General features: G+C 71.4%; 52 protein-coding genes and 2 pseudogenes (1 of these 54 running past the window's edge). 26 read left to right on the top strand and 28 right to left on the bottom strand.

Annotation, left to right across the window (positions count from 1 at the left end):
* Positions 1-161: 161 nt before the first annotated feature.
* A complete protein-coding gene (locus ACZ63D_RS29490) occupies positions 162-2,942 on the bottom strand; it encodes a glycoside hydrolase family 2 protein (RefSeq protein WP_465357623.1) in 2,781 nt (926 codons plus the stop codon).
* Between the two features lie 304 nt (positions 2,943-3,246).
* Between ACZ63D_RS29490 and pqqA the strand changes: the two genes are divergently transcribed.
* The 6 genes from pqqA (at position 3,247) to ACZ63D_RS29520 (ending at position 8,040) form a co-directional block, all read left to right on the top strand.
* On the top strand, positions 3,247-3,342 hold the full coding sequence (gene pqqA / locus ACZ63D_RS29495; protein WP_037358081.1) for a pyrroloquinoline quinone precursor peptide PqqA: 96 nt from the start codon (positions 3,247-3,249) through the stop codon (positions 3,340-3,342).
* Positions 3,343-3,424: 82 nt separating this feature from the next.
* Entirely contained in the window at positions 3,425-4,123 is a 699-nt protein-coding gene (gene pqqC, locus ACZ63D_RS29500; RefSeq protein ID WP_465357624.1) for a pyrroloquinoline-quinone synthase PqqC, read from the top strand.
* A 4-nt stretch (positions 4,124-4,127) separates the two neighbouring features.
* The gene (pqqD, locus tag ACZ63D_RS29505) at positions 4,128-4,400 is read left to right on the top strand and encodes a pyrroloquinoline quinone biosynthesis peptide chaperone PqqD (RefSeq protein WP_465357625.1); all 273 of its coding nucleotides are present in this window, start codon (positions 4,128-4,130) and stop codon (positions 4,398-4,400) included.
* Positions 4,391-5,464: a pyrroloquinoline quinone biosynthesis protein PqqE gene (gene pqqE, locus ACZ63D_RS29510; protein WP_465357626.1), complete on the top strand. Its 1,074-nt coding sequence runs from the start codon at positions 4,391-4,393 to the stop codon at positions 5,462-5,464. The genes pqqD and pqqE overlap by 10 nt, the downstream gene beginning before the upstream one ends.
* Positions 5,461-6,330 (top strand): pyrroloquinoline quinone biosynthesis protein PqqB, encoded by an 870-nt coding sequence (pqqB, locus tag ACZ63D_RS29515; protein ID WP_465357627.1) that lies wholly within the window; start codon positions 5,461-5,463, stop codon positions 6,328-6,330. The genes pqqE and pqqB overlap by 4 nt, the downstream gene beginning before the upstream one ends.
* A gap of 528 nt (positions 6,331-6,858) precedes the next feature.
* The gene (locus ACZ63D_RS29520; RefSeq protein ID WP_465357628.1) at positions 6,859-8,040 is read left to right on the top strand and encodes an AI-2E family transporter; all 1,182 of its coding nucleotides are present in this window, start codon (positions 6,859-6,861) and stop codon (positions 8,038-8,040) included.
* 6 nt (positions 8,041-8,046) lie between these two features.
* Here ACZ63D_RS29520 and ACZ63D_RS29525 read toward each other — a convergent pair whose 3' ends face one another.
* Together ACZ63D_RS29525 and ACZ63D_RS29530 are read right to left on the bottom strand one after the other, a co-directional pair.
* Complete coding sequence (locus ACZ63D_RS29525) at positions 8,047-10,581, bottom strand: winged helix-turn-helix domain-containing protein (protein WP_465357629.1); 2,535 nt, start codon at positions 10,579-10,581, stop codon at positions 8,047-8,049.
* A 101-nt stretch (positions 10,582-10,682) separates the two neighbouring features.
* Positions 10,683-11,144 carry a DUF7144 family membrane protein gene (locus ACZ63D_RS29530; RefSeq protein ID WP_465357630.1) on the bottom strand — a complete coding sequence of 154 codons (462 nt, stop codon included), beginning with the start codon at positions 11,142-11,144 and terminating at the stop codon, positions 10,683-10,685.
* Positions 11,145-11,344: 200 nt separating this feature from the next.
* On the opposite strand from ACZ63D_RS29530, the gene ACZ63D_RS29535 reads away from it, so the two are divergent.
* Both ACZ63D_RS29535 and ACZ63D_RS29540 read left to right on the top strand, forming a co-directional pair.
* Positions 11,345-11,851, top strand: a complete 507-nt coding sequence (locus ACZ63D_RS29535; protein ID WP_465357631.1) for a DUF1269 domain-containing protein — start codon at positions 11,345-11,347, stop codon at positions 11,849-11,851.
* 298 nt (positions 11,852-12,149) lie between these two features.
* A complete protein-coding gene (locus ACZ63D_RS29540; protein WP_465357632.1) occupies positions 12,150-13,490 on the top strand; it encodes a DUF2252 domain-containing protein in 1,341 nt (446 codons plus the stop codon).
* Positions 13,491-13,501: 11 nt separating this feature from the next.
* Here ACZ63D_RS29540 and ACZ63D_RS29545 read toward each other — a convergent pair whose 3' ends face one another.
* On the bottom strand, positions 13,502-13,774 hold the full coding sequence (locus ACZ63D_RS29545) for a hypothetical protein (RefSeq protein WP_465357633.1): 273 nt from the start codon (positions 13,772-13,774) through the stop codon (positions 13,502-13,504).
* A complete protein-coding gene (locus ACZ63D_RS29550; RefSeq protein ID WP_465357634.1) occupies positions 13,771-14,097 on the bottom strand; it encodes a hypothetical protein in 327 nt (108 codons plus the stop codon). The genes ACZ63D_RS29545 and ACZ63D_RS29550 overlap by 4 nt, the downstream gene beginning before the upstream one ends.
* Before the next feature lie 199 nt (positions 14,098-14,296).
* Here ACZ63D_RS29550 and ACZ63D_RS29555 point away from each other — a divergent pair, with 199 nt between their 5' ends.
* The 3 genes and pseudogenes from ACZ63D_RS29555 to ACZ63D_RS29565 form a co-directional block, all read left to right on the top strand.
* Entirely contained in the window at positions 14,297-16,864 is a 2,568-nt protein-coding gene (locus ACZ63D_RS29555) for a LuxR C-terminal-related transcriptional regulator (RefSeq protein WP_465357635.1), read from the top strand.
* Positions 16,865-16,959: 95 nt separating this feature from the next.
* Positions 16,960-17,364, top strand: coding sequence for an SHOCT domain-containing protein (locus ACZ63D_RS29560; RefSeq protein ID WP_465357636.1), 405 nt, complete (start codon positions 16,960-16,962; stop codon positions 17,362-17,364).
* Between the two features lie 179 nt (positions 17,365-17,543).
* Positions 17,544-17,786 (top strand): annotated as a pseudogene (locus ACZ63D_RS29565) (potassium channel family protein); the annotation flags it as partial.
* Between the two features lie 87 nt (positions 17,787-17,873).
* Here ACZ63D_RS29565 and ACZ63D_RS29570 read toward each other — a convergent pair.
* A complete protein-coding gene (locus ACZ63D_RS29570) occupies positions 17,874-19,274 on the bottom strand; it encodes an MFS transporter (RefSeq protein ID WP_465357815.1) in 1,401 nt (466 codons plus the stop codon).
* A gap of 138 nt (positions 19,275-19,412) precedes the next feature.
* Here ACZ63D_RS29570 and ACZ63D_RS29575 point away from each other — a divergent pair, with 138 nt between their 5' ends.
* Positions 19,413-21,227, top strand: coding sequence for a glycoside hydrolase family 15 protein (locus tag ACZ63D_RS29575; protein ID WP_465357816.1), 1,815 nt, complete (start codon positions 19,413-19,415; stop codon positions 21,225-21,227).
* Between the two features lie 10 nt (positions 21,228-21,237).
* Here the strand turns inward: ACZ63D_RS29575 and ACZ63D_RS29580 are convergent, their stop codons facing one another.
* From ACZ63D_RS29580 to ACZ63D_RS29590, 3 genes are all read right to left on the bottom strand, one after another.
* Positions 21,238-23,265, bottom strand: coding sequence for a hypothetical protein (locus ACZ63D_RS29580; protein WP_465357637.1), 2,028 nt, complete (start codon positions 23,263-23,265; stop codon positions 21,238-21,240).
* 37 nt (positions 23,266-23,302) lie between these two features.
* Positions 23,303-24,544, bottom strand: a complete 1,242-nt coding sequence (locus ACZ63D_RS29585) for an ATP-grasp domain-containing protein (protein WP_465357638.1) — start codon at positions 24,542-24,544, stop codon at positions 23,303-23,305.
* Positions 24,545-24,705: 161 nt separating this feature from the next.
* A complete protein-coding gene (locus tag ACZ63D_RS29590) occupies positions 24,706-25,464 on the bottom strand; it encodes a nucleotidyltransferase domain-containing protein (protein WP_465357639.1) in 759 nt (252 codons plus the stop codon).
* A gap of 74 nt (positions 25,465-25,538) precedes the next feature.
* On the opposite strand from ACZ63D_RS29590, the gene ACZ63D_RS29595 reads away from it, so the two are divergent.
* Entirely contained in the window at positions 25,539-26,912 is a 1,374-nt protein-coding gene (locus tag ACZ63D_RS29595) for a PI-PLC domain-containing protein (RefSeq protein ID WP_465357640.1), read from the top strand.
* 111 nt (positions 26,913-27,023) lie between these two features.
* On the opposite strand, the gene ACZ63D_RS29600 is transcribed toward ACZ63D_RS29595, so the two are convergent.
* A complete protein-coding gene (locus tag ACZ63D_RS29600) occupies positions 27,024-27,212 on the bottom strand; it encodes a hypothetical protein (RefSeq protein WP_465357641.1) in 189 nt (62 codons plus the stop codon).
* 73 nt (positions 27,213-27,285) lie between these two features.
* Between ACZ63D_RS29600 and ACZ63D_RS29605 the strand changes: the two genes are divergently transcribed.
* The 3 genes from ACZ63D_RS29605 to ACZ63D_RS29615 all read left to right on the top strand — a co-directional run bounded on the left by ACZ63D_RS29605 (position 27,286) and on the right by ACZ63D_RS29615 (position 31,691).
* A complete protein-coding gene (locus ACZ63D_RS29605; RefSeq protein ID WP_465357642.1) occupies positions 27,286-28,188 on the top strand; it encodes an NAD-dependent protein deacetylase in 903 nt (300 codons plus the stop codon).
* 129 nt (positions 28,189-28,317) lie between these two features.
* A complete protein-coding gene (locus tag ACZ63D_RS29610) occupies positions 28,318-29,163 on the top strand; it encodes an LLM class flavin-dependent oxidoreductase (RefSeq protein WP_465357643.1) in 846 nt (281 codons plus the stop codon).
* 125 nt (positions 29,164-29,288) lie between these two features.
* On the top strand, positions 29,289-31,691 hold the full coding sequence (locus ACZ63D_RS29615) for a glycoside hydrolase family 2 protein (protein ID WP_465357644.1): 2,403 nt from the start codon (positions 29,289-29,291) through the stop codon (positions 31,689-31,691).
* Between the two features lie 2 nt (positions 31,692-31,693).
* Here ACZ63D_RS29615 and ACZ63D_RS29620 read toward each other — a convergent pair whose 3' ends face one another.
* Both ACZ63D_RS29620 and ACZ63D_RS29625 read right to left on the bottom strand, forming a co-directional pair.
* A complete protein-coding gene (locus tag ACZ63D_RS29620; RefSeq protein WP_465357645.1) occupies positions 31,694-32,884 on the bottom strand; it encodes a cytochrome P450 in 1,191 nt (396 codons plus the stop codon).
* 17 nt (positions 32,885-32,901) lie between these two features.
* A complete protein-coding gene (locus tag ACZ63D_RS29625; RefSeq protein WP_465357646.1) occupies positions 32,902-33,411 on the bottom strand; it encodes a PadR family transcriptional regulator in 510 nt (169 codons plus the stop codon).
* Between the two features lie 126 nt (positions 33,412-33,537).
* Between ACZ63D_RS29625 and ACZ63D_RS29630 the strand changes: the two genes are divergently transcribed.
* Positions 33,538-34,365, top strand: coding sequence for an LLM class flavin-dependent oxidoreductase (locus ACZ63D_RS29630; protein ID WP_465357647.1), 828 nt, complete (start codon positions 33,538-33,540; stop codon positions 34,363-34,365).
* Between the two features lie 991 nt (positions 34,366-35,356).
* A complete protein-coding gene (locus tag ACZ63D_RS29635) occupies positions 35,357-35,773 on the top strand; it encodes an STAS domain-containing protein (RefSeq protein ID WP_465357648.1) in 417 nt (138 codons plus the stop codon).
* A 286-nt stretch (positions 35,774-36,059) separates the two neighbouring features.
* On the opposite strand, the gene ACZ63D_RS29640 is transcribed toward ACZ63D_RS29635, so the two are convergent.
* Positions 36,060-36,614 (bottom strand): bifunctional nuclease family protein, encoded by a 555-nt coding sequence (locus ACZ63D_RS29640; protein ID WP_465357649.1) that lies wholly within the window; start codon positions 36,612-36,614, stop codon positions 36,060-36,062.
* Between the two features lie 206 nt (positions 36,615-36,820).
* Here ACZ63D_RS29640 and ACZ63D_RS29645 point away from each other — a divergent pair, with 206 nt between their 5' ends.
* From ACZ63D_RS29645 to ACZ63D_RS29655, 3 genes are all read left to right on the top strand, one after another.
* Positions 36,821-37,273 (top strand): ATP-binding protein, encoded by a 453-nt coding sequence (locus tag ACZ63D_RS29645; protein ID WP_465357650.1) that lies wholly within the window; start codon positions 36,821-36,823, stop codon positions 37,271-37,273.
* The gene (locus tag ACZ63D_RS29650) at positions 37,270-38,055 is read left to right on the top strand and encodes a SigB/SigF/SigG family RNA polymerase sigma factor (RefSeq protein ID WP_465357651.1); all 786 of its coding nucleotides are present in this window, start codon (positions 37,270-37,272) and stop codon (positions 38,053-38,055) included. Before ACZ63D_RS29645 ends, ACZ63D_RS29650 begins: the two co-directional genes overlap by 4 nt.
* Before the next feature lie 101 nt (positions 38,056-38,156).
* Positions 38,157-38,570 (top strand): VOC family protein, encoded by a 414-nt coding sequence (locus ACZ63D_RS29655; protein ID WP_465357652.1) that lies wholly within the window; start codon positions 38,157-38,159, stop codon positions 38,568-38,570.
* 5 nt (positions 38,571-38,575) lie between these two features.
* On the opposite strand, the gene ACZ63D_RS29660 is transcribed toward ACZ63D_RS29655, so the two are convergent.
* Complete coding sequence (locus tag ACZ63D_RS29660; RefSeq protein ID WP_465357653.1) at positions 38,576-39,076, bottom strand: L,D-transpeptidase; 501 nt, start codon at positions 39,074-39,076, stop codon at positions 38,576-38,578.
* Between the two features lie 698 nt (positions 39,077-39,774).
* A complete protein-coding gene (locus ACZ63D_RS29665) occupies positions 39,775-41,325 on the bottom strand; it encodes a S53 family peptidase (RefSeq protein WP_465357654.1) in 1,551 nt (516 codons plus the stop codon).
* A 138-nt stretch (positions 41,326-41,463) separates the two neighbouring features.
* Between ACZ63D_RS29665 and ACZ63D_RS29670 the strand changes: the two genes are divergently transcribed.
* A complete protein-coding gene (locus ACZ63D_RS29670) occupies positions 41,464-42,654 on the top strand; it encodes an SGNH/GDSL hydrolase family protein (RefSeq protein WP_465357655.1) in 1,191 nt (396 codons plus the stop codon).
* On the opposite strand, the gene ACZ63D_RS29675 is transcribed toward ACZ63D_RS29670, so the two are convergent.
* Entirely contained in the window at positions 42,641-43,939 is a 1,299-nt protein-coding gene (locus ACZ63D_RS29675) for an MFS transporter (protein WP_465357656.1), read from the bottom strand. The genes ACZ63D_RS29670 and ACZ63D_RS29675 overlap by 14 nt on opposite strands.
* Before the next feature lie 153 nt (positions 43,940-44,092).
* On the opposite strand from ACZ63D_RS29675, the gene ACZ63D_RS29680 reads away from it, so the two are divergent.
* Positions 44,093-44,395: a hypothetical protein gene (locus ACZ63D_RS29680; protein WP_465357657.1), complete on the top strand. Its 303-nt coding sequence runs from the start codon at positions 44,093-44,095 to the stop codon at positions 44,393-44,395.
* A gap of 83 nt (positions 44,396-44,478) precedes the next feature.
* Here ACZ63D_RS29680 and ACZ63D_RS29685 read toward each other — a convergent pair whose 3' ends face one another.
* Positions 44,479-45,348, bottom strand: a complete 870-nt coding sequence (locus tag ACZ63D_RS29685; RefSeq protein ID WP_465357658.1) for an LLM class flavin-dependent oxidoreductase — start codon at positions 45,346-45,348, stop codon at positions 44,479-44,481.
* 14 nt (positions 45,349-45,362) lie between these two features.
* Entirely contained in the window at positions 45,363-46,265 is a 903-nt protein-coding gene (locus ACZ63D_RS29690; RefSeq protein ID WP_465357659.1) for an alpha/beta hydrolase family protein, read from the bottom strand.
* Between the two features lie 146 nt (positions 46,266-46,411).
* Between ACZ63D_RS29690 and ACZ63D_RS29695 the strand changes: the two genes are divergently transcribed.
* The gene (locus ACZ63D_RS29695; protein ID WP_465357660.1) at positions 46,412-46,987 is read left to right on the top strand and encodes a TetR/AcrR family transcriptional regulator; all 576 of its coding nucleotides are present in this window, start codon (positions 46,412-46,414) and stop codon (positions 46,985-46,987) included.
* Positions 46,988-46,997: 10 nt separating this feature from the next.
* Here ACZ63D_RS29695 and ligD read toward each other — a convergent pair whose 3' ends face one another.
* Positions 46,998-47,990: a non-homologous end-joining DNA ligase gene (gene ligD, locus ACZ63D_RS29700; protein ID WP_465357661.1), complete on the bottom strand. Its 993-nt coding sequence runs from the start codon at positions 47,988-47,990 to the stop codon at positions 46,998-47,000.
* A gap of 89 nt (positions 47,991-48,079) precedes the next feature.
* Between ligD and ACZ63D_RS29705 the strand changes: the two genes are divergently transcribed.
* Entirely contained in the window at positions 48,080-48,421 is a 342-nt protein-coding gene (locus tag ACZ63D_RS29705; RefSeq protein ID WP_465357662.1) for an MmcQ/YjbR family DNA-binding protein, read from the top strand.
* A gap of 73 nt (positions 48,422-48,494) precedes the next feature.
* Entirely contained in the window at positions 48,495-48,737 is a 243-nt protein-coding gene (locus ACZ63D_RS29710; RefSeq protein WP_465357663.1) for a hypothetical protein, read from the top strand.
* Positions 48,738-48,938: 201 nt separating this feature from the next.
* Here the strand turns inward: ACZ63D_RS29710 and ACZ63D_RS29715 are convergent, their stop codons facing one another.
* From ACZ63D_RS29715 to ACZ63D_RS29755, 9 genes and pseudogenes are all read right to left on the bottom strand, one after another.
* On the bottom strand, positions 48,939-49,526 hold the full coding sequence (locus tag ACZ63D_RS29715) for a YbaB/EbfC family nucleoid-associated protein (protein ID WP_465357664.1): 588 nt from the start codon (positions 49,524-49,526) through the stop codon (positions 48,939-48,941).
* Positions 49,527-49,873: 347 nt separating this feature from the next.
* Positions 49,874-50,173 (bottom strand): annotated as a pseudogene (locus ACZ63D_RS29720) (type VII secretion target); the annotation flags it as partial.
* Between the two features lie 7 nt (positions 50,174-50,180).
* Entirely contained in the window at positions 50,181-52,274 is a 2,094-nt protein-coding gene (locus ACZ63D_RS29725; protein ID WP_465357665.1) for a WXG100 family type VII secretion target, read from the bottom strand.
* Between the two features lie 11 nt (positions 52,275-52,285).
* Positions 52,286-52,723: a hypothetical protein gene (locus tag ACZ63D_RS29730; protein WP_465357666.1), complete on the bottom strand. Its 438-nt coding sequence runs from the start codon at positions 52,721-52,723 to the stop codon at positions 52,286-52,288.
* Positions 52,724-52,769: 46 nt separating this feature from the next.
* A complete protein-coding gene (locus ACZ63D_RS29735; RefSeq protein ID WP_465357667.1) occupies positions 52,770-53,621 on the bottom strand; it encodes an ESX secretion-associated protein EspG in 852 nt (283 codons plus the stop codon).
* Between the two features lie 373 nt (positions 53,622-53,994).
* A complete protein-coding gene (locus ACZ63D_RS29740; protein ID WP_465357668.1) occupies positions 53,995-54,681 on the bottom strand; it encodes a flavin reductase family protein in 687 nt (228 codons plus the stop codon).
* Positions 54,682-54,803: 122 nt separating this feature from the next.
* Complete coding sequence (locus ACZ63D_RS29745) at positions 54,804-55,619, bottom strand: FAD binding domain-containing protein (RefSeq protein WP_465357669.1); 816 nt, start codon at positions 55,617-55,619, stop codon at positions 54,804-54,806.
* Complete coding sequence (locus ACZ63D_RS29750) at positions 55,616-56,092, bottom strand: (2Fe-2S)-binding protein (RefSeq protein WP_465357670.1); 477 nt, start codon at positions 56,090-56,092, stop codon at positions 55,616-55,618. The genes ACZ63D_RS29745 and ACZ63D_RS29750 overlap by 4 nt, the downstream gene beginning before the upstream one ends.
* Position 56,093: 1 nt before the next feature.
* On the bottom strand, positions 56,094-56,226 hold the 3' end of the coding sequence (locus ACZ63D_RS29755) for a xanthine dehydrogenase family protein molybdopterin-binding subunit (protein ID WP_465357671.1). 2,120 nt of this gene lie beyond the right edge of the window; only the last 133 of its 2,253 coding nucleotides appear in the window; its start codon lies beyond the right edge, outside the window — the gene reads right to left on this strand; it ends in the stop codon at positions 56,094-56,096.

Genomic DNA, 56,226 nt, shown 5'->3' on the forward strand with positions numbered 1-56,226 from the left:
CCCTTCAACCCAGACACGAATCCTCCTTTCGTGTTGGGGGTGTTTGTCAAGGCATCTTTCCCGCCTTGACAACCACCCCCGAACCGTCAGCACACTCGGGCTTCGGGGTGCCCCACGCACCACCCCCGGCGCAATGTCGCCCCCCAGGGCGACGAGCCGACTCACCCCCCGAACGTCCTCACCGCAGGACTGACCTCCAACGCCTCCCGATTGAACGTCACCGCAATCCCCCGCCCCCGCAGCCGGGACGCCCGCTGATCGACCTTCCACCCGTCCACCCGCACCCCCACCTCCGGATGCCGCCGAACCTGCCCGGCATCCAGCCGAACCCGGACACTCGCCTCCTCCCCGCCAACCAAGTTCAGATAATTGTCACTGAACGTCGCCGGAAGAACCCTCTCCCCGGTCCGGACGTCATACACCTGCAAGTGCAGCATCAAAGCCACAGACTCCCCGATGTTGCGCACGTCCACCGCAACCTCGAGCCCGTCCCGCCCCCGCACCTCCCCGGCGAGCACCGAAACAGCCGCCGCGGGCATCCCATCCAACCCAGCGAACCCGGACTCCCTCCCCGGCGTCTCCACCCAGGAAAAACTCCGCACCACCTCCACCCCGCGCGGATCCCTCAACACCAGCCGAACAAAAGCAACCTCATCCGGCGCACCCCTCAGTAGCGAAGCGACATTCCCAACCACCGCACGATCGGCACCACCCACTCCCCCAACCCGCAACGACGTACGAGCGAATTCCGCACCGCCCAGCCCATACAGCGTGACATCAACACTGCCCCGCACCACCGCCGAGGAATGATTCGCCACGACCACCCCGAAACTCCGCGCGTCCAAAATCACATTCACCCGCCGGCACGCATGCTGCACCGCGTAGAACGACGAATGCGCCTCCAGATCGTGGCTGTACATCTGCCAAACGAAACTGGGCTGCGCCGGATTGGTCATCCACATGATGACCCCGGTCCGCGGATAAGGCCCGGAACTCCGCATATTGGCCACCGGAGCCTCATAAATCGCCCGGATGCACTCGTAATTCATCAACTGCGACTTGCGGGCGAAATCCGGAAGGTTCCGCACCTCGCCATACCGCTCGGCAGTCAGCCGGAGATACCCCGCCCCGCCCCCGTTGCCCCCGTTGCCGTTCACGTCCCGGTCAGCCCAGAAATCGTCCGGACGCTCCCACGACGCCTCCGGCAGCATCTTCCGCATGAACTCCAGCGTCGGAATCGAGTAGGACCCGACCTCGTTGTGGAACGGCGGCCACTGCGTGCCGTCATTGAGCGCGAAATGCTTCGCGGGCGGGACCCAGTGGTACGGCCCGCCGGAACGGTATCCGTCGATCGGGTTCGCCCCGGTGTCCCCGGCGGAACTCGTCAGCACCGCGCGCTGCGGATCCAGTTCGGCGACCAGCGCGTCCAGCCCGTCGATCAGTGGCTGCGGCGGCGGCCCCTCGTTCCCGCCGCACCACAGCAGAATCGACGGATGATTGCGGAACCGCACGATGCAATCGCGGATGTTGGCGAGGTCCCGGGCGATGTTTTCCGCGGGCGGCCCTTCGGTGGAGCAGAAGAAGTCCTGCCACACCAAAATCCCGTACTCGTCGCAAGCGGCGTAGAAATCCTCAGTGCTGCTCTGCCCGTTCCAGTTCCGGATCAGGTTGAGGTTCGCGTCCCGGTGCAACCGCACCTGCGCCCGCAATCGCTCTCGCGGGATCCGTTTCAGCGCCTCGTCCAGCCCCCAGTTGCCGCCCATCACCAGAATCGGCTGATTGTTCACCGTGATCGACAGGCACTGGCTCACCGCCCCGGACGGGGACCGCATCGGCGTCGTGTACTCGATCCGCCGGATCCCGAAGTCCACCGCCCGCTCGTCGCACACCTGCCCGCCGGACTCGACCGCGACGGTCAGCCGATACCGATACGGCTCCCCGTATCCGTTGGGCCACCACAGCTTCGGCCGGTCCATCCGCAGGCAAGCGACGTCCTTCGACGTCAGCACCACCGACGACGCTCCCGCCGGAACGCTGACCGTCCGCCGGAACTCCCGCCCGTCGAGCGACCCCTTCACCACCACGGACTTCCCGGCCGCGCTGTCCAGCGCCAACTCGACCGAAACCTCCGCCGTGCGCAAGTCCTGCGACAGCGTCGAGGTGACGTGCACGTCAGCCATCCGGACCGGCCCGGTGGTACGCCAGGTGACCGGCTGCCAGATCCCCAGATCCCGGTCAGGAATGGTCGGCAGCCAATCCCATCCAGCGGTACAGAAAAACGTCGGCCCGTTCTTCAGCGTGATCCCAGTCGGGCCGCCGTTCCGCCCGCCCCGCGTCACCCCGCTGGCATAACTCGGCAACGCGGGCGGGTCGGTGTAGTCGAGCTTCCCGACGAGCACCGCCAGCCAAGCCGTCCCACCTGCCTTGGCCACGATGTCCGTCACCTCGAAGACCGCGCGCTTGAACGCACCTTCGACCGTGCCGACCTTGACCCCGTTGAGCCAGACCGTCCCCAAGTAGTTGATGCCGTCGAACTGCAGCCAGAACCGCTGCCCCGGCACCAGCTTCGGCACCGGGAACGCGACCCGGTACCAGTAGCCGGTGTCCTTGAGGGTGTCCGGGACAGTGTCGGTCACGATGTGGCCGTACAACGGATCGGGGTACTCGCCGTTGGCGATCATGCTCGTGAGCGGCGTCCCCGGGACCACGGCCGGTTTCAGCCCGGCGACGCTTTCCGCACTGGCCAGCGTGCTCCCGGCCGCGGCCGTGCGGTCCGCCGCGGCGAAGGTCCACCCGCTGGCGATCTCACCGCCGCCCACCTGAGCCGGACGGGCTTCCGGCGCCGCCCCGGCGGTACCGGACAGTCCGAACGCGCTGAGCGCACCACCGCCCGCGACAGCGAGGCCACTGGACAGAAAACGCCTGCGATTCACCTGGGTCACGTCGCTCCCACAACCTCTGACATCGTTGTCAACCGCGCTTGAACCCTATTATTCGGCTGCCCGCGGTCCCGGTGTCAAGCGAATCGCGAGGTTTCGGCGCGCCCGCGCGGTTTCTGTCGGGCGGACAACCGCCCCCGGCGCCCGGCGTGATCACCCGCTGCGCCATCGGAAGGAAACTTTCTAAACTAGCCGGGAAATCCGCCCGCGCCCCTGGCGACCGGCCCCTCGCGCTTTTAGGGTGACGGCGTTCGCGGCGGGGAGGAACGCCCCGCTCACCGGTGCATCGAAGGAAAGGGAGTTTCCCATGCCCGAGCCCGTCGAAATGTGGACCGCGCCCGACTTCGTCGAGTACGAGACGCCGATGGAGGTCACCGCCTACGCGGCCCGCCGGGAGGAGTGACCCGCCGGACGGGGCCGGTCCGCCGGCGGTCCCGTCCTTCCCGGAAATCCGTTCCGCTCAGCGAGAATCCCGGAGTACGCGAATGTCCACTGTGCACCCGATGAGTCCGGCGGAGTTCACCGGAGCCCTGCGCGGCCTCGCGCACCGATACTGGGGCAGCCATCCGTTCCACCAGCGGATGCACGCCGGGGAACTGACCGAAAACGAACTGAAACTCTGGGCCGCGAATCGCTGGTATTACCAATGCGTGCTGCCGCGGAAAGACGCGGCCATCATCAGCAATTGCCCGCTCCCGGAAATCCGCCGGATCTGGCTGGACCGGATCGTCTACCACGACGGGGCCGTCGAAGGCGAAGGCGGAGCCGAACGCTGGCTGCGGCTGTGCGCCGCGGTCGGCCTGGAGCGCACCGAAGTGCTGGACGAACGCCACGTCGCCCCGGGCGTCCGGTTCGCTGTCGACGCCTACGTCGCCTTCGCGCGCACCAAACCTTGGGTCGAAGCCGTCGCTTCCGGGCTGACCGAGATGTTCGCCGGGCATCTGATGCAGCGGCGGGTAGCCGACGTCCTGGCGAACTATTCGTGGATCTCCCGCGACGACCTGGCGTATTTCACCAACCGGATCGACAAGGTTTCCGGCGAGGGCAAGGACACCCTGGACATCGTCGTGCGGCATTGCGTCACCCGCGAGCAGCAGGACAAAGCAGTGGCCGCGCTGTCGTTCAAATGCGATGTCCTCTGGTCGATGCTGGACGCCATCGAACGCGCCGCGGCCAAGGAGTGAAACGATGGACACCCTCACCGCCGCGTCGGTGCCGAAACTGCGGCTCGGCGTGCGCCTGACGTTCGACCACGTGCGCGGGGTGCACGTGCTGCTGTTCCCGGAAGGCGTGCTGGTGCCGAACTCCACCGCCACCGCGGTCCTGGAGCTTTGCGACGGCACCACCCCGGTGTCCGGCATCGTCGCCAGCCTGCGCAGCCGGTACCGAGGCGTCCAGGAGAGCGATGTTCTGGCCGTGCTGACCCGGTTCGGACAACGGCGGGTGATCGAATGGACGTGACCGCACCTCTCGGCCTGCTCGCCGAACTGACGCACCGCTGCCCGCTGCACTGCTCATACTGCTCGAACCCCGTGGAACTGGTGAGCCGAGCCGCCGAACTGTCCACTGAGGACTGGACCGACGCCCTGTCGCAGGCCCGGGACCTCGGCGTACTGCAAGTCCACCTTTCCGGCGGGGAACCGCTGGCGCGCCCGGATCTTCCGCAGCTGGTCACGCACGCGAGCGGACTGGGCTGCTACGTCAACCTCGTCACCTCCGGCCTGGGCCTGACCGAGGAGCGCTTGCACGACCTCGCCGCACGAGGCCTGGCCCACGTCCAGCTCTCCGCGCAGGCCGCCACCCGGGACCGGGCGAACCTGCTCGCCGGAGCGAAGGCCTTCGACCGAAAACTGGCCGCCGCCGAACTGGTGAAAGCGGCGGGCCTGCCGCTTACCGTCAACGTCGTGCTGCACCGGCACAACCACGACCAGCTAGCCGGAATCATCGCCTTGGCCGAGTCGATGGGCGCGGACCGCCTCGAACTGGCCAACACGCAGTATTACGGCTGGGCGCTGCGCAACCGCGACGCTCTCCTGCCGACCCGCGCCCAGCTCGCCGCCGCCGAACCCGTCGTGCGCGCGGCCGTCGAACGCCTCCGCGGCACCATGGAGATCATCTACGTCGTCGCCGACTACTACGAGCCGTTCCCCAAACCGTGCATGCACGGCTGGGGCGCGCGGCAGCTCACCATCGCGCCCGACGGCACCGTGCTGCCCTGCCCCGCCGCCAGCGCGATCGCCACGCTGCCCCTCGACAACATCCGCGATGCCTCCCTGGCCGACATCTGGTACCACTCAAAGTCCTTCAACGCCTACCGCGGCGAGGACTGGATGCGCGACCCGTGCCGCACCTGCGACCGCCGCACCGTCGACTTCGGCGGCTGCCGCTGCCAGGCCTTCCAGCTCACCGGCGACGCGGCCGACACCGATCCCGTCTGCTCCCGCTCCCCGCACCGCGGCGCGGTCGACCTGATCCTCGCCGCACCGTCCACTTCGGACCTGATCATGCGAGGTCCCGCCCGATGAAGGTCATCCTCCTGGGCACCGCAGCCGGCGGCGGCTTCCCGCAGTGGAATTGCGCCTGCCGTCAATGCACCTCCGCCGCTCCCCCGCGGACCCAGGACAGCGTCGCTTTCAGCGCCGACGGCCGCGCCTGGCACCTCCTCAACGCCTCCCCGGACCTCCGCGCGCAAATCCTGGCCACGCCAGCCTTGCGCGCCGGACCGGGCCCGCGCGAGACGCCCCTGCGCAGCGTCCTGCTGACCGACGGCGAACTGGACCACACGCTCGGCCTGCTCATGCTCCGCGAGGCAGCCGACCTGACCGTCCGCGCTCCCGCCGCCGCCCTGCACGCGCTGACCGATCATTTCCCGGCCCGCACCATCATCGACGGCTACCACCGCTGGACCTGGCTCCCCACCACGGAAACCACCCTCGACGGCCTCCGCGTCACCTCCTTTCCGGTCAGCGGCAAACAACCGAAATACGCCCGCTCCTCCACCCGTCCCGGCCCGTGGGTCGTCGCCTACCGCATCCACGACCCGGCGACCGGCGGCACGCTCGTCTACGCGCCCTGCCTGCGCACCTGGCCAGCCGGCTTCGACGCGTTCGCCGAAGGCGCGAGCCTGGTCCTGCTCGACGGCACCTTCCACAGCACCACCGAATTCAGGTCGGCCACCGACAGCGCCGACCCCGCCGCCCAGCAGGCGATGGGCCACGTGCCGATCACTTCGACGCTGCCGCTGCTCACGCACCGCCCGGGCGCCACGCGATGGGCCTACACCCACCTGAACAACACCAACCCCGTCGTCGACCCGACCGGCCTGGAGCACGCGTCGGTGCTGCACGCCGGAGCGGAACTGCCGCTGGACGGGACCGAGTTCACCCTGTGAACGAGCTGCTCCCGCACGCACTTCCGCCACGGATTCAGCAGGATTCAGCAGGACTCAGAGGGAGCCGCCGCCTGCCGCCGTGCTGACCCAACCCTGATGTCCTCTGCCAGCAACAGCCGTTCGAGAAAAGCCGTTCGAACACCACCCCGTCGGCATCACCGCCGCCGCGATCGGGCCGGACGGCGGTTCTTCCCGCTGGCCCCACCCGGCCTGGCGCGGAAACGGCGTCAGCCGCACCGGTTCGCTCTCGCCTCACCGGATGGGCAGGCAAAGGCACCGTGCCGCCCGCTGGACAGACCTGACGCGCTGCGGCGCGGCTCGCGAAGCGGATCGCCGTCCTCCAGCCAGGCCAGTCCGGTCATGGGCATCCGTCGTCGTGTGTTCCTCAGCCGGTCCAGGCCAGGACGACGGCCGCCACCGAGGAAATCGCCGACCTCGGAAGGCCGAGAACCCGCCCGCGCCGGGTGACGACCCGCACCCCGTCCCGCATCACCATCGAAACCCGCCGTCTGCCTCCGGAGGATTCGCATGGTGCGAGCGTCGTTCACCGATTTCCCGGCCCGCCGTTCCGGCGAGGCCCGGCGTGCGGACCGCCGAGCGCGCCGCTCTCCGCGAGAGCTCGACGGCCGGCTCGGCGAAGGTGGGCAACCACCGCCGATCTCCTGCGGCACGGAAGCCGGTGCCACCCCGCTTCCCCGCGCGCTCGTCGTGCTGCTCGGCGCCGCCGCCGCGACGGTCGTGCTCGCCGGCGTGCAGGCCGTTTCCTGGTTCGCCGCGCCGGTGTTCCTGGCCCTGGTCGTCGTGCTCACGCTCGATCCGGTGCGCACTTGGCTGCGAGGCAAGGGATGGCCGCGCTGGCTGACGGTCGCCGTGCTGGTCGTCGCTGTCTACGCGGTCCTGGTGGCCTTCTTCGCCGTTGTCGTGGTCTCGGTCGCGCAGCTGTCGGCGCTGGCGCCCCGTTACTCCGGACGATTCGACGAGCTGCTGCACCACGGCCTGGCCACGCTCGGAGTCGGAGAAGCGCAGGTGCGCGGCATGCTGTCCTCCGTCGATGCCGGAAAGCTCGTCCGCCTGGCCGGTTCTCTGCTCGCGAGCGCGGGCAAGCTGGTCACGAACCTGGCGTTCCTGTTCGGTCTCGTGCTGTTCCTGAGCGCCGAAACAGCCTGGGCGGGCCACCGGCTCGGCCGGATCGCGCGCGAACGCCCGTGGATCTCCGCCGCCTTGCGCGGCTTCGCCTCGAACACGAGGCGATACCTGCTCGTGACGACGGCGTTCGGCGGGCTCGTGGCGGCGCTCGACACCGCCGCGCTGGCGGTGCTCGGCATTCCGGGCGCGGTGTTGTGGGGGCTGCTTTCCTTCGTCACCAACTACATCCCCAACGTGGGGTTCGTGCTCGGAGTGGCCCCGCCCGCGGTGCTCGCGCTGCTCGACCGCGGCTGGCGCGGCCTGCTCGTGGTGCTCGTCGTCTACCTGGTGCTGAACTTCGCGGTGCAGTCGCTGATCCAGCCCCGGTTCGTGGCCGGTTCGGTCGGACTGTCCACTGTGGTCACGGTGCTGGCGCTGGTGTTCTGGACCTGGCTGCTCGGCCCGCTCGGCGCGGTCCTCGCCGTCCCGGCGACCCTCCTGGCCAAAGCGCTGCTCGTCGACGTCGATCCGCGGGCTCGCTGGGCCGAAGCCCTGCTGTCCGCCCCGCGAAGCGACGAACCCTGACCTGCCTCACGTCAGGCCGTGCCGGCGAGCGACGACGACAGCGGAACGCCGGTTGTTCACCCCGAGCTTGCCGTAGATCGCCCGCACGTGAGTCTTCACCGTGTTGACCGAGACGGTGAGGTCGGACGCGATCTCGTCGAGCGAACGCTGGGAAGGCAGGCGCCGCAGCACCACCTGCTCGCGATCGGTCAGGTCGCTGGGCGGGGCGTGCGGGACGAGCCTGCCGCGGACCGTCTGCGCGAACCGGTCGAGCGCGCCGAATCCGCCGGAATGGCCGATCAGCAGGTCCCGGACCGGCGGCTCGGCCAGCGCGAACGGCCGCACCAGCCGGTTGGGCCGGGCGAGCGCGAGCGCCTGGTCGAGGGCGTGCAGGGCTTTGGTCCGGCGGTGCGAGCGCAGGCCGAGAGCGGTTTCGGCCAGGCAGCGGTCGACCGGGGTGGCGGGCAGCAGCGCCGCCGCCGCCGCGGTTTCGGCCAGCACGGCTTCGGCCGGAGCGGTTTCGCCGGCGGCGAGGTGCGCCCGGACGCGCAGGACAGCCAGTTCGCCGCTGCCGGGCAGCCGGTCCTGGGCCCAGGCGAGGACTTCCGTCGCGTGCAATGCCTCGCCGAGCGCCAGGGCCGCGTGCTGCTCGGCGACCGCGCACAGCCCGGCGAGCTCGCGGACCGGTTCCAGGTCCGCGAGCTGGCGGCGGGCCGCCCGCATGAGCTGAGAACCCGTCGTCCGGTCTCCGTCGTCGAAGCGCGCCATGCCCTCGAAGAACTCCCGCAGCGGCGTCAGCAGCGGCACCGCACCGGGGACCTCGGCCGCGGCCGCCTGAGCCAGTTCCCGTGCCGCGGCAGCCGGTTCGGCGCGCATCAGTTCGTCGTAGGCGAGCAGCAACCGGCATTCGGCCACCCCCGGGGTCCGCCGCCAGCCGTGCCTGCGCGCGACCGCGAGTGCTCCGGTGCACGCCCGTCGCATCGCCGGTTGGTTCCCGCTGATGGCGTTGGAGACCGCCAGCGCCAGTCTGCTGTGCAGCACGAGGTGGTCCAGCCGTTCGCCCCGCGCCAGGCGCAGTGCCTCCTGAGCCTGCGTCCCCGCGTGCCGGCGCGCGCCGCGCTGCAGCGAAAGCCACGCGCTGTCGAGATGGACCCAGGCGTCGAACTCCGGGTGCCGCGCCGCCGGCGGTCGCGGTCCCGCCAGGCGCTTTCCCGTCACCGCGGCCAAGTGCCGGACCGCGAGCGGCCGCCAGCCTCCCGCGCCCAGGCCGCCCAGATCGGACTCCGCTCGCGCGAGCCGTCCGCCTTGGACGTTCTCGAGAGCGGATGCCAAGCGCAGAGAAGGGTTCGCGGCGACCGTCGCGCTGCCGAGGCAATCCAGCGCGGCGCGCACCGATTCCCCGTCCCCGGCCAGCACCTGGCGCACAGCCCGGTCCCGGGCCAGCGCGAGCACGTATTCCCGGTCCTCCCCCGCGACCGCGTGGCGAAGCGCCTCCCCGGCCCGGCCTTCGCCGGCGTGCCACCGGGCGGCGATCCCGTGCAGCCGCGGCACTCTCTCCGGGTCCCGCCGCGCCAGTTCGGCCCGCAGGAAACACCGCAGCAGCGGGAAGAACCGGTAAGTGTCGGCCGGCGTGCGCGTGACCAGTCCCCACACGCGCTCGAGTTCCTCCAGCCGCGCGCCGGCGTCGCGGCGGCCGGACAAGCGGACCGCGAGGGTGGCCGAGACCGCGTCGCAGACGCTGAGGCTCAGCAAGAGATCCGCCGTGGCCGCGGGCAGCTGCGCGAGCACTTCGTCGGCGAAAAACCGGGCCACGGCGCGATCGCCGCCGGTGACGGAGGCGACAGTCGCGTCCGCGTCCCGCGCTTCGCGCACCGAAACCGCGGCCCAGCCGAGCGCCGCGGCCCAGCCCTCGGTGCGCTCGGCGAGGTCCCGGACGCGCTCGTCCGCGACCGAGGCCCCGGCAGCCCGCAGCAGGTTCGCCGTTTCCTTCGCGGTGAACCGGAGTTCGGCCGCGTCCACTCGCGACAGCACGTCCTCGAACTGCAGGCGGGCCAGCCGCAGCGGCGGCTCGACCCGGGTGGCCAGCACCAGGCGCAGCCCGGACGGCGGATGGCGGGCCAGCGCCGCGAGCGCTTCCAGGGGTTCCGCGCGGCGGATCTCCTGCAGATCGTCCAAGACCAGCCGCACCGGCCCGGGCCGGCCGGCCAGCGTTTCGTCGAGGTCGGCCAGGAACGCCCGCCGCCGCCCGGGCAGCGGCGGGCGCAACCGGTGCGCCGCGCCGCGACGCCGCAACGCCTCGAGGATCGCCTCCCACAACCTGGTTTCGTCGTTGTCGTCCTCGTCGAGCGACACCCAGGCGGCCGCGCCGCCGGCGGCCCAGGCGGCCAGCGCGGTGGTCTTGCCCGCCCCGGCCGGGGCCCGGACCACGGTGACCGGCCGGGCCGCGGCGCGGTCGAACAGCGCGCCCAGCCGCGGGCGGGGGACGAAGATCCCGGGCAGGCGCGGCGGCGCGACCTTCGCGCCGGGGACCGGCCGGAGCCGGGTCGTCGTTCGAGCGGGCACGGCAAACCTCTCGGCTGTCGGGAGATTTCGCCCCCGGCTCCCGCGGTCGACGCCGGGCGGAGGCCACGACTGTACTGAGCGCCGGCGGCCGGGCCGCCGGGTCACCGGAGTTCGGCGGCGGCCTCGTCCCCGTGCACGATGACGGCCCAGATCACGAGGACGTCCAAAGCGATCACGATCGCGCCCCAGAACGGGTACGCGGACAGGAACGCCAGTTGCGCCAGGGCGTTGAAGCCGGCGAGCGCGACGGTGCACACGCGGGCCCACTGCGCGCCGGTGAACAGCGCGGTCCCGGTCAGCACGGCCAGGACGCCGACGATCAGATGCAGCCAGCCCCAGCCGGCCAGGGAGAAGACGAGCAGGCCGGACGGGCCGACGACGTAGTAATGCCGGTCGAACAGCGCGACCAGGCCCTCCACCGCGGTGAACAGTCCGGCCAGGACGGTGATCGCCGCGGCGAACCAGAGCCAGCCGGTCCGGCGGGTGCGGGCGGCGAGCCGGTCCGGCGGGAGCGGCGGCCGTCCCGCGCCGGTTCCGGCCGGGGGGTGCATGCGTTCGGTCATGGTTTCTTCCTTGTTCGTCGACGGGCTGCGGACCCGGGCGATCATGGTCGGCCGCCGCGCCGGCCGACCTCGCCCGCGTCAGGTGAGATCAGGGTTCTTTCCGCGCCGGGCCCCCGGTTTTCACCCGGCGCGGGCGACGCCCGGCGCGACCGGACGGGAAACAGTGCGGCATACCACCGATCCCGGAGCGAGGAGACGTCATGGCCACGTTGACCGTATGGAGGTTCCCGACCGTCGACGGCGCGGAAAACGCACTGGATCTGCTTCAGCGGCTGCAAAAGCAGCAGTTGATCTCGATCGCCGACGCGGCGCGCGTAAGCTGGCCCGAGGGCCGGAAGAAGCCGAAGACCAGGGAACTCGGTTCCCTGACCGGAGCCGGCGCGCTCGGCGGGACGTTCTGGGGCCTGCTGTTCGGCCTGATCTTCCTCGTCCCCCTGCTGGGCGCGGCCGTCGGAGCGGCGATCGGCGCGCTCACCGGATCGCTGCGCCGGGTCGGGATCGACGAGGAGTTCATCGACACCGTGCGGACCCAGGTCACTCCCGGCACCTCCGCGCTGTTCGTGATGTCGGACCACGCGGTGCTGGACCGGGTCGCCGAGCCGTTCAAGGAAACCGGCGCCACGCTGCTGACCACCAACCTGTCCGAGGACGAGGAAGCCCGGCTGCGCGCCGCGTTCGGCGAAACGCCGGAGCACGAACAGCTTTAGCGCGCACGGGAACGGGCCCTCACCGCGCTGCCGGGCGAGGGCCCGTTCCCGTGTCCGCTCCCGCCGTGGTCCGTTCGGTCCACTGTGCTCGGCGGCCCGGCCGAACACCGTTGCGGCACAAGCGAGACCGCGGCGGCGCCCCCGAACGCCGCCGCGGCCCCGCGAGAGGCCCGCCTTCGCACCTCCGCCGGCCACTCTGCGGGTCCGCTCGCGTTCCGTCCTCACCCGCCGCGCATGACCCCGCTTCACCCCTGACGGGCGACGCACCGGGCCGGTTCCGCGGCCGACGATCCGTCCCATGCCTTTCCTCGACAAGGACACCAGCCTGCGGACCGCTCGCGCCGCACGCGCCGCCCTTCCGGCCGCACGCCACGCGGAATTCCCGGCCGCGGCCGAGCGCGCCGATCCCCTCGCCCTGCTGGCGCGCCAGGATTCCGGCCGGGTCCCGGAGCTGCTTCCGCTGCGCTACACGCGGCTGGCCGCCTCGCCGCTCGCGTACTTCCACGGCGGTGCGCTTCCCGCCGCGGCGGACCTCGCCGCCACTCCCCGGACCGGATTCCCGGTCCAGGCCTGCGGAGACGCCCAGCTGGCGAATTTCGGCCTGTTCGCCGCGCAGGGCCGCCGGCTCGTGTTCGACTTCGCCGATTTCGACGAGACGCTGCGCGCGCCCTGGGAATGGGACGTCAAACGGCTGGCCGCGAGCTTCGAGGTCACCGGGCGGGAGGCCGGGCATCCGGCCGGGCAACGCCGGCGCACCGTGCTGGCCGCCGTCGAGTCCTACCGGCTGGCGATGCACGGCTTCGCGCGGCAGACCCCGCTCCAGATCTTCTTCTCCCCGCCCGACGCCCGGACCCTGCGCACGGTGGCGGCACACCGCCTCGGCCCCGGCCGGCGCCGCGCCTGCTTCCGGCACACCGAACTCCGCGACGGCCGCCTCGTGCTGGCCGCGCACGCGCCGTGGGCGGTCGCGTCCGGCAGGCTCGGCGGGGACGGGGATCCGGCGACGCTCGCAGATCGCTTCCGTGCAGTGCTCGCGCGCTATCGGCGCACGCTCGGCGCCGCGCGACAGGCAGGGCTGGACCGCTACCGCCTCGCCGACGTCGCGCGCGCGGCACCAGGGCCGACCGGTTCCGGCGCCCGGTGCTGGGTCGCGCTGCTCGTCCGGACGGACACCGGCGACCCGCTTCTCCTTCAGCTGAAGGAAGCCCGGCCGTCGGTGCTGCAGGAGTACGTCCGGGGCGGCGCGCCGGACAGTCCCGGAAGGCGGGTGGTCGCCGGGCAGCGGCTGATCCAGGCCGCGGGCGACGTCTTCCTCGGCTGGGCCCGCTCCCCGGGGTTCGACGGCCCCGCCCGCGACTTCCACGTCCGCAGGCTGCGCGACGACCGGGGCCCCGGCGACGCCGCGACGATGACCCCGGACGTCCTGCGGGCCAACGCGCGGCTGTGCGGCTGGACGGTGGCGAAGGCCCACGCGCGCACCGGCGACGCGCTCGCTATCGCCGCCTATCTCGGCTCCGGCCCCGCTTTCGCCGAAGCCGTCCGGGAATTCGCGACCGCCTGCGCCGACCAGAACGAACGCGACCACGCCGCGCTGCGGCAGGCGATCCGCGCCGGCCGCGGCACGGCGGCCGGGTCGTGACGGACCGCGCCTCACCCGGGCGCGCGATGCTCCGTCCGGGGGAGTTCGCGGACCCGGTGGACGGATTCGACGTGCATCCCGAGCGATTCGAGCCGGCACAGGATTCGCGGAAGCACGCCCGGATCGGCGACCGCGGCGAACACAATCGTTTCCGGCGGAACGGGGACCGCGAACACGTCGCGGAAATCGCCGGTGCTTTCGGCGACCTCGCCGGGAATGGCGCCATGGCCGCGGAAAACGTAATTCGCGCAGGTGCGGGCAGGTCCGGCGGTTGGCGTGCTCACCGGCGGCCCCCGTCCCGCCCCGCCGCGAACCACGCGAACCCGGCGACCGCGAGGTCCACGACCGCCACGAACGCCGACCAGCCGTGCGGCGGCAGGAAGACCAGGCGCGCGACCAGGTCCGCGGCGGCACGAAGGCCGACCCGGATCCGGGCGGGCGACGCCAGCGCGGCGAACGCCGCGGTCAGCCCGAGCACCGCGGTTCCGATGCCGACCGAGCCCGTGCGCGCCAGCTCGAGCACCGCGACCTCGCCCGGCCCGAGCCAGAACAACTGCGTGCAGGCGAATCGCGCCCGCCCGCCCGAGGAATTGCCGTGACTTTTCACCCGCCCCACGATTCTGCTGCCGGGAGTCCTTTTCCTCGCCCGCAGCGGATGAGCCGCGCGCATTGCCTGGCAAGATCCGCCGAAATCGCCCGGAACCGTTCGCGAAGGAGAATTGCGCATGCGCCGACGCCGCGACGTGTCGCCCCGAAGACAAGTCCCGAGAACGAAAGTCTCCGTTCCGGGCCCGCCGGCGGATCTGGTGTCGCGGCCGAGGCTGCTCGCCGCCCTGGACCGCGCGCGGGAGGCCGGTCTGGCGTTCGTCGGGGCTCCCGCCGGTTTCGGCAAGACCGTGCTGCTCGCCGAATGGGCGCGCCGCCGGGGCCGCGGCGCGGTCGCCTGGCTTTCCGCGGACGCCGACGACAACGACGACCGGCTCTTCTGGTCCGCGGTCCTCGAAGCGCTCGCCCGCCGGGAACGGCTCGCGGACGGCGATCCGGTGCGGTCCCTGGCGGCTCCCGAATCCCCGAGCACCGATCTCGCGTTCCTCGCCGAACTCGCCGACGCGCTCGACAGCCTGCCGGAACCCGTCGTGCTCGTGCTCGACAACGCGCACGAGATCACCTCGCCCGAGCCGTGGCGCGGGCTGCGGGCGCTGATGCGCCACCAGCCCTCCGGACTCTGCCTCGCGGTTTCGGGCAGGCGGGAGCCGCCGTTGCCGCTCGGCCGGGCCCGGCTCGCCGGTCGGCTCGTCGAAATCGGAACCGAGCCGCTGCGGTTCACCGCCGGGGAGGCGGAAGCGCTGTTCGGCGCCGCCGGCACGGCGATCCTCCAGGATCAGGTCGCGCCGCTGGTCGACCGCACCGGAGGCTGGCCCGCCGGGCTGCGCCTCGCCGCGGCGTCGGCGTCCCGGCACGGCAGCCTCCGGGACTTCGACGCCGGACGCGACAGCGCCGCACTCGCCTACCTGACCGACGAAGTCCTCGCACCGCTCTCGGCCGGGCAGCGGGAGCTGCTGCGGACGCTCAGCGTCTGCGACGAGGTCCCGGCCGGGCTCGCGCCGGTGCTGTGCGAGCGGGCCGACGCGGAGGCGACGCTCCACGAGCTGAGCGGGCCGTCGATCCGGGCGGTCGACTCCGCAGGCGCTCCGCACCGCCACCGCGTCACGCCATTGCTGCGCACCTACCTGCGGGCGGAGCTCCAGCGCCGGGCACCGGACCGCGAGCGGACGCTGCACGCGACGGCCGCGCGCTGGTTCGCCGAGCACGACCGGCCCGCGCCCGCCTTGCTGCACAGCGTCCGCGCGGGCGATCCCGGGCGGATCGGCGAACTGCTGCGCGCGCACGCCGTTCCGCTGTTCCTCGCCGGCGAGCACCGGATCCTGCGTCTGGCGCTCGCCGCGGTCGAAGACCGGCGGATCGCGGCGGACCCGCTTTCGGCGCTGGTCTCGGCCGCGCTGCACCTCGAAGCCGCGGAGACCTCGGCCGCTTGCCTTCAGCTCGCCCGGGCGGATGCCGCGTGGCCGGACCGGCCGCCGGCGGAGCTGGTCGTTCTGCGCCAGCTGGCCCGCTCCCGGCTCGCCCAGCTCGACCGCGCCCCGGCGCAGGCCCGGCGGGCGGCGGACCAGGTCGACGCGGGACTCGGGACACGGCTGGACGGCCTCGCGGCCGCGCATCTGGCCGTTCGCGGCGAGCACGGAGAAGCCCGGCGGGTCCTGGAGCGGCAACTCGCCGCGGCGGAAGAACTCGGACAGGAGCTCACCGTCGCCCATTGCCAGACCGCGCTCGCCGAACTCGCCTCCCACGCGGGCGACTACCCGGAGGCGGACCGGCTCGCTCGCCGGGCCGCACGTGGTCAGCCGCGCCAGGATTCCCCGCGTTCGTTCCAGCGCGCGCAAGCGGCGGCCCTGCTGGCCTACGGAGCGCTGCTGCGCGGCGAACCCGCCGAATGCGTCAGCCACGCGAAACGGGTCGCGCAGTCGCTCGGCGACGCACCCGCGCGGGCAGCGCGCACGCTGCGGCTGTTCGCGGAAACCCTGCGCGGCGCCGCCGAATTCGAGCTGGGCGGCTGGCACGCGGGGCTGCGGCGGATGCGCCGGGCCCGCCGCCGCCTCGGGACCTCCCGGTCCTGCCCGGCCCGCCACGCGGCCCTGTGCGCCGTGCTGGAGCACCGCGCGGCCCTGCGGCTGGGCGCGGCCGGCCAGGCCAAGGAAGCCGTGCGCTGGGCCGCGCCCGCCCTCGCCGGCTCGGGCGAGGAACTTCTCGTGCGCGCCCGGACCCAGCTGCGGCTCGGCCGCCCCCGCGCGGCCGCTTCCGCGCTGCGCTCGCTGGCCGAGGGCAAGGTACCGATGACCCTCCCGTGGGCCGCGGTCGAGGCGACGCTCGCCGGGGTGCAGGCCGCGCTGGCGGCCGAGGCTCCGGAACGGGCGTCCCGGCTGCTCGACGACGCCCTGCGCGCGGCCGGGGCCGCCGGAATCCGGTTCCCGTTCGTCTTCGCCCCGCCCGAGCTCGTCGGGTTCCTGACCAGCCGGCTCGGCGCGCTCGGCGCCGGCGAGCGGTTCGCCGGGGAAATCCTCGAGGTGCGGCGCCGGCTGCGCACCCCGCCGATGCCCGAGCCGCTGACCGAACGCGAACGCGGCGTCCTGCGCCTGCTGCCGACCCAGCGTTCGCTCGACGAGATCGCCGAGGATCTGACTGTCTCGCCCAACACCGTCAAAACCCACGTCCGCGGGATCTACGCGAAACTCGCCGTGCGCAGCAGACGGGAAGCGGTCTCGGTCGCGCGGGAACGCGGGCTGCTCGACGCGGAAGTCCCCGGCTTCGCCGGATAACCCCCGGCGGGCGAGGCGGGCGCGCCCGGGATCCGGTCGGGTGGGCCGGGCACGGGCCGGCGCGCGTCCGGCCCCCGATCCCGGCGAGGAGAGTCATGACCCTGGCGAGCGCGGAGTACCCGTTCCTGAACGTGATGGCGACGATGCTGGTGTTCTTCTGCTGGGTGGCCTGGTTCGCCCTGCTCTTCGCCGCCCTCGGCGATCTTTGGCTCCGGTCCGACGCCTCCGGCTGGGCGAAGGCGGGCTGGACCGTGCTGATGCTCGTGCTGCCGGTCCTCGGCGTCCTGCTGTACCTGGGGATCGAGGGCCGGCGGATGCGCGAGCGGAAGCGCGTGCGCGAAGCGGCCGCGCAACGGCGTTTCGCCGCCTACGTGCGTTCAGTGTCCACATCGGACACCACCAGCGCCGCGCAGATCGCCGAAGCACGGCGGCTGCTGGACGACGGAGTCATCAACGACGCCGAATACCAGACTCTGATGCGGAAGGCGCTCGCACCGTGACCACTTCGCCGCGAGGGCGCATCGTCGGGCTCGCCGTGCTCCGGCCGCTGCTCACGGTCGCCGCACTGGTCTGCCTCTACTACCTCCTGCCGATCGGCCAGCCGCTGCGGCCGCGGACCTTGGCCGTGCTGGCCGCCGGACTCGCCCTCGTCGTCGCGCTGGTCGTCGGCGAGGTCCGGATGATCCTGCGCTCGCCGTTCCCCGCCGGACAGGGCGTCCAGGCGCTGGCTCTCGTCGTCCCGTTGTTCCTGCTGCTGTTCGCCGACGGCTACTACGTGCTCGGCCACGACCGCCCCGGTTCCTTCAGCACGGGCCTGACGCGCACCGACGCGCTGTACTTCGCGGTCACGGTGTTCAGCTCCGTCGGATTCGGGGACATCGCGCCGGTTTCCGCGGCGGCCCGGGTGCTGGTGACCTTCCAGATGGTCGCGGACCTGGTGGTGCTGGGCGTGGTGCTGCGGGTGATCGCGGCCGCCGTGCGCCGCCGCCGTCCGGCCGGCCAGGACGGCTCATTCGGGCGCGGGCAGCAGCATGGCGGCGGCGAGACCGGCCGCGGCGGCGACGGTCAGCGTCGCGAGGGCGAGCGCGAAGGACCGGTCGCCGAGGTGCGGCGTCCCGGCCAGGACGGACCCGGCCAGCGCGGTCCCCACCGACGAGCCGAGGTTGGCCGCGCTGCGCGACACCCCGGATATGTCGCCCTGGGCCGAATCCGGGAAGCGGGACTGCACCAGGTTCGCCGACGCCGTCAGCATGATCCCGACGCCGGCGCCGAGCAGGAACAGCCCGGGCGCCGAGCTCGCCGCCGCCGAATCGGCGCGCACCAGCGCGAGCACCAGGACCAGTCCGGCGACGGCGAGGACGAAGCCGACGCGGATCAGCCAGCGCGGGGAATGCCTGCGCGCCATCCGGCCCGCGGCGGCCGAAGCGGCGAGGATGCCCGCCGTCGCGGGCGTCAGCAAGAGCCCGGTTTCGATCGCGTCGCAGCCGCGGGCCTCCTGCAGGAAGACAGCCACCACGAAGAACGCGCCCTGCAGCACGAGCCACTGCACGTGCTGAGTCGCCAAGCCGAGTCCGGTGACCCGGTCGCGGAAAAGCCCGGACGGGACCAGCGGATCCCGGCCCGCCCGTTCGCGCGCGCGGACGTGGGCGAAGAACACGGCCAGCAGCGCGCCGCCGATCCCGGCGAACAGCCATACCGGGGAAACGCTGCCCGCCGGGAGCACCACGATCCCGCCGACGGCGAAGTCCGCGCGGGAGACGAGCCAGCCGTATTCGCCGGACTGCAGGACGCCGAAGACGACGAAGAACAAGCCGGCCGCGGAGAGGATCGCGCCGCCGGCGTCGAACCGCTTCTCGCGCGGCGGCGCGGGCGGCTCATGGATCCGCAGGGCCAGCACGACGATCAGGCCGACCAGCAGCACCTGCAGCAGAAACGACGCCCGCCAGCCGAGCCAGGCCGTGACCAGCCCGCCGAGCAACGGCCCCGCCGCCGCGCCGAGCGCTCCCGCCCCGCTGACCGCGCCCAGCGCCCGCGCGCGGGCCGCCAGGTCCGGGCTGGTCACCGTGACCAGGATGTAGATCGGCGGGATCATCAGCGCCGACCCGATCCCTTCCAGCAGCGAATAGCCGAGGATCAGCGCCCCCGGCCCGGGTGCGAGCGAAGCCAGCAGCGCGCCGGCGCCGTAGACGGCCAGCCCGGCCAGGAAACACCGCTTGCGGCCCAGCAGATCGCTCAGCTTGCTGCCCGGCACCATCAGCGACGCCATGGTCAGGGTGAACATCGTGATCGCCGTCTGCACCTCGAGCACGGTGGCGCCGAGATCCGCGGCGACCGCGCTGACGGCGACGGTCATCGTGGTGGCCGCGTAGCTCGCGACGAACTGGGCGAGGGCGAGAGGCAGCACGGTCATCGGCGGGCCTTCCTGCTGGGAGGCCGCCCACGGTGGCCGCACCGCGGGCGAGCCGCCTCACCCCGGGCGGATGAGGCGGACGCGGGCCGTTCCGGCGACGGTGCGGACAAGCAAATCCGTTGCCGCGAAGGAGGACCCATGACCGAGACCGCGATCTCCGAGCACGCGCTGATCGGCGATCTGCAGACCGCCGCGCTGGTCACGACCGACGGATCGGTCGACTGGTTCTGCGCGCCGCGGTTCGATTCGCCGTCGGTCTTCGGCGCCCTGCTCGACGACGAACGCGGCGGCCGTTTCCGCGTCCGCCCGGCGGGAGCCTGCGCGAGTTCGCAGATGTACCACCCGGACACCGCGGTGCTGATCACCCGGTTCTCCGGCCCGGACGGGATCGGCGAGGTGGTCGACTTCATGCCGCCGTGCGGCGAGGCCCCGGCCGAACGGCACCGGATCGCCCGGCTGGTGCGCTGCGTCCGCGGCCGGATGACCTTCGACGTGCTGATCGCGCCGCGCTTCGACTACGGCCGCCGTCCGCACCGGGCGATGCTCGTCAAGAACGGGGCGGTGTTCACCGCGCCCGGGATGTCGCTGGTGCTGCACGCGGTTCGCGAACCGGGCGACGAGCGGCTCGCCGAAGCCCGCGTCGAAGGCGAGGACGTGCGGCTGCGGCTCTCCCTCGACGCCGGTCAGGTCCGCGGGGTGGTGCTCGAAACCGGAGCCGCCGCGCCGCCGCGGGAGATCGGCGTCGGCGAGTTCACCGGGCTTTTCGAGTCCACTGTGGACTGGTGGCGCGCCTGGCTCGCCCGGTCCTCCTATCGCGGCCGCTGGCGCGAAATCGTGTCCCGCTCGGCGATCACCCTCAAACTGCTCACCTACGCCCCGACCGCCGGGCTGGTCGCCGCGCCCACCCTCGGACTGCCCGAGCGGATCGGCGGGGAACGCAACTGGGACTACCGCTACACGTGGGTCCGCGACGCGTCCTTCTCGGTTTCGGCGTTGCTGGCGCTCGGCTTCGCCGAGGAGGCCGCCCGGTTCGGGACCTGGCTCGGCGACCGCATCCGCGAAGGCGACGGCGGCGCCAGCGGGCCGCTCGCCGTCCTGTACCGGGTCGACGGCACGTCGGACCTGCGGGAGGAACGCCTCGCGCACTGGTCCGGGCATCGCGGGTCGAGCCCGGTCCGGATCGGCAACGCCGCGGCCGGGCAGCTGCAGCTCGACATCTACGGCGAAGCCCTCGACAGCGTCTTCGCCGCCGACCGCGCCGGATTCGCCCTGCCCCATCAGGGCTGGACCGCGCTCCGCGCCGCGCTCGACTGGCTCGGCGACCACTGGGACCAGCCCGAGGAAGGCATCTGGGAAACCCGCGGCGACCGGAAGCGCTTCACCTACGGCCGCCTGATGAGCTGGGTCGCGTTCGACCGCGCCATCCGGCTCGCGGACGCGCACGGCCGTCCCGCCCCGATCGAGGACTGGACCTGGCAGCGCGACAGCATCCACGGCCAGATCCTCAGCCGCGGCTGGCGGCGCACGCGCAACGCGTTCGTCCAGCACGACACCGGCGACGAGCTGGACGCGGCCCTGCTTCGCATGCCCCGCACCGGTTTCCTCCCGGCCACGGACCCGCTGTGGCTCTCGACGCTCGACGCGATCAAAGCCGATCTGGTCGCCGACAGCCTGGTCTACCGCTACGACCCGGCCGTGTCCCCGGACGGGCTCGCCGGCGGCGAAGGCACGTTTTCCTTGTGCAGCTTCGATTACGTCGACGCGCTGACCCGCGCGGGACGGCTCGAAGAGGCCCGCACCGCGTTCGAGAAGATGCTCACCTACGCCAACCACGTCGGCCTCTACGCCGAAGAAATCGCACCCACCGGCGAACAGCTCGGCAACTTCCCGCAGGCTTTCACCCACCTGGCCCTCATCGACGCCGCCGTCGCCCTCGACGCCGCGCTCGGCTGAAAGACCAGTCTCAGCCCCGCGGGTTCCGGGCCGCCTGCAACGTCCCGGCAGGCAATCGGTCCGCGCCCCAGCTGCGCTCCAGGTAGCCGATGATCCGCGCGACGTCCTCGGCGGGCACCTTCTCCGGCTCCCCGTGCTCCTTCGGGTCGATGTGGAAGATGTAGAGCCGGGACGCGAACTGGTCGAACGGCAGCGACGCCTCGCCGAACCGTTCGCCGTTGCCGCCGGTGGAGACCACGACGCCGTCGCCCCAGTCCTGGCCGCTGTCGTTGTTCGGGTTGTAGAAGTACACCCGCATGACGTCGTCGGGGTCCGGGGCGGTGCGCAGGATCGTGATCGCGTGCCAGCCGACGTAGCGGGCCGCGCTGTCGGTGACCGCGATCCCGGCCGGCTGCGGATGGATCAGCGGCTGCTCGCCGTTGTAGGAGGGGTGGTAGCTCGCGTGGAACTGGCGCAGGAAATCGTCGAGGTCGACCAGTTTGCCGGTGGCGACGTCGACGTTGATCCGGAAGCCCCGCGCCGCCCACCAGCCGTGGAATTCGGGGTTGACCCAGCGGTGCGGGTCGCCGGGCCGATCGGCGCAGCGCCGTCCCATCTCGGCGTAGATCCGGTCCAGGTGCGGCACCACGAGCGAGGACACCGGGTCGAGGTCGGCGGGCAGTCCGGCGGACAGCCCGGCCCCGCTTTCCGTCGACGAGACCGGCTGGCCTTCGAAGTGCATGACCACCTCGTCGTCGCGGGCCGCCCACACGACGACCTGCAGCAGGTAGTCCGGGTCGTTGTAGGCCCACATCGACAGCGCCCGGGCCGACTGGCAGGTCGGGTTGTCGCCCTGCCCGACGCCGAGGGGCTGGCCCAGCATCGACAGCACGCCCGACAGCAGCCGCGCCTCGGGCCGCGGCTGGTCGCCGAACACGAGCGTCAGCCGTTCCCGCGCGGCGGCGGACAGCTCCAGCGCCAATTGCCGCCACAGCGCGGGCACGACCGGCGGTTCGTAGAGGATGCCGCGGTCGAGCAGCAGCGCGAGCCCGTAGACGCACTGCGCGGTCTGCGGGTGCACGGCTTCGTCGATCAGCCGGTGGACGAGGTCGTGGTAGCGCAGCAGGCAGTTCCGGCCCACGTCGGACAGGCCGAGCGCCTCGCCGAGGAGGTAGTCGCTTTCGTTCGCCAGGTAGCGCAGCAGTTCGGCGTGATACGGCGACACCAGGCCGGTGTCGTGCATGGCGCGGGCGAAGCCGCTCGCCTCGTATTGCAGGCTCGCCGCGTCCATCGCCTCGAGCCGGGACCGGAAGACGTCGACGCCGGGGTCCTCCCGGCACGCCTCGGTGGTCCCGAACAGGCTGGTGATGAGCCGGTCGAGCCCCCGCACCGAGGATCCGCCGAGGTCGACGTCCGGATCGCCGCGGTAGATCGAGATCCGGGTGATCAGCGATTTGACCTGCTCGACCTGGATCGGGCGCTGGCGCAGGATCCGCCAGATCTCCTCGACCACCTTGTCCAGCACGCTGTCGTAGCCGATCTGGTCGGCGAGATGGCGCAGCAGGTCCCGGATGAGCTGCGCGGTCCGGCCCTGCCGGGTCCGCTCGGCCTCGCTGGGCGGGGTGAACAGCAGTTCCAGGTTCATTCCCAGCACCTGCGACAGGAACACGCGGGCGTCCTCGGCCGGCAGCGTCGGATGCTCGTAGTCGCCGCACGCGACCGCGAGCATCCGCAGTTCGCTGGTCGCCTCCATCACCACGGTGTCCGGGTTCTCGCTGTGCAGGCCGGGGCCGGCCAGCGCCGGGATGAGGATCTCCGGCGTGGCCCAGTCCGTGCCCTGGAAGACCCCGGCGTCCTCCAGCGCCCGCGCCCTGGCCTGCACCGCCGCGGCTCCGCCCGGCTGCAGCAGCACCCGCCGCAGCGCCTCCAGCACGCGCCGCAGCTTCGTGTGCTTGCCGAAGTCGCGGGTCTCCGCCATCGCCCGGACAGCGTCGTCGAGCGACGCCACGCGTTTGGCCAGCGTCGCGGTGGTGCCGGTGACGTCGGCGTTCGGCTCCAAGTGCTTCCTTCGGTCGGGGTGTCGGACTCGTCCGTCCTCAGACGTAGAAGTCCCGTTCTTCCTGCGCCTTCAGCAGGTCTCGCATGCGGTAGGGATCTTCCCCGAAGAAGTACAGCAGACCCCAGTGCGTGCCGAACGCGGTCCTCTTCGTCACCGTCTCCTCCAGCGGCGCGGACAGGTCGTGCGACTCGTAGTAGTCGTCGTCCTCGGTCTCCGGCGGGATCCGCAGCTCGCTGACCACGCGGCGGCGCGGGTAGACGCCGAAGCAGCCGGCGACCCCCGAAGCGTCCACGACCTCCCGCGGGAAGAACGCGTCGATCTCCTCCTCGGTCGTCTTGGGGTCGAAGGACAGCACCAGCGCCTGGTAGGCGTTGAACCCGTAGGCCCGTTCGAGCAGCTCGAAGACCTTGAACCCGGGCGGGCGGTAGGCGACCTCGCCGAAGTACATCTCGCCGTCGCTGGTGACGAAGTACTCCGGGTGCACGAAGCCGAACTCGATGTCGAAGGTCTTGACGAGCTTCTCGACCTGGGCGGTGATCTGCGGCCGGTACCGCTCCAGCTCCGGGGTCGCCGGGACGAACACCGAGTACCCGAGCGTGACGTACTCCGAGATGTTGAGGAATTTGACCTTGCCGCCGTGGATCCACGCCTCGACGGCGAACTCCCATCCGTCCAGATGCGATTCCATCAGCACCGGGAACTCCTCGTCCGGGATCGAGTCGATCTCGTCCGGGGTGCGGATGACGCGGTGCCCGAGGCAGCCCGCCTTGTCGAAGGCCTTGAGGTGGATCGGGTCGTTCGGGTCGCCGTCGAGCTTGAGCAGGGTCTGGTTGACCCGCTTGAGGAACCGGACGACGTCGTCGCGCGCGTGCGCCTCCTCGAAGATCCCCACCCGGATACCGCCGAGCTGCGCGCGCCGCTTCATCAGCGCCTTGTCCCGCAGCAGCATGGCCTGCCCGAACAGGCGCGGGTTGTCCAGCAGCACGGAGTTGATCGCCCCGGCCCATTCGACAGTCTCCTCGAACAGCGGGATGGCGACGTCGACGCCTTCCTCGTGCAGGATCTCCGCGATCTCCATCGAACGGTCGTTGAGCCGCTCGAAGTTCCAGGACAGGTACGGGATGTCGTGCTCGGCGCAGTATTTCTCCGCCCAGTCCGGCGCGACCACCACATAGCGCCGGTCGAACCGGTCGAGCGCCTCGACCGCGTTGAGCGACCAGCCGAGCAGCGCCACGTATCCCTTCTCCGGATCCTTCGCGATCGGCCCGGACTGTGGCATAAACCGTTCCTCCGTTCAGCACGGGCGATCCGCCACGGCGCGGCGGCCACAGCCGTGCCGAAGCTAGTTACCCAAAACCCGCCGAACGAAACGGATCTCTCTCGCCCGGCCCGCATTCGCGGGCAGAACCCGTTGCACGGCAAGGATTTCCAGAACTCGGGCTACGCGCTCCCGCCCGCCTGGTCCAGCAACGCACAGGCGGTGGCGAACGCCCCGGCCAGGTCGTGACCCATCCCGGCCACCACGTCGTCCAGCCCGCGCAGTCCGGCCCGTTCCAGCAGCGTTTTCTCGTTCGTCACCCACTCCCCGCGCGCGGCCAGCACCGCGTGCCCGGTCTGCATCGCCGCCACTCCCACCGAAGCCGCGGTCTCGGCCACCCGCCCATGCGCCGCATACGCGTTCTTCGCGTACTCCAGCGTCCGCTCCGCCGAAGCACGCCAGAACTTGGGCGCGGTCTCCTTCAGCAGCTCCGGATACTCCGGTCGCGGCAGCTCCCCGCGCAGGACCCGGTTCAGCGCCAGCTCCGCCACCACCAGGTAGCTCGGGATCCCGGCCAGGTGGAACGCCAGCGGCTCCCAGCGGAACCGGCCCTTCTCCGCCTCGGCCAGCTCGTGCGAGACCACGTCCAGGTCCCGGTAGTGCACGTCCACCGGCCGTCCCTGGACAGTCAGCCACGCGCCGCCGTTGAACACCCCGCCGCCCCATTCGCCCAGGCCGGACACCTCGCCCGGGAGGCCGAGCGCGCGCAGGTCGTCCGGGTCGAACGCGCCGCGGTAGTAGATCGCGTAGTCCCAGTCGCTGCCCGGGCGGTGGGTTCCGCGCGCCCGGGACCCGCCCAGGGCCACCGCCTCGACTCCGGGCAAACCGGACAGGAGATCGGCGACGTGCCCGGCGAACGTTTCCTCGTCGTTTTCCCGCATCAGGAGAAGATGCCATGAATCTCTGCCAAGATCGCCAGTATTTCGCCGGTTGCCCATCCGACCTGGGGGTCTGCATGCACCGATTCCGCACCATCGCGCTCACCGCCGCCGTCACCGTGCTCGGCGCCGCACCCGCGAACGCCGCCCAGCCCTTCTCCGACACCGTCTTCGCCGCCACCCACAACAGCTACTCCGGCAACGTCGACGGCGCGAAGGGAGCCATCTCCTACCAGCTCGACCACGGTGTCCGGTTCATCGAATTCGACATCCACGACAACGGGTACGCCACCCGCCACGACTACGGCATCGGCCACAGCTCGCCCGGCGACCTCGTCGACCACGCGGGCAACCCGGCGTCCGACAGCCTCCGCGACTGGCTCGCCGTGGTGAACGCCTGGTCGGCCGGGCATCCGGACGCGGCGCCGATCGTCGTCATGCTCGACCTGAAAGACGACCTCACCGACAACGACTCGTTCGCCGCCGGAAACCTGGCGGCGGTCAACGCCGAGCTGAGCGCCGCCTTCGGGCCGCGCCTGCTCTCCCCCGCCGCCTACCGCGCCGGCGCGACCACGGATTCCTTGCGCGGCAAGGTGCTCCCGCTGCTGTCCGGCGACGGCGGCACGCGCGCCGCGTATCGCCGGGATGTCGGCTACCACCCGGCGGTGGCGATCAACAGCCGCGGCCAGGTCGTGGAGGTGCACGACTCCGGCGGCGGGGCGCTCTGGTACTGGACCGGGCAGCTGGGCGCCGACGGGCGCGTCGCGTGGCAGCGCCACGGCCGGTACGACAGCGGCCAGACTCCGGCGGTCGCGCTCGACGACTCCGGCCGGATCGTCGAGGTGCACCAGTCGCAGAGCGCCACCACGCTCTGGTACCACACCGGACAGCTCGGCGCGGACGGTGAAATCTCCTGGTCGGCCAGCCATCAGTACGACAACGGGGTGCTGCCGACAGTCGCCTTCACCGGCGGCGGCATCCGCGAAATCCACCGCAGCCAGTCGAGCAGCCAGAACTGGCAGTGGCGCGGCACGCTCGATTCCTCCGGCGGGACGGTGACCTGGACCGGCAACGCGAAAACGTCCGATCCGCGTTACGACAAGGCAAACGCCGGGCGAATCCGCGTCACCACCGGCGCCGACGGCTCCACTCCGGCGCAAACTCTGCGCTATTCCACGGATCTCGTCACCGGCGGCCGGGTGCAGTACCAGCAGGTCGCGTTCGACGAATACCAGCAAGGCGATCCGGCCGAACTGCAGGACGGCCTGTTCTACGGCGCCCCGGCGAAGGAATCGGAGTTCCTGGTCGCCGCGCGCAAGGCCGGACACGTGGTCCGCGGCTGGGACTTCGACGACGCGGGATTGGCGACCGATCCGCTGGTGAACTACCCGGCCACCAACCACCCGTACGACGACTGGTACCGGCAGCTCACCCAAAACGCCGCCCGGTAAGGAAAAGACCCGCGCTCTCCCACCCCGAAGGGGAGAACGCGGGCCTCGCCCACCGGCTGGAGGGTCGGTGTTCCTCCCAAGAACACCGGCCCCTCCGGTCGATGAGCGACCTCAGGCGGCCCGCTGCTTCAGCCGAGCCGCCCCGACGGCCGCGACCGGCATCGACGCTTCCCGCAGCGCCGCCCGGCCGACCGGCCGCCGGACCGTCCCGTTCGGACTCCGCAGGCAATATCGCTCCACGGATTCCATCAGCACGGCGGCGACCATCACGACCAAGGGCGTAGCCAGCGCGAACCACATGGTGGCTTTGGTACCCAGCCGCGCGAAAAACCAATCGCCCTTTCTCCGGACGGGTGGCCGGTAGACTGGCGGCGTGCGCACGCGACCGACGCTGACCTGGGCCGGACCTGGCGAACCGCTGCCGCGCACGGGCACGGTCGCGGACGTGGCGGACATCGTCGCCGGGCGGCGGGTGCTCGTGCTCAGCGGCGCGGGCCTGTCCACCGAATCCGGCATCCCCGACTACCGCGGCGAAAGCGGCAGTCTCCGCAAGCACACGCCGATGACGTACGGCGAATTCGTCGCCAGCGAGGCGGGCCGCCAGCGTTACTGGGCGCGCAGCCACCTCGGCTGGCGCACCATCGCGCGGGCCGCGCCGAACGACGGCCACCGCGCGGTTTCCGCGCTGCGCGCGGGCGGCTGGCTGTCCGGGGTCATCACGCAGAACGTCGACGGGCTGCACCGCGCGGCCGGCACCCCCGGCGTCGTGGAACTGCACGGCAACCTCGACCGCGTCGTCTGCCTCGGCTGCCGCCGCGTCACCCCGCGCGAGGACCTCGACGCCCGGCTGCGCGCGGCCAATCCGGATTTCGCCGGAACCGCGACGCGGATCAACCCGGACGGTGACGTCGAACTGGCCGAGGACGTCGTCCGCGCCTTCCGCACCGTGCCGTGCACGAGCTGCGCCGGGATGTTGAAGCCGGACGTGGTGTTCTTCGGCGAGAACGTGCCGCGCGCCCGCGTGGAGAGGTGCTACCGGATGGTCGACGAGGCGTCCGCGATGCTGGTGCTGGGATCTTCGCTCACCGTCATGTCCGGTTTGCGCTTTGTCCGGCGGGCCGCGAAATCCGGCAAACCTGTCGTGATCGTCAACCGCGGCCAGACGCGCGGCGACGAGCACGCGACGGTCCGGGCCGACCTGCCGCTTGGCCCGGCGCTCACCGAACTGCTGGGCCTGCTGGAAACCTCGTTGCCCGGCGCGACGGCGACCGGATAGGCTGAGCGCACTCCGATGGCACGGTCCCGGGAAGTACGCCGCAGAGCGGACCGGCCAGCCTGAAACCCGAAGGCGCAGGAGCGGGCGGCAACCCACGTTGTTGTCGACCCGTTTTCCGGAGGTTCACCCATGTCCATCGGCATCGGCCTGCCCATCGGCGACCCCGCCGCCCTGCTCGACTGGGCGCGGCGCGCGGACGCCGGCCCGTTCCGCACTCTCGGCCTGCTCGACCGGCTCGTCTACCACAATCCCGAACCGCTGACCGCGCTCGCCGTGCTGGCCGGCGCGACCACGCGCGTCCGGCTGCAGACCGAGGTCCTGCTCGCGCCGCTGCGCGAGACCGCGCTGCTCGCCAAACAGGCCGCCACCCTCGACCGGATGAGCGGCGGCCGGTTCGTGCTCGGCCTCGGCATCGGCGGCCGCGAGGACGACCACCACGCCGCCGGCACCCCGCTGCGCGACCGCGGCCGCCGCTTCGACCAGCAGCTCGCCGGCCTGCGCTCGTTGTGGTCCGGCGAACCGCACAGCGCCGAAGCCGGTCCGATCGGCCCCGCCCCGGCCCGCGAGGGCGGTCCCGAAGTGCTGATCGGCGCGTTCAAGCCCAAGGCGCTGGCTCGCGTCGCCCGCTGGGGCGACGGACTGCTCGCCGCCGCTCCCCCGTCGTGGGTCGGCGGGCTGTTCGACACCGTGCGCCACGACTGGCGCGAACACGGCCGCGCGGGCGCACCGCGGCTCGTCGCGCAGGCGAACGTCGCGCTCGGCCCGGATTCCGTCGTGGACGAAGCCACAGCGGCCATGCGCGCGTACTACGAATTCACCGGAATGGCCGAGCAGATGGCGAGCGGAATGCTCACCACGCCCGGAGACGTCCAGGCCGCGATCCGCGCGTACCGCGATCTCGGCGCGGACGAGGTGATGCTGTACTGCTGGAGCGGCGATCCCGGCCAGGTCGACCGGCTCGCCGACCTCTGCTGACCAGCTGATCTCCCGGAACAGCTGACATTTCCTGAACAGCGCGGGAAGTAAGCTCGCGCCATGCAGGCAGCGACGCTCCCCGGCGGCTCGTCCGCGCCCCGTCCCGGGACTGCCCGCCGACGAGGATGACCGGCGAGCCTTCCGGGCGCGTCCCCCGGCTCGCCGCGCATCCCCGGCGGGGATTCCTGCTGGGGGCTGGTGCGGCGCTCGCCGGTTCGGGCGCGCTCGCCGCCGCGCTTTCCCGTCCCGCGCCCCCGGCGGCGCGGGACGGGTTCGGCGCGGACTGGCTCTTCGGGCCGTACACGGCGGGAGCGACGGACCCGGACTTCGACGACAGCGGGATGGCGCTCGTTTCGGTGCCGCACTGCGTCGTCCCGCTGTCCTGGCAGGACTGGGATCCGTCGGACTGGCAGCGGGTCTGGGTGTACCGGCAGCATTTCCTCGCGCCGGCGCAACTGCGCCGGAACCGGGTGTTCCTGCAGTTCGACGGGGTGCTCAGCGCGGCGACGGTGTACCTCAACGGCCGTCGCGTCGCCATGCGCAGCGGCGGTTACCTGCCGCTGCGCTGCGAGGTCACCGGTCTGCTCACCGAGAAGGACAACGTGGTCGCGGTGGTCGTCGACGGCCGCTGGCAGCAGAACACCCCGCCGGATCTGCCGGAATTCCCGCATCCGACAGCCATCGACTTCTACCAGCCGGCCGGCTTGTACCGGGAAGTCCGGCTGACTGGCGTGCCCCAGACCTATCTGTCCGATGTGTACGCCCAGCAGATCGCCGTGCCGACCTCGAACCGGGAGGTGTTGCTGCACTGCACAGTCGATTCGGCGAAGCCGGTGAAAGGTCCGGTTCGGCTCTCCGCCGTGCTCAGCCAGCACGGTGCCGAGATCGCGGCCTCCTCCACCGATCTCACCGGGCTGCGCAAGGGAAACACCGAGGTCACGGTGTCCTTGCGGGGCCTCGAAGCGGTGCAGCTGTGGGATCTGGACGACCCGGCGTTGTGCGACATCCTCGTCACTCTCGCGGTCGACGGCCGGAAGGTGCACACCTATCCGGTCCGCACCGGGCTGCGCGACGCTCAGTTCACTGTGGACGGTTTCCGGCTGAACGGCCGGCCGCGCAAGCTGTTCGGGCTCAACCGGCACCAGTGGTACCCGTTCGTCGGCGGCGCGATGCCGGACCGGGTGCAGCGCCGGGACGCTCAACTGCTGAAAGAAGAGCTGAACTGCACGATGGTGCGCTGCTCGCATTATCCGCAGGCGACCGCGTTTCTCGACGCCTGCGACGAACTCGGCATTCTGGTGTGGGAGGAGCTGCCGGGCTGGGACCACGTCGGCGACACCGCGTGGCAGGAGCTCGCGGTGCGCGACGTGCACGACATGATCGTGCGCGACCGCAACCATCCGTCGATCATCGTGTGGGGCACCCGGGTGAACGAGACGCTCGGCCAATACGCGCTGTACGGAAGAACCGACCAGCTCGCCGCGGAACTCGACCCGATGCGTCCGTGCACCGGGGCCGTCGCGGGCGAACGCGGCTACCTTTCGCCGCTGTACCCGGTGAAAGCGGGCGGCGGGGTGTTCTCGTTCAACGACTACAGCCGTCCGCGTCCGCCGGGTTCGCCGCCCCCGCTGCGGCCGCCGCGCCGCGGGGTTCCGTACCTGGTCAGCGAAGCGATCGGGACGCTCGTCGGCTCCGCGTACTTCCGCCGGACGGATTCCCTCGCGGTGCAACGGGAACAGAGCCTCCTGCACGCCTGGGTGCACGACCGCGCCGCGTCCGATCCGCGCTACAGCGGCCTGCTCGGCTGGTGCGGATTCGACTATCCCTCCGGCTGGTACCACCATTATCGCGGCGTGAAATACCCCGGCGTGATGGATTTCTTCCGCATCCCCAAACTGGGCGCGGCGTTCTACCGGGCGCAGCGCGATCCGTCCCGCGGCGCGGTGATCGAACCGGCTTTCCACTGGGATTTCGGCCCTGGCTCGCCGCCGAACGGGCCGGGCCGGGACGCGATCATCTGGTCGAACTGCGAGGTGCTGGTGGTGACGATCGCGGGCAAGCGCCCGGTCACCGTGCGGCCTGATCGCGCCCGGTTCCCGCATCTGCCGTATCCGCCGTTCGCGGTGGATCTGCGCGTGGACGGGCGGTCGCGTCCGGAGCTGACAATCGAAGGCCGGATCGGCGGGCACACCGTGCTGCGCAGGCGATTCAGCGCCGATCCGGCGTACGACACGATCGCGGTGACCGCCGACGACAACCAGATCGCCGCCGACGGCGCGGACACCACCCGGGTCGCGTTGCGCTCGCTCGACCGTTACGGTGCCCCGCGGCCGCACGCCCGCGGAGTGCTGGCCGTCGCGGTGCAAGGCCCCGGCGTGCTGATCGGCGATCCTTACCTGGACTTCGGCGCGCTCGGCGGCGCGGCCGCGGTGTGGGTCCGGTCGATACGCGGCACTCCCGGCACGATCACCGTGAGCGCCACGCATCCGTTCGTCACTGCGACCACCGCGACGATCGAGTCAGTCTGACGTCACCAGACGACCGGGACCTGCGAAACCCCGCCGGTCAGCCGGTTCGACCGCACTTCCAGCTCGTCGACGGGCACGGCCAGCCGCAGATCGGGGAACCGGCGGAACAACGTCGAGAACACCACCCGCAGTTCGGTGCGCGCCAGGCTCGCGCCGATGCAGAAGTACCCGCCGTGGCCGAAGGCGATGTGGGAGTTGGGTTTGCGGTCCGCGTCGAACTCGTGCGCGTCGGCGAACACCGCCGGGTCGCGGTTGGCCGAGGCGGTCGAGATCATCACCGCGTCGCCGCGCGGGATGCGGACGCCGCCGATCTCCACGTCCTCGTGCGCGTAGCGGAGCAGCCCGAGCCCGCCCGGCGCGGACATCCGCAGGATTTCCTCGACGGTGGCGTGCACGCGTCCTTCGGGATCGGCGGCAAGCGCGTCGCGGCGGGAGAGGTCGGTGAGCAGGAACAGCACGCCGAGGTCGATCCGGTTCGACGTGGTTTCGTGGCCGGCGAACAGCAGACCGGCGGCGAGCCTGCCGAGGTCGTCGTCGGTGAACGTCGGGTCCTCGGCCTGCGCCGCGACCAGGTCCGACACCACGTCCTGGCCCGGGTCCGCGCGTTTCGCGTCGGCGAGGCCGGACATGTAGGCGGTGAACTCGGTCATCGCCACCTCGGCGTCGCCGCCGCTGTCGAGCACGCCGATGCGGTCGGAGAGGTCGCGGAACTTCTCGCGGTCGGCGTACGGGACGCCGAGGAGTTCGCAGATCACCAGCACCGGCAAGGGAAACGACAGGTGCTCGTGCAGATTCGCCGGAGAGCCCCCGGCTTCCATCCCGTCGAGGCACCGGTCGGCGAGTTCCTGGATCCGGCTGCCGAGGCGGCGCATCCGGTTCGCGGAGAACGCCGGCACCAGCAGGCGGCGCAGCCGGGCGTGTTCGGCTTCCTCGGTGTCGAAATCGCCCTGAGGGCCGTTCAGCACCGCGGCGTCGGAGACCGTCGAGGCGTCCTCGGGATGCGGGTGGGAACGGCCGAACCGGTTGTCGGCGAACACTTCCCGCGCTTGTTCGTAGGAGGTGACGAGCCAGGCCGGGTCGCCCGCCGGGGTCGTCACCGGGACGATCGGGCCTTCGCGGCGCAGAACTTCGTACAGCGGTGCGATGTCCAGGACGTTCGGCCTCGCGAACGGCAGCTGGGCGGTGGTGGGCATTCGGGGTCCTCCTCGGGTCAGCCCGCCCGCGTGCGCAACGACGCGAGCCAGTCCTCTTCGTTCTCGGCGCGGCGCCGGACCTCGGCCAGCACGAGCCTGCTCCACCGGTCGGCCTGCCCGGAGCCGAGCTTGGCCAGCCGGTCCCGCTGCGCCGCGACGGCGGCTTGGCGGGCGTCCAGCACCCGCAGCCGTTCCTCCGCGGTGAGCCTGCCGAACCCGGCCAGCCGCGCCAGGAACTCGGCCGGATCGCCCGCCAGCTCCGGCGGCAGGTCGGCGAGCAGATCGTGCAGCAGCTCCCGCCCGACGTCGGTGATCGTGTACACGTGCCGCGGCGGCCGGCCCTCCTGCGGCTCGGCGGTCCGGGTCACCGCGCCCGCTTCGGCGAACCGGCGCAGCGCCGGGTAGAGCGAGTTGTTCGACAACGTGCGACCGGTGGATTCCTCGATCTGCTTGCGCAATTCGTACCCGTGCCACGGACGGTCGGCGAGCTTCGAGAGCAGGAGCACGTCGGTCCACACATAGGTCACCGTAACCTAGGGTCCCGTCACCCGGCAACGTCCGGACGGCGGGCGCCGGAAAAAGATCTCGGGCTCCGGTTTTTGTCGGTCCCTGCCGATACGGTCGCCGCTGACCGATCCGGAGGGGGATCCCGCATGACCGACCACGTTCGCTACGGCCTCTACCTGCCGCCGTTCGGCCCGCTAGGCGACCCGGCCGCCCTGGTCGACCTGGCGGTCCGGGCCGACGCCGCCGGATGGGACGGCGTGTTCCTGTGGGACCACGTGGTGCCCGCGATGCCGCCGATCGCCGACACCTGGACCACGCTCGCCGCCGTCGCCCAAGCGACCAGCAAGCTGCTGCTCGGCCCGATGGTCACGCCGCCGAGCCGCCGCCGCCCGTGGGTACTGGCCCGCCAGGCCGCCACCGTCGCCCGCCTTTCCCGCGGCCGGTTGATCCTGGGAACCGGCATCGGCTCCGACGAAACGGGCGACTTCAGCCGCTTCGGCGATCCGTCCTCGCCCGCGGAGCTGTCGGCGCGGACCGACGAGGCGCTGGAGATCGTCCGCGCGATCTGGGCTGGGAAAGCTGTGCGGCACAAGGGAGCGCATTACCGGGTGAACCTGGACGCGGCTGAGCCGGAGCCGTATCCCATTCCGATGTGGACGGCCAGCACGACCCGGCACGAACGGGTCCTGCGCCGTGCCGCCGGAAGCGACGGGATTTTCCCGAACCCCGGCCCTCAGCCGCCTTCGCCGGATGCGCTGGCCAGCCTGGTCGCCCAAGTCCGGCCGCCGGACCGGCCGTATTCCGTCGCGGTGTCCGGCAACGCGAGCCCGGCGTGGGACGAGCCGGGCTCAGTGGATCTCGCGGCGCTCGCCGAGGCGGGGATGACGTGGTGGATGGAATCGCTGATCCACTTCGATCCGCTGGACCTTTCGCTGGCCGTCGTGGACGCCGGGCCGCCGAGGATCGGGGGTTAGCCGGGGATTTCGCGGGCGGGGCGGACGCTGACCGTTTCCGCACGGGACTGTTACGGATTCAGGAGGCAGCCGAGCCGGTCAGAACGCCAGCGGGAAGCTCCGACCGTTTGAACAGAGGGTGCGGCGAGCTGCCCGTAGAGCGCACTCTTCGAGGTGCCCGGGGATCAAGGAGCGACCAAACCGGCTGGAACGCCTGCGCTCCGCGGCGAACTTCCCTGGCGCAAACTGCGCGAGGTCGTCTCGGATCTGCGGGCTGAGGTGGCTCGGGAACCTTTGCGACAACGGACACCACGCAATCCGGGTGCACCTGCGCGAGGCCACCACGCACCTGCGGGCCGAGGCAGCTCGGGAACCATTGCGACAACGGGCACCAGGCAATCCGGGTGCACCTGCGCGAGGCCACCTCGCACCTGCAGGCCGAGGCAACTCGGGAACCATTGCGACAACGGACACCAAGCAATCCGGATGCACCTGCGCAGAGGCCGCGTCCGGCCAGCCGAACCGGGCACAAACCTGCGGATCGGAGGCGAACCGGTCACGCGCTTGCCCGCGGAATCCCTGGTGCCCAGAAAACCGCGCCCCCGAATTCGACCGCCGCGCAATTGCCGCCGTCCCTCGCCGAGACTCGGACGGGCCGAGTCAACCACCACCGCCTCCGACCCCACGCGCGAAAATCTCCCTGCCCGCCAGCAAGAACTCCCCGCCGCGGCCGGATTGTCCTTCCGCCCCACCGTTTCCGCCGCGCCTCCCCCGCAGTCGCCTGATCGTTCAAGAAAAAAATCCGCCGCCACCAGGCAAACCGCCTTTCCGGAGAGACCGGCCGCCGCAAGTCCCCCTTCGGCGGCTTCCCTGTGCGGCGCGGGAGGGCTACGGTGGAGGGCGGTTGAGCCTCCAGCCACCGCGATTCCTCCCCCGCGCGCCGGGATGCCCGGCTACTGGCCGGTCCGGCATTCCGCCGCAGCCCTGTGCGCGGCTGACAGAGAGTGCCGTGATGACCTCCGCGCACAGTGCCCGATTGACCGCGCTGCCGTCGCCGGACCCCACGGGGATGCTCCGGCTGCGCGTCCGCCATCCCGCCCCGGGGACCGCCGTCGTCGAGGTCGCCGGGGAAATCGACCTGGCCACCGCGCCGCGACTGGCCGAGGTCGTCGAGGCGAGGCTGCGCAGCACCGTCAGCCTCGTGATCGTCGACCTGCGCCGCACGACCTTCCTCGGCGTCGCGGGCCTGCGCGTCCTGATCCGGTTGAAACTGCTGGCCGCCGGTGCGGACAAGGACTTCTACGTCGACCCGGGAACCGCGCCCACCGTCCGGCGGTTGTTCTCGCTGTTCCCCCTCGACTGCGTCCGGTCCGGAGCCGCGGAGGGGCTCACCGAGATCCCACTGCCGCGACCGGCGGAGAAGGCTTGACCGTCCACTGAGGACAGTCAACACCCGCTGAGCACACCGAGAACCGGTAGCTGCTCACGAAGTTCAGCCGCGCAGCCGACTGCGGCCGCTTATGGAGTTCAACCGCTCAGCCGACCGCGATCGCTCACGGAGTTCAACCGCTCAGCCGACCGCGGCCGCTCACGGAGTCCAGCCAGTTAGCCGACCGTTGGCCGCCCAGCCCGGCCGGGCTCGTTCCCGGTCCGCACTCAGGAGCCCCAAAGACCAGCCGCGAAGTCTCGCAAAGCAACCTCGCCGCGACCGCGCCTCAGGCGTCCGGGTCGCGGAAATCCTCCGGGCTCACGTCGTCCAGCAGATCCCGGAAACGGCGGATCTCGTCCTCGGCCGCCTCCGCCGGTTCCTCCAGGTCCGCGGCCGCGTCGAGGGCGGAGCCCAGCGCGGTTTCGTCGCCCGCCGCCACGGTCACGTCGACCGCCGCCTCGTCGAGGACCGCTTCGGCGACTTCCAGCGGGGCGTGCGTGCGCAGGCCGATCGCGATCGCGTCGCTCGGGCGGGCCGAGACGCGCACGCCGCCGGACAGGACGAGGTCCGCATGGAAGATGCTGTCCAGCAACTGGGTGATCTCGACCCGTTCGACGCGCTGGCCCAGCGCCGCCAGCACCTCGATGATCAGCTCGACCGTCCCGGGCCGCGCCGAGACGACGTGTTCCTGCGCGGCCGCCAGTTCCTGCGCTTCCGGCGCGCCGATGGTGATGGCGAGCCACCGGCGCGAGCCGGATTCCTCGCGCAGCAGCACGACGGGCGCCGACTCCTGCGCCACCACGGCCAGTCCCTGCACCCGCACCTGCACCACGGAAGTCACCCCGCTTCCCAGAAAGTCCTTCCTTGCTGACTACCCAACCACCGGCGGTTTGTCACGCGAAATCGCCGCGAGCCTCGCCTGGGATTCACCGGCCGGAGGCGGCGGACCGGTCGCGGGGAGCGGCACTGCCGGGAATGTGCCGTTGCGCACACTTCGGAATCGCCTTCGGACGTGTCGATCGGTCCTGTCGTGGGTATGCGTGACCCATGAACGACGAGGGACCCGGCAGCCGCGCCAGCGGCGGCATGCCAGCCGTGGACCGTTTGCTCGACGAGGTGATCGAGCTGCGGCTCCCGGCGGAGACCTACCAGATCCCGCTTGTCCGCATGCTCGCGCAGGCTGTGGCCGCGCGAGCCGATTACGGGCTCGACGCGATCGCCGACGCCAAGATGGCCGTCGACGAAGCGTGTGCCCAGGTCGTCTCGACGGCCGCCCCCGGGGCGGCGATGACCTGCCAGTTCACCGTCTCGCCCGAGGGGATCCGCTTCACCGTCAGAACCAGCACCCGCACGCCGGAGCCGCCGAGCGAACGCAGTTTCGGCTGGCACGTGCTGACCACCCTCGCCTCGAACGTGTCGGCGCGCTGTGTGCCGGAGCCCGCCGACGACGGCTATGCGCTGACCCTCGACCTGGACCTGCACCGGGAGGCGAGCGGGTGAACCAGCAGCCGGTCATCCGTCACCGTGACGAATACGCGCACACCGTGCCGCTGTTCGAAGAGCTGGCCGCCCTGCCCGCCGACGACGAGCGGCGGCCGCGGCTGCGCGAACAGCTCGTCACCGAATTCCTCCCGGTCGCCGAACACATCGCCACCCGGTTCACCGGACGCGGCGAACCCCGCGAGGACCTCGTCCAGGTCGCCCGGATCGGGCTGATCAACGCCATCGACCGGTTCACCCCTGACCGCGGCCCGGACTTCCTGTCTTTCGCCGTGCCGACGATCATGGGCGAGATCCGCCGGTACTTCCGCGACACCGGCTGGTCGGTCCGCGTGCCGCGGCGGCTCAAGGAACTGCACCTCGCGCTCAGCCGCGGTTCGGGCACGCTGTCGCAAACGCTCGGCCGCGCGCCGACGCCCACCGAACTCGCCGAGCACCTCGGCCTGGAACTGTCCGAGGTCCACGAAGGGCTGGTCGCGGGCCACGCGTACCAGACCTTGTCGGTGGACAAGCCGGTGCACGACGACGCCGAGCCGCTGCTGCTGGCCGACACGCTCGGCAGCGACGACCCGGAGATCGAGCACATCGAGAACCACGAGGCCCTGCAGCCGCTGCTGCGCGAGCTGCCCAAGCGGGAACGCGCGATCCTGGTGATGCGGTTCTTCGGCGGCCTCACCCAGACGCAGATCGCCGAGCAGGTCGGGATTTCCCAGATGCACGTCTCCCGGCTGCTGTCGCAGACGCTGGAACAGCTGCGCGACAAGCTCACCAGCGATCCCTGAGCGTCCCCGCGACGGGGGTCGCCCGACCGGGCTTGATCCCGTTGTCGCCCCTTCGCGGATCTGCGACGATTCGGGCCCGTCCAGCACCAGAGGAGGGCCCGATGGCCTCGAAACTCAACCCGTACATCAGCTTCGCGGGCAACGCGCGCGAAGCGATGGAGTACTACCACGACGTGTTCGGCGGCAACCTCGCCCTGAACACTTACGGAGAGGCCGGCGCACCCGCGGAGGCAGGCAACGCGAGCAGCATCATGCACGCGATGCTGGAAAGCGACAACGGCTTCACGCTCATGGCCTCCGACGTGCCGCCCGGCATGGAGCACAAACCGGGCACGAACATCTCGGTCAGCCTCAGCGGCGACGACAGCGACCTGTTGCGCCGCTGCTGGGAAAAGCTGTCCGACGGCGGGACCGTGACGGTTCCCTTGGAAAAGCAGATGTGGGGCGACGAATTCGGTGCCTGCACCGACCGGTTCGGCATCTCCTGGATGGTCAACATCGGCCAGCCCGGCTGAATTCGTCAGCCCCGCACCTCCACCGCGGCGCCCACCGGCAGCCGGTCGAAGAACACCGCCGCGTCCTCCTCCGCCAAGTGGATGCAGCCGTGCGACGGCCGATCGAGCGGCCCGGCGTGGAACGCGATGCCGCCCGCGGCGAAGAAAACGGCGTCCGGCATCTGGTCGCCGTATTCGCTGCTGCGGTGGTCGCGGTCCTTCCACGCCACCGCGAACGTCCCGACCGGAGTCGGCTGCCCCACACCGCCCGGCTCCATCGGGACCGACCGCACCACCGCGCCGTTCTCCACCAGCCACGCCCGCCGCTGCGACAAGCTCGCACACGCCCCGGTCCCCACCGAACACGGCGGCCCCGGCGGGATATGCCGCACTCGCGGCGTGGGCAGTTCTGGTGACGGTGCCAGCGGCAGCCCGGCCGCCTGGGCCTCCGGCTCCGGCTGTGCTCCGCACCCGGCCGCAGCCACGGCCGCCCCGGCCAGCACGATCGCGACGATCTTCCCGCGCATCCGTCCGCTCCTGCCTGAGGTTTCGCCGTCTGCTACGGGTGGGAGGGGCGAAAGGTTGCGAAGGATGACGCGTCAACAGCCGGTGGCGTCGGCGGGCGACTTGGCCAGCAATCGCACGCCTTGCGCTGGGTTGATCCGTTACGGTCAAAACTTGGCCAGCTGCTCCCGAACCGCGCGATTCTCCGCAGGCTGCCGCTGGTAGTTCTCGAGCATTAGCTCGGCCGGGCGAGAATCCGGCCGGTCTGACCGTCCGCCCGTCCCTAGAGTTAATGCGTGTGTCAGAGGAGGGATTCGAACTCACCCTGGACGGGTTTTGAATCCGTTGCCTCAGGCTGCCGACCCGGTTGGAGCAAATTCCAGCCGCCCTACAGCGCGGCCAGACAGAGCAGGAACCGACGCGACCGCGCAGCACGCCTCGAATGTCGAGGTACCGCCCTCAGTGAAAGCTCGGCCGAAGCCGGGTCGGGCCGCGTCCTCGCCGCTGACGTCGACCCGGGATGGCACGGAAGTCGGCGCCGAGTTGCGCGCTCACACCAGCACACTCAACACTCTCCGCGAAGGCCAATCGATCCCCACGAAGAGATACGGCAGAACGTCACCGCAATGAACGCCTCACTCAGCCGGATCATCAAACCACCCGGCGCCGAAGCCCTGCCGCAGGCCCGGAAGGAATCCGGCGCCGCCTCCTAACCGTCCACTCAGGACTTCTTACCGACCAAAAGCTGCTGCAACGCCGCACCGTCAGGCACCCCGAGCCCGGTGCACGCGTCCCACCCAGCGGCAGCCGAGTAAGCACCGTTGCCGCCCTCAGTAATATCGCGGAAGCCCGGCTGCGCCTTGCCCGCACCGACCCCGGCGTACAGCTTGCTGTGCACCAGACCGAAGCCGTGCCCGGCCGCCTGTGCCAGCCTGGCCAGCAATGCCGCCCACAACGGCGAAACCGCGCTCGTGCCGCCGACGACGATCTGCTGCCCGTCGACCAGAATCTGGTACCCGGTCGCCGGATCCGCGTTGCCCGCCACGTCTGGGACACCCCGGCCGGGTTTTCCGTCGCCCGCCCGTGTCGGCACTCCGGCGGACTGCTGGTAGTCCGGCACCGGGAAAGCGTCGCTCACGCCGCCGCCGGTCGATCCGCCGCCGGAGGTGTTCCAGACGGTTTCGGAGTTCACTGTGGACGGTGGGGTGCCGTCGAGTTTGGTGCCGCCGCAGGCGAGTGCGTGCGGGCTCGACGCGGGGAAATCGACGTGCTGCGCCCCGTCGGTCTGCCCGTCGGCGCTGCCGTTGTCACCGGACGCGCAGCACACCGTTACGCCGAGTGCGGCCGCGTCGGCGAACGCCTGGTCCATCGCGCTGCGGGCCTGCGGCGTCCACTTGTCCTCGGACTGGCCCCAGCTGATGCTGACCGCGACCGGCGTCGGCGTCGCGTGCACGGCGGTGCTCACCGCGTCCAGGAAACCCTGGTCGGTGTTCGGCGCGAAGTACACGATCTGCGCGGCTCCGGGCGCGAGCGCGCCGATCACCTCGATGTCCAGGAGCACTTCCCCGTCGGCCGAGTTCGGGTCGCCGGTCGGGGCGTTCTTGCCGCCGTCGACCCCGGCCGCGGTCACTTTCGGTTCGGCGATCTTCAAGTCGCCGAAGTACTTCGCGAGGTCTTCCGGCTTGAAGCCGCCGCCGAGTTCGATCACCGCGACGGTCTGCCCGGTGCCGTCGGTATCGGCCGGGAACCCGTACAGCTGGCCGACCTGGTTGGGCGGATAGCCCTGCCCCGCCGCTTCCTTGTGCAGCCGGAACATCGCCCGCGCCTGCGGCCGCTCGTCCAGGCCGAGCACGGCGACCACGACGTCCCCGAGCGAGGCGGGCACTTCCAGTTCCCCGCTGCGCGCGGCGAATTCGCCGTGCTCGCCGTGGCGGACGCGGTTCAGTTCGGTCTTGAACGCGGCCGTCATCGCGCGCGCCGGGCCGCGGACCGAGACGCGGCGCGAGCCGGCGTGCGCATCGGTGACGGTGAGCCCGGCGTCGGCGAGGACGGTGCGGACCAGGTCGAGATCATCGGCGGCGGCCCCGTAGCGGTCGGCGAATTCCTCCGGGGACAGCGGACCGTTCAGCGCGGCCACGTCCAGTTCGGCGCGCCGCCGCAGCACGACGGTCGCGGTGACGGTGGCGTCCGCGTCGAGCGGGCCGAGCACTTCGGCCTCGGCCAGCGCGGGACGCAGACTTCCGGATAGCGATACCCACTGTGATTCTGTCATCACTCTATGGTGAACCTGTCGACGCCGGTCCACCACCCTCGTATCCCCCGTCCGGAGGCAAAACCTGTCCGGTTTTCTGTCGACCCGATGACCGGGACCGCGGATGCCGCGCCGCAGCGGCGAGCGCACAGTGTCTTCATGAACCGGATCCTGACTCTGGGCACGGCCGCCGTGCTCACGCTGGGCGCGGTCACCGCGTCCGGCAGCGCCGAGGGCGATCTGGCCGCGCACGGCTGGGTCGGCACGTGGGCGGCCTCGCCCGCGGCCGCGGTGGCGAACACGCCGCAGGGGTATCCGAACTACTCGATCCGCAACGTCGTGCACACCAGCGCCGGCGGAAATCAGGCCAGGGTAAGGCTTTCCAACACCTTCGGCACCGCGCCGCTCACCTTCGGCCACGTCACGCTCGCCGTCGCCGCGGACGGCCCGCGCGCCGCCGCCGGAACGATGCGCACGCTGACGTTCGGCGGACAGTCCACTGTGGTCGTTCCGCCCGGTGCCGAGGTGCTGAGCGACCCGGCGTGGCTGCGCGTCCCTGCCGACGCGGACCTGCTCGTGACCACCTACGTGCCCACGCCGTCCGGTCCGGTCACCTATCATCCGCTCGCCCGGCAGACCTCGTTCTTCACTCGAGCCGGCGATTTCGCGGGCGAGGAATCCGGCGCGTCGTTTACCGAGCAGACCGCGGTGTGGCACTACGTCAGCGAAGTCGACGTACGCGGACCCGCGCGCGGCACCGTCGTGACGCTCGGCGATTCGATCACCGACGGGGCGGCCTCCACCCCGGGCGCGAACCGGCGCTGGCCGGACCTGCTGAGCGACCGGCTGCACGGCCGGCTCGGCGTGCTCAACGCCGGGATCAGCGGCAACCGGCTGCTGCTCGACGGCGCGACCTCCGGCCGCAACGCGCTCGCCCGGCTCGCCGACGACGTGCTGAGCAGCGGCGACGTCCGCACGCTGATCGTGCTCGAAGGCATCAACGACATCCAGCAGAACCCGCATCAGACCGACCCGGCGATGATCACCTCCGCGCTGCGGCAGATCGTCGCGCAGGCCAAGGCGCGGGGCATCCGGGTCATCGGCGGCACGCTGACGCCGTTCAAGGGCTGGAAGGTCTACGACGCTACGCTGGAGAACACCCGCCAGGCGGTGAACGCTTTCATCCGGACCAGCGGGATCTACGACGGCGTCGTCGACTTCGACGCGGCCGTGCGCGATCCCGCCGACCCGCTCGCGATGCTCCCCGCCTACGACTCCGGCGACCACCTGCACCCGAACGACGCCGGGTACCAGCGGATGGCCGACGCCGTGCCGCTCACTCTCCTGTGACCGGCACGAGCGGCTTGCGCGGGAACGCCAGCACGGCGAGGAGGCTGAGCACGCCGACCCCGACCATGTAGAGCGACACGGACAACGACGTCCCGGTCGAGCTCTGCAGCGCCGTCGCGATCAGCGGGGCGAATCCGCCGCCCAGCACCGCGCCCACGGCGTAGGCGAACGACGATCCGCTGTAGCGGAACCGGGACTCGAACAGCTCCGAGAACAGCGCCGACTGCGGGCCATACGTCGCGCCGAGGCCGATGTTCAGCACCACCACCGCGACGATCAGCAGCCACGGCTGCGCGGTGTCCACGAGCAGGAAAAACGGAATCGACCAGACGACCAGCAGCACGGAACCCGCGAGGTAGACCGGTTTCCGCCCGACTGAGTCCGACCAGATCGCCGCCGCGACGATGCTCGCCAGCCACACGACGCTGCCGACGATCACCACGATCAGCATCGTGGTGCTGGACAGTTTGAGCACCGCGGTGCCGTACGACAGCAGGTAAGCGAAGAAGATGTAACCCAGCGCGGTGTTCGCGATGAAGCTGACCGCGGCCGCGAGCACCTGCTTCGGCCGGGCGCGCAGCACTTCGACGATCGGCAGCCGGCTGCGCGCGCCGGTGCTGCGCAGCTTCGCGAACACCGGGCTTTCCTCCACCCGCAGCCGGATCACCAGCCCGACCGCGACCAGCACCAGGCTGACCAGGAACGGGATCCGCCAGCCCCACGACCGGAATTCTTCCGGCGACAGCGAGCTGTTCACCAGGAAGAACACCAGCTGCGCCAGGATCAGCCCGGCCGGGACGCCGATCTGCGAGAAGGACCCGTACCGGCCGCGTTTGCCTTCCGGAGCGTGCTCGACCGCCATCAGCGCCGCGCCGCCCCATTCGCCGCCCGCCGAAATCCCTTGCAGCACGCGGAGAACGACGAGCAGCACCGGCGCGAGCACGCCCGCCTGGGGGTAGGTCGGCAGCACGCCGACGCCCGCGGTCGCGAGCCCCATCAGCACCAGCGAAGCGACCAGCAGCGCCTTGCGCCCCACGCGGTCGCCGAAGTGTCCCCACACGATCCCGCCCAGCGGCCGCGCGACGAACCCGACGCCGAGCGTCGCGAACGCGGCGAGCGTGCCGGACGCCGGGGACAACGACGGGAAGAAGAGCTTGTTGAAGACCAAGGCGGTCGCCGTGCTGTAGGCGAAGTAGTCGTACCATTCGATGGTCGTGCCGATCGCGCTGGCGAGCGCCACCCGCCGGACCCGCCCCGCCGTGTTCACTTCCTGCTCAAGCACCACTGCCGAGCCCCCTTCTCGTTCAGGCGCGTCATCTTGGCACGGCGGGTCGCCTCCGGTCGACCATCGGAAGGCGGAGCTTCGCCTGTCCGGCACCGCTTTCACCTGGAGCGGCTCGAACCCGACGATTTCCGTGGGGAGCCCACGGCATTGTGCTTGACGACGCACCGCGCTGAGGACGGAACCTGGACGCCGGACTGGGCCGGGCGCAAACCCGATCCCGTTCCGGCGCCGACGATCGAGTGGCTGAGCTCGACCAGGTGCGCGGCCGCGAACCCGGGAGCGGCCCGGAATCGCGTGGCCGGGGCCCGATGCACCGGCCGTCGCCTGGCTCAGCGGCCTGCGCGCGGACTGGCTTGCGCGCTGGACCGGCTCGCCGACGCCGACCTGTCGTCCACTGTCCCGTTCCGCACCGAAGGCGATCCGAAGGCGACCCCCGGCGTACCTTCGGGCACCTGATCGCCTGTGTCAACGCCGAGCTGATGAAAAACGTCGGAGATCGGCCAGCTCCGCCTCCAGCGAGCCGCCCGCTGAGAAAACCCCTACCCCGCCTTGGCGATCAGCTCGTCCGCCACCCACCGCGCGACCCCGGCCGGATACGGCGCGGGCAGCCCGAGCACGACGTGGCTGAACCCGGCGTCGAGCGCCTCCCCGATCGCCGTCCGCGTGTGAGCGGGCTGGTCGTAGGACACCGGCAGGTGGATCGAGCGCGTGATCTCCCCCGGGTCGCGGCCGATTTCCGCGCAGTACTCGTCGAGCATCGCGCTGCGTTCGACGACGTCCGCGATGTCTCCGCCGGGGATGTTCCAGACGTCCGCGTGCTCCGCGGCCACGCGCAGCGTCGCGCGGGCCCGGCCGCCGAGGACGAACGGCGGATGCGGACGCTGCACTGGTTTCGGATTGCCGAACGCACCGGTGAGCTGCACGTGCTCGCCCGCGAAATCGAACGGCTTGTCTTCGGTCCACAATTTCCGGATCACAGTGCATGCCTCCGCGAACCGGCCCACTGCGTCGGCGGTTTCCAGATACGGCAGGCCGTGCGCAGCGTATTCCCGTCGCGCCAGTGGATGGCTCGGCCGGGACCCGACGCCGAGACCGAAGTCGAGCCGTCCGCCGGAGACGACGTCGACGGTCGCGGCGATCTTCGCCAGCATTGCCGGAGGGCGGAATCGGTTGCTGGTCACCAGAAGCCCGAGCCGGAGCCGCTCGGTTTGCGCGGCCAGAGCCGAAAGCAGCGTCCAGCCCTCGAAAATCGGCCCGTCGAGTTCTCCGGCGATCGGCAGGAGATGGTCGAACAGCCAGGCGTGCTCGATCTCCGGGATCGCGTCCGCCTCGCGCCACACTCGCCGCAGCGAGGCGTAGCTGGTCTGCATCGGCGCGGTCATGATGCCGAACCGCGGTTTCGTGGTCATCGTGGGAAGTCCTTTCATTCGTGCGATTCGACGCGGCCGAGCGGACTTTCCTCGATCCGCGACCAGCTGTCGTCGCCGGGAATAAGCGCGCTGCGGAGATACGCCGTGGTCAACCGCTGTTGCAGGGCAACGCGTCCAGGGTGTTCGTCGGTGGTTTCCTTGGCGTTGTAGCCGGTGATTCCGCCGAGGGAGTGCTCCGCGCCGAAGAGCGTCAGCAAGCTCTTGTTCCCCGGGCTGAGCCGGTAGGCGTCGGTGAACCAGTCCGGGCCGCGCACGGACAGCATCGACTTGTCCTGGTCCCCCGCGACGAACAGCGCCGGAGCCTTCAAGCCATCGAAATTCGGGCTCATGAAAGGGAAATTCTCGGCGGCGAACGGCGACAGGTCCGCGCCGCCGATGCCGGTGAGGGCGAACAGCACCCCGGCGGACACCCGCGCGTCGGACAGGTCCTCGCCGAGGTTGCCGTCCGCCTCGACGACGCGCGCGCCCAGCAGCACGCTCGCCGACTGCGCTCCCCAGGAGTGCCCGGCGACGGCGATCCGGCTGTGGTCGACTCGCCCCTTCAGCCCGGGCAGAGCCGCTTCGACGGTGTCGAGCTGGTCGATGACGTGCCGGAGATCGTCGACCCGCAACCGCCAGATGTTCGGGGTGCGCGGGTCGTCCGCGGGCAATGCGCGGGTCTGCGAATCGAGGTGAGTCGGTTGCACGACAACGAATCCGTGCGCGGCCCAGTAGTCCACGAGCGGGCCGTAGCCGTCCAGGGACGAGCTGAATCCGTGCGAGAACACGATCACCGGGAGACCCTGCCCGGTCGCCGGGACGGACACGCGCACCGGCAGGTCCTCGCCGCGGCCGGGCGCGTCGAGCCGCACCGGTTTCACCGAGACGACCGCGGCCGCGGGCTGTACAGCAGACATGGGAAGCACCTTCTTTCGCCGTCCGGGCGCGAGGATGTGGTGGCCGACGGCCCGGTCTGGCATCATGAGCAAACGGAACGTTGCTCCGCTAACTATACGGAACACGGTTCCGCTTGTCTAGCGGCGGCGCGAGGAGGGAGCGGCACGTGGGTGAGAACGCGGGGGCCCGGACGAAACGAGCGGACGCCCGGCGCAACGAGAAAACCCTGCTCGACGCGGCGGCGGCGGTGTTCGTCGAGTCCGGGGTGGACGCGCCGGTGCGCGACATCGCGACCAGGGCGGGCGTCGGCGTGGGCACGATCTACCGGCACTTCCCCACCCGCGCGGACCTGATCATCGCGGTGTACCGGCACCAGGTCGAAGCGTGCGCCGAAGCGGGCCCGAAGCTGCTGGCCGACCACGATTCCCCGCACGCCGCGCTCGCCGAGTGGATCGACCTCTTCGTCGACTTCCTCGTCACGAAACACGGGCTGGCCGGGATCATGCAGTCCGACCAGAGCGGCTTCGAGGCACTGCACTCGTACTTCCTCGAACGCCTGGTCCCGGTGTGTTCCGAACTGCTCGGCGCCGCCGCCGAAGCCGGGGAAATCCACACCGAACTGGAGCCGGTCCACCTGATGCGCGGCGTCGGAAACCTGTGCATCGGCGCGGAAGCCGACGACAGCTACGACGCGCGCCGGCTGGCGGCATTGCTGATCACGGGGCTGCGCCAGGCCGGATAAGCGCGTTCCGTTACCGCGCGGGCGGCACCTTCACCTCTTCCGGGCGCCGTTCCGGACGCAGCCCGCGCCAGGCCGTATGCCGCAGCCGGCCGTCGCCGGGCGTGAGGCGGCGGTACACGACCTCGCCGATCACCTCCGGGTTCAGCCAATGCGCGCCGCGCGCCCGGTCTCGCGGCACCTGGTCGGCGAACGGGCTTGTCTTGCGCGCCAAGGGAATCAGCTGCGCCTGGAGGTCTTTCAGCATCGCGTCGGTGAAGCCGGTGCCGACGTCGCCCAGGTACCGCAGCTCCCCCGACTCCGGGTCGTGCGCGCCGAGCAGCAGCGCGCCGATCGTGCCCTCGCGGCGGCCCTGGCCCGCGCGCCAGCCGCCGAGCACCACCTCGGTCGTCTGCACCAGCGGGTGCTTGAGCCATTCCGGACTGCGCCGTCCCGGGTGATACCGCGACGCGCGGGCCTTCACCATCAAGCCTTCGAGCATCGTTGTCCGCGCGACGTCCAGCAGACCGGCCGGAGTCAGGCCGTTCTCGGCGAGGTCGCGGTGCCGGTACCACGGCGTGATTGCGACCAGCTGCCGATCCGGCGGCTCGATTCCGGCGAGCATCTCGCGACGTTCCTCGTACGGCGCGTCGAGCAGGCTTTCGCCGCCCAGGCTCAGCAGGTCGAAGGCGAAGTAGGCGACCGCTTTCCAGGTGCGGTTCTGCAGGAGGCCGAAGTCGGGACGGCCGTGTTCGTCGAGGGCGACGATCTCGCCGTCGAGCACCGCCGGACGTCCGCCCAGCGCGTCGCCGAGCGCTCCGGCCAACTGCGGGAATCTGGCCGTGAAGTCGTTGTCGTTGCGGCTGGTGAGCAGCGTGCTTCCGTCCGGCGAGACCCGCATGGTCGCCCGGTAACCGTCCCATTTGAACTCGTAGGCGTACGCCGGATCGTCGCGCAGCGTGCCGCCGTCGGGCGACGCCAGCATCGGCTCGATCGCGGGCGGCATGCCGCGGACCGGTTCGGGCATTCGGGCACCTCCGCGCACCACCGTAAGCCGAACCCGCCGGATCCGCCGCCGTAAGATGGCCGAGTCCACGATAGAGGGGGTCAGGACCGGTGCCGAGCAAGGATTTCGAACGGATCATCCGCAAGCTGCGCGAGGTCGAACGCGGCAGCGGCCGCGATTACACGTCGTTCAGCGTGCGCGGCAAGCGCTTCGGCTACCACTGGCCGCGCACCGACACGGTCGGGCTCAAGCAGACCATCGCGGAGCAGCAGGCGCTCGTCGCGGAACGCCCGGACGTGTTCGAGGAACAGTTCACGTCCGGCGGGTTCGGCTGGGTGGTGGTCCAGTTGAGCGGCATCGAGGCCGACGAACTGGCCGAACTCGTGTACGAGGCGTGGCGGCTTTCCGCCCCGGAGGACCTGGCGGCCGACGTTCCGCTGCCGCAGCTCTGACAATCCGGCATATCGGGTAACGGCTCGGCGGGTTCCGGCGATCTTCTTCGTGTTCTGGCGGAGGGGGTTTGCGGTGTCGCGGCGGTCGGTGCAGGTGCTAGTGGCGTTCGGAGTACTGGTCGCGGGGGTGTTTCTCGTCCGTCAGCAGATTTTCTCCGCCGAGACGGGGGAAGCCTGCCTCCTGGACCGGTCCATGGCCGCCTCGTGCGGCCCGGCCTACGCCAATCCGGGAGAGTGGGGCGTGGCGATGGTCCACGGGGCGGTGCTGGCGTTGATCTACCTGCGCTATCTGGCCGACCGCAAACAGGTCCTGTAAGCAGTAGTCCACATCGGACTGATCCGCTCGCCGCCAACCCGCCGCGAGGCGCAGCACTGGCACTGATCCGACTCGCGGACCGGTCTCGGCAACCGGAGTCCAGATCAGGCCGGGCCGCCCCTCCGGATCCCGTCGAGTCCACATCGGATCGTCCACAAACGACAGTGCGCCCCGGCCGCGAGGGCCGGGACGCACTGATGGTCACCAGGGGTTGTTGTCCTGCTCGTCCGGGTCGATCCCGCCCGGGCGGCGGCCCGGCGGCGGCGAGGCGGGCCCGCCCGGAGCGGGCGGCGAAGCGGGCGGACGGGCCGCGCCGCCCGCGGGGGGCGGCGTCGCGGCGGGCGGCTCCGGTTCCTCGCCCGGGCCGTCCGGCTGGCCGTCCGGGTCCGGGTCGGGGTCCGGGAAGCGGTTGCGGAGCGAATCGAGCATGACCGCGCGGGTGTCCGGGTCCTCGTCGCCGAGGCTTCGGCCCATGACCTCCGCCACGCGGTCGGTGATGCCCGACTGCGCCTTGCGCATGGTCTCGAGCACCATCCGGGACAGCTCTTCCGGCGGGATGGTGCGCGTGCGGGAGCTGAACACCAGGTCCGACACGACCCCGTCGGCCCCGACGGTGACCTTGACGGTCCCGTCCGGGCTCGTCGCGGTCAGCCGCAGCTGCTCGGTTTCCTGCTGGGCCGCCGCGTAGCGCTCCGCCTTGCGGGCGAACCCGGCCGCCCATTCGTCCATTCGCCGGATTGCGTCGTCGGGGTCCCTGATCAGGTCGCCCAGCCCACCCGCGCTGGTCATGCTTTACGTTCTCCTCGAATCCCGTCGCCCGCGCCGTTGCGGGCGGGTCCTGTCCTCGCCGCGACCGGCACCGTCATCCCGTCGACGGTACCCGCCCGCCGCCGCGCCCCGAGAGCGCCACCTCGCTACGTCTCGTCCGGCGCGGCGTCCCGGTTGCCCCGCAGCGGAGCCTCGGCCCGGTCGGTCGCCCGCAGCGGCTCCGTCCCGTCGTGCCGGGCCTCCGCGGGCGTGAAGTCCCGGTCGAAGGGCAGGTTCTGCCCGCTCGGGGCCCGCACGCCGCCGACCCGGAACCGGTCCTTGAGCTCCGCGCTGCTCTCGGTGCTGAGCGGGCCCTCGGTCGCCACCTTCTTGAACGGCTTCGACTGGCCCTCGTCGCCCTCCTGGTAGGACTTCGCGGCGGTCCGGACGTTGTCCGCGGTCGCCTGGACGCCTTCGATCGCGCCGCTGATCGCTTCCTTCGCCTTCTCGCCGGTCGGGTTGATGATCGGCGGGAGGAACGCGCACAGCAGCCCGTACGCGTCGTCGGACATCGCGTAGTTCGCCGCCTGCGCCGCCGTGTTCAGCCGGTCCACCAGGCCGTCCAGGTGGCTGGCGTGCGCCACGAGGTCGTCGGGTTCTACGCGGAACCCCTGCGCGTTTCCGCTCATCGCCGCCTCACTTCCAGTCCTTGTTCTTCCAGTCGCCGATCACCGGCGGGGCGACGACCTCGTCCGGCGCGAAGAACGACGGATCGTCCGATTCGACGAAGCTCGCGACCTTGTGTTCCTTGTCCTCCGGGCCCTTGCCGCCCTTGCCGCCGCCCATGGCGCCCATGCCGGGAGCGCCCGCGGCGCCCTTGCCGCCGCCCGCGCCCGGGCCGCCGCGCCCGGCGACGCCCTCCTCGGCCGGGCCGGAGCCGCCCGCGCCGCTGAACGCGCCGCCGGAGCCCGGGCCGCCCTTGCCGCCGCCGAGCCCGCCCGCGCCGCCGCCGAGCCTGCTGCTGATGCTCTCGCCGTTGACCCCGCCGACCTTGCCGATGCCGCCGAGCTTCTCCCCGCTGGGGCCGGTGCCGCCGCCGGGGAACAGCGGTTTGCCGTCCGGGCCGATCTTGCCGGGGTTGAACGGCTTCGGCTCGTACGGCTTGATCCCGCCGGGGCCCTCGGAGATCGAGGGCTTGAACGGCTGCGGCTTGTACGGGTTCGACTTGATCGGATCCCCGTCCTTGAACGTCGGCGGGGTGAACGTCGGCGGGGTGAAGTTCGGGTTTCCGCCGCCGGGACCGCCGGTGTTCGGGATCGGCGGGATGTTCGGCGGGGTGAAGTTCGGGCTGCCGCCGCCGGGACCGCCGGTGTTCGGGATCGGCGGGATGTTCGGCGGGGTGAAGCCCTGCGCCTTCGTCGAGCCCGGGTCGTTGCTCGACCCGGGGATGGGCGGGAAGGAACCGCCGGGACCGCCGCCGCCCGGGCTTCCGCCGCCCGGGCCGCCCTCGGGGATCTTCAGTGACGCCGGGTCGAACCTGCCGCCGGGCTGCTGCCCGCCGGGCCCGCCGGAGATGCCGCCCGGGCCGCCGCCGGGTCCGCCTCCGCCCGGGCTTCCGCCTCCGGGGCCGCCGTGCGCCAGCGGTTTGCCGTCCGGGCCCAGCGGGCGCCCGTCCGGACCGATCGGCCGTCCGTCCGGGCCGACCGTGGTTCCCGGCGGGCCGATCGGGTTGCCGTCGGGGCCCAGCGGACGCCCGTCCGGGCCGATGAGCTGGCCGTTCGGGCCGACCGTGGTCCCGGGCGGGCCGATCGGGTTGCCGTCGGGGCCGATCGGGCGGCCGTCCGGCCCGACCCGCACTCCGCCCGGCGCGCCCGCGCCGCCGCCCGCCGGGGTGCCCCGCAGCGCCGCCGAATACTGCGCCGTGGGCAGCTTCGGGGGCTCGGCGAACCGCGGCGTCGCCACCGCGCCGGCGATCGTCTGGTCGTACCGCGTCATGATCTGCGCGGCCTGGTCCCGGGCGGCCTGCTGGTCGTTGAAGGTCTTCATGGCCGAGGAGTAGGCCACGACGTAGGCGGCCGGGTCCTTGATCGTCATCAGGACCCGGTTCGCGTCCTGCGCCGAGAACTTGACCGGCGGGTTGGCCTGCATCGCCTTCTGCGTCTCGTTGAGCGCCTGCGAGTGGACCTCCTGCTGGCGCCCGGTCAGCGTCGCGCCCTGCGCGGTGGCGCCGAGCCATTTGCCGACGTTCGCCAGGTGCACGCGGGCCGCGTCGCCGCCCTCGCCCTTCCAGTTCGAGGTGCTCGCGTTGATCGCGTCGCCGAGGTTCTTCTGGTGCGCCGCCAGCTCGTTGCCGATGCGCACCCACTCCTCCGACGACTCGGCCACCGCGGCCGGGTCCGCGTTCGAGGTGATGACCTCGACCATCTGCTCGTGCGTCGCGTTCTTCCAGTCGGTGTGCGGGGCCGCGCCCGGGTCGCGCATCTCCAGGTCCTTGCCCAGATGCTGCTTCGACTCGGCCAGGTTCCGCTCGTACATGTTCTGGATCAGCTGGTCGCGCAGCTTCCCCTGGACGTTGGGGAACAGCCAGCCGTTGAACATGGCGTTGACCTTCGCCGTCGCGTCCGCGCGCAGCTCGTCGCCGGAGGCCACGTCGTCCGGGCGCACCGGGCCGATGTAGTACTTCGACGACGGGTCCAGCGTCGGGTTGTAGAGGTCCTTGTTGTGCGGGTCGTAGTCCGTCGAACTCGGGTCGGAGACGGACTCGGCGGTCGGTTGCAACTTGTCGGCCACTGGTCTCCCTCTCAGCCCTGTTCGCCGGCGGTGCGGTGGATGCGCTCGAAGGTCTCCCGCGAGCTGTGCTCCCGCTCCTTGTAGTTCTTCTTCGCGAGCTTGATCGCCTCGACGTAGGTCGGGAACTCGTCGCGCGCCGCCTGCAGCTGGGTGAGCAGGCCCTTCGCGTCGCGCGCGGTCTCGGCCATGTGCTTGCTGACGAACTGCCCGGCCGGGCTCTTCGACATCGCCGGCGCCTCGCCGACCTTCGCCAGCGCGTTCCAGCGCGCCTGCAGCGCGTCGACCACGCCTTCGAGCGCGGCGATCATCTTGTCGCCGGTGCTGTCGTCCACCGCGAACGATCCGCGCTCGGCCAGCGTCTTCAGCTGGCGCGCGGGGAGCAAGGCGGTCCGCTCCGTCACGGTCGCCGTCTTCGCGTCCACCACCGTCATCGGTGTCTCGTCGGTCATCGGGACCTCGTTCTCCTCGTGAACTGTCGCCGCCTGGGGAACATGCTCAGTAGACTTCGGAAACCGCCTGCTGCACGGCCCGCACGAGATCGCGGTGGCCGGCGGGCAGGTATTCGGCGGTCAGGTCGCCGGCGTCGCTGACGGACGACTTGATCAGGTAGCGGCCGTCGGCGGTGTCGAGCCAGCCGATCGGGGCTCCGCCGAGCCGTTCGCCGTGCCGGCCCCAGCCGCTCGCGACGATGTGCCCGCCGCCGAGCCGGGGCTGCGCGAGCACCCGTTCGAGCACCTCGACCCCGCCGGGGGCGGCGCGGGAGACCCTCGGGTCCGGGCGGCGCGGCTGCACGCGCCCGCTGACCTCGATCATCCCGAACGCGTCGGTCTCTTCCTCGTCCTCGGCCGCCTCCGCGCGCCGGCGCGCGGTCATCGCGGACACCTCGCGCTCGGCCGCCTGGCGGATCGTGTGCGCGCCGGTGCTGGCCGGGCGGGCGCGGGGCAGCACCCCGGCGATCACCTCGACGAGCTCCTCGTCGTCGAAGAGCGAGAACAGCAGCTCGTCGGTCTTCGGGTCCTGGGTGATCCCGAGCGCCTGCCTGCCGTCGCTGAGCGCGACCACCGCGATGTCCGCGCCGAGCCCGTCGATCCCGCTGACCGCGACCGACACCCTCGGCTTCGCGAGCAGCTGGAAGGCGGTGCGCACGTAAGGGCTCAGCTCGTCGCCGACCGAGAGCCTGCGTTCCTCGATCGCGTCGTTCACGATCTTCGCGACCCGCACGTACCGGTCCGGTTCCGCGGGCACGGACCCGATCCGGAGCGGGAACTGGCGGATGTTGCCGCCGGTCGCCTCCGCGATCACCAAAGCTTCGACGACGTCGAGAACGAACTCGAACCTGTCCGCCATCCCGAGGGCATCCTTCCCACAGCCGGGTCGGGCACAGCCGCCCCGGCGCCGGATGAGGGACGCCGAATTGCGTTGCCGTGCCGGGGATTCGCAATGGGAAAAGAGTATCAGTCCAGCGGTGGCCGGTGATCACCGCGGGGACGCCTGCCCCAATGTACCGAGGGCCGTGTCCGAAGAGACACGACCTGCGGTTTCGCGGTGTGTGCCGCTTGACGCGCGGCCCCGAGGCGACCGGAATTCGCGGGTGCGGGAAAGCTCGCGAAAAGGCCGCCGCGGATCGCGGCGGCCTCTCGCGATGCCCGGTTTTACCGAGTTGTTCTCCTGCCCTTCGCCACCGTTTCGCCCGCTCGTCGCTCCACAGTGGACAGCACGGTCAGGAGACGCCGCGGGCGCGCTCGATGTCCGGTGAGCGGTACATCCGCTCCGGGATCCGCGCGAGCGTCGAGTCGTGCACCTGCGGGCCGAGCCCGTACAGCTTCTGGAAGCTCATGATCAGCGGCCGCCACGCGTCCGGGTCGATGTGGTCGTCGGTGCCCGGCGTCCGGATGTCGTCGTGCACGAACACGCGTTGCACGCGGACCTCCAGCCCGACGATGCCGCCGCGCTGCGCCTCGTCGTCCTCGGCGAACGGATGCACCGACTCCAGCACCGCTTCCATCGCCACCGGGCATTCGGCGACGCGCGGCGGCGCGACCGTCTCCGACGGCACCGGCGTGAGGCCCGCGCGGCCGAACTTGTCCGCAATGTGGAAGTAGCCGCGCTTTTCCTTGCCCGGCGGCACCGGATCGGACCCGGTGGTCAGGGCCAGCCGGTCCACCGCGGCGGCCATCGCCGAGGACGGCAGGTTCAGCACGCATTCCCGCGTGCGCAGGAGGTTGAGCGTGGTCTTCGACCGCGCGCCGAGTCCGAGCATCGCGCGCCAGCCGAGCCAGAACGCCGACGACATCGGGGCCAGGTTGGCCGAACCGTCCTCATTGGACGTCGAGATGAGCACCACCGGGGTGCCGAAGTACAAAATTCCGGGTTCGATCGCTGTGTGCGCGGGAAAAGTCGTGTTCACACCGCTCAGTCTGGCTACCGCCGCCCGCGCCTCGCTGGCGGAAATCGGCCGTCGCTTTTAACGCCGTGAGGGGAACCCTGAGGGAATCTGATTCCCTCAGGGTTCCCCTCACGGACAGTCGGTCAGGCGATGCCCGCGGCGGCGAGGGCGCGACCGGTGAGCACCCGGGCGAGGTGACGCCGGTACTCGGCCGTGGCGTGCGGTTCTTCCGGCGGCGAAGTGTCCTCCGCGGCCAGTTTCGCCGCCTCCGCGGCGGTGGCGCCGTCGGCGAGCGCGCGTTCGGTGGCCGACGCTCGCAGCGGCGTCCCGCCCATGTTGATCAGGCCGACCGAACGCCCGGTGACCGCGACGCCGACGATCGCCCAGTCGATGGCCCGGCGGGTGAACTTCTCGAAGCCCCAGCCGAGTCCGGCCTGGCTCGGCAGCCGGATCTCGGTGAGCAGCTCGTCCGGCTCCAGCGGCGTCGTGAACGGCCCGAGGAAGAACTCCGCGGCCGGGATCCGCCGCTCCCCCCTCGGTCCGCGCGCCACGAGCGTGCCGTCCGCCGCCAGCACCGCCGCGGGCAGGTCCGCGGCCGAGTCGGCGTGCACCAGCGAACCGCCGATCGTGCCCCGGTGGCGCACCTGAGGATCGCCGACCGAACCGGACACGTGCGCGAGCAGCGGCGCGTGCTCGGCGAGCACTGGGTCGTGCTGGAGATCGTGGTACCGCGACAAGGCCCCGATCACCACCTCGCCGCCGTCGGCCCGGACAAACTGCAGCTCCCGCAACGGCGCGATGTCCACGACGACCTCCGGCGCGGCGAACCGGAGCTTCATCAACGGCAGCAGCGAATGCCCGCCCGCGAGCACCTTCGCGTCCTCGCCGTGCTCGGCGAGCAACGCGAGCGCCTCGTCCACAGTGGACGCGCGGCGGTAGGCGAATTCGGCCGGGATCACTGAGCCACCTCCTGCCCGGAAGCGTCGATCACGGCGCTGACGATGTTGTGGTAGCCGGTGCAGCGGCAGAGGTTGCCCTCCAGCGCCGCCCGAGCCTCGTCACGCGTGGGCTTCGGGTTTTCTTTCAGCAGCGACACCGTCGCCATCATCATGCCGGGCGTGCAGAAGCCGCACTGCAGGCCGTGCTGCTCGCGGAAAGCGCGCTGCACCGGGTGCAGGCCCTCGGCGCCCGGTCCGGAGGCCAGACCCTCCACAGTGGTCACTTCGTGCCCGTCCGCCTGCGCGGCCAGCACCGTGCAGGATTTCACCGATTCGCCGTCGAGCAGCACCGTGCACGCCCCGCAGGACGTGGTGTCGCAGCCGATGTTCGTGCCGGTGAGGCCCGCGGTGTCTCGCAGGTAGTGCACGAGCAGGGTGCGGTCCGGCACCTCCCCGTCGATCGTCTTCCCGTTCACCTCGATCGAGACCCGCACTTCAGTTCGCCTTCCTAGCGTCGTTCAGGGCCGTCCACACCCGCAGCGGGGTGGTCGGCATGTCCAGGTGCCGCACGCCGAGGTGGGCGAGCGCGTCGACCACCGCGTTGTGCACCGCGGGCGTCGACCCGATG

Source organism: Amycolatopsis sp. NPDC104775 (assembly GCF_055583325.1).

What these genes read in the sequence shown, in the direction of transcription:
- pqqA (WP_037358081.1), top strand. Translation starts at nt 3,247, where the DNA reads ATGCCCGAGCCCGTCGAAATGTGGACCGCGCCCGACTTCGTCGAGTAC.
- pqqC (WP_465357624.1), top strand. Translation starts at nt 3,425, where the DNA reads ATGTCCACTGTGCACCCGATGAGTCCGGCGGAGTTCACCGGAGCCCTG.
- pqqD (WP_465357625.1), top strand. Translation starts at nt 4,128, where the DNA reads ATGGACACCCTCACCGCCGCGTCGGTGCCGAAACTGCGGCTCGGCGTG.
- pqqE (WP_465357626.1), top strand. Translation starts at nt 4,391, where the DNA reads ATGGACGTGACCGCACCTCTCGGCCTGCTCGCCGAACTGACGCACCGC.
- pqqB (WP_465357627.1), top strand. Translation starts at nt 5,461, where the DNA reads ATGAAGGTCATCCTCCTGGGCACCGCAGCCGGCGGCGGCTTCCCGCAG.
- ACZ63D_RS29520 (WP_465357628.1), top strand. Translation starts at nt 6,859, where the DNA reads ATGGTGCGAGCGTCGTTCACCGATTTCCCGGCCCGCCGTTCCGGCGAG.
- ACZ63D_RS29530 (WP_465357630.1), bottom strand. Translation starts at nt 11,144, where the DNA reads ATGACCGAACGCATGCACCCCCCGGCCGGAACCGGCGCGGGACGGCCG.
- ACZ63D_RS29535 (WP_465357631.1), top strand. Translation starts at nt 11,345, where the DNA reads ATGGCCACGTTGACCGTATGGAGGTTCCCGACCGTCGACGGCGCGGAA.
- ACZ63D_RS29540 (WP_465357632.1), top strand. Translation starts at nt 12,150, where the DNA reads ATGCCTTTCCTCGACAAGGACACCAGCCTGCGGACCGCTCGCGCCGCA.
- ACZ63D_RS29560 (WP_465357636.1), top strand. Translation starts at nt 16,960, where the DNA reads ATGACCCTGGCGAGCGCGGAGTACCCGTTCCTGAACGTGATGGCGACG.
- ACZ63D_RS29570 (WP_465357815.1), bottom strand. Translation starts at nt 19,274, where the DNA reads ATGACCGTGCTGCCTCTCGCCCTCGCCCAGTTCGTCGCGAGCTACGCG.
- ACZ63D_RS29575 (WP_465357816.1), top strand. Translation starts at nt 19,413, where the DNA reads ATGACCGAGACCGCGATCTCCGAGCACGCGCTGATCGGCGATCTGCAG.
- ACZ63D_RS29585 (WP_465357638.1), bottom strand. Translation starts at nt 24,544, where the DNA reads ATGCCACAGTCCGGGCCGATCGCGAAGGATCCGGAGAAGGGATACGTG.
- ACZ63D_RS29590 (WP_465357639.1), bottom strand. Translation starts at nt 25,464, where the DNA reads ATGCGGGAAAACGACGAGGAAACGTTCGCCGGGCACGTCGCCGATCTC.
- ACZ63D_RS29595 (WP_465357640.1), top strand. Translation starts at nt 25,539, where the DNA reads ATGCACCGATTCCGCACCATCGCGCTCACCGCCGCCGTCACCGTGCTC.
- ACZ63D_RS29600 (WP_465357641.1), bottom strand. Translation starts at nt 27,212, where the DNA reads ATGTGGTTCGCGCTGGCTACGCCCTTGGTCGTGATGGTCGCCGCCGTG.
- ACZ63D_RS29610 (WP_465357643.1), top strand. Translation starts at nt 28,318, where the DNA reads ATGTCCATCGGCATCGGCCTGCCCATCGGCGACCCCGCCGCCCTGCTC.
- ACZ63D_RS29615 (WP_465357644.1), top strand. Translation starts at nt 29,289, where the DNA reads ATGACCGGCGAGCCTTCCGGGCGCGTCCCCCGGCTCGCCGCGCATCCC.
- ACZ63D_RS29620 (WP_465357645.1), bottom strand. Translation starts at nt 32,884, where the DNA reads ATGCCCACCACCGCCCAGCTGCCGTTCGCGAGGCCGAACGTCCTGGAC.
- ACZ63D_RS29630 (WP_465357647.1), top strand. Translation starts at nt 33,538, where the DNA reads ATGACCGACCACGTTCGCTACGGCCTCTACCTGCCGCCGTTCGGCCCG.
- ACZ63D_RS29635 (WP_465357648.1), top strand. Translation starts at nt 35,357, where the DNA reads ATGACCTCCGCGCACAGTGCCCGATTGACCGCGCTGCCGTCGCCGGAC.
- ACZ63D_RS29645 (WP_465357650.1), top strand. Translation starts at nt 36,821, where the DNA reads ATGAACGACGAGGGACCCGGCAGCCGCGCCAGCGGCGGCATGCCAGCC.
- ACZ63D_RS29655 (WP_465357652.1), top strand. Translation starts at nt 38,157, where the DNA reads ATGGCCTCGAAACTCAACCCGTACATCAGCTTCGCGGGCAACGCGCGC.
- ACZ63D_RS29660 (WP_465357653.1), bottom strand. Translation starts at nt 39,076, where the DNA reads ATGCGCGGGAAGATCGTCGCGATCGTGCTGGCCGGGGCGGCCGTGGCT.
- ACZ63D_RS29665 (WP_465357654.1), bottom strand. Translation starts at nt 41,325, where the DNA reads ATGACAGAATCACAGTGGGTATCGCTATCCGGAAGTCTGCGTCCCGCG.
- ACZ63D_RS29670 (WP_465357655.1), top strand. Translation starts at nt 41,464, where the DNA reads ATGAACCGGATCCTGACTCTGGGCACGGCCGCCGTGCTCACGCTGGGC.
- ACZ63D_RS29685 (WP_465357658.1), bottom strand. Translation starts at nt 45,348, where the DNA reads ATGACCACGAAACCGCGGTTCGGCATCATGACCGCGCCGATGCAGACC.
- ACZ63D_RS29690 (WP_465357659.1), bottom strand. Translation starts at nt 46,265, where the DNA reads ATGTCTGCTGTACAGCCCGCGGCCGCGGTCGTCTCGGTGAAACCGGTG.
- ligD (WP_465357661.1), bottom strand. Translation starts at nt 47,990, where the DNA reads ATGCCCGAACCGGTCCGCGGCATGCCGCCCGCGATCGAGCCGATGCTG.
- ACZ63D_RS29715 (WP_465357664.1), bottom strand. Translation starts at nt 49,526, where the DNA reads ATGACCAGCGCGGGTGGGCTGGGCGACCTGATCAGGGACCCCGACGAC.
- ACZ63D_RS29730 (WP_465357666.1), bottom strand. Translation starts at nt 52,723, where the DNA reads ATGACCGACGAGACACCGATGACGGTGGTGGACGCGAAGACGGCGACC.
- ACZ63D_RS29735 (WP_465357667.1), bottom strand. Translation starts at nt 53,621, where the DNA reads ATGGCGGACAGGTTCGAGTTCGTTCTCGACGTCGTCGAAGCTTTGGTG.